This is a genomic window from Streptomyces sp. SID8374 (genome assembly GCF_009865135.1).
Classification (GTDB): domain Bacteria; phylum Actinomycetota; class Actinomycetes; order Streptomycetales; family Streptomycetaceae; genus Streptomyces.
The window spans coordinates 1308592-1364160 of sequence record NZ_WWGH01000001.1 but is presented as its reverse complement, the minus strand read 5'-3'; the positions used below and the strand labels follow the sequence as shown (position 1 = coordinate 1364160).

Genomic DNA, 55569 nt, shown 5'->3' with positions numbered 1-55569 from the left:
GGCGGCCATCGCGTGCTCGCGGATCCCGAAGTGGATCGTGCGGCCGTACGGGTCGGCCTCCGGCAGCGGGTTGCCCACCGGCAGGAACGACGACATCTTGTCGATCGTGGTGTTGTTCGAGCCGGCCAGGTCGGCGGAGCCGCCCCACAGCTCGGGCACGACCTCGCCCAGCGCCTGGAGCACCTTGCCGGAGGCGGCGCGGGTGGCCAGGGACTTGCCGGCCTCGAAGACCGGGAGCTTCTCCTCCCAGCCCGCGGGCAGCTCACCCGCGGCGATCCGGTCGAAGTCGGCGGCGCGCTCCGGGTTGGCGGTGCGCCAGGCGGCGAACGCCTTGTCCCAATCGGCACGGGCCTCGCGGCCGCGGTCCAGGGCCTCACGGGTGTGGCCGATGACCTCGTCGGAGACCTCGAAGGTCTGCTCCGGGTCGAAGCCCAGGACCCGCTTGGTCGCCGCGATCTCCTCGTCGCCGAGCGCCGAGCCGTGCGCGGCCTCGGTGTTCTGGGCGTTGGGGGCGGGCCAGGCGATGATGGAGCGGGCCGCGATGAACGAGGGGCGCTCGGTCTCGGCCTTGGCCGCCTGGAGCGCCGCGTACAGGCCCGCCGGGTCCAGGTCGCCGTTGGGCAGCTGGTCGACGCGCTGGACGTGCCAGCCGTACGCCTCGTACCGCTTCAGGGTGTCCTCGGAGACCGCGGTCTCCGTGTCGCCCTCGATGGAGATGTGGTTGTCGTCCCAGAGGAGGACCAGGTTGCCCAGCTTCTGGTGCCCGGCCAGCGAGGACGCCTCGGCCGAGATGCCCTCCTGGAGGCAGCCGTCACCGGCGATGACCCAGACCGTGTGGTCGAACGGGGAGGTGCCGGGGGCCGCCTCGGGGTCGAAGAGGCCGCGCTCGTAGCGGGCGGCCATGGCCATTCCCACCGCGTTGGCGACACCCTGGCCCAGCGGACCGGTCGTCGTCTCGACACCCGTCGTGTGGCCGTACTCCGGGTGGCCCGGGGTCTTCGAGCCCCAGGTCCGGAACGCCTTCAGGTCGTCCAGCTCCAGGCCGTAACCGGCGAGGTAGAGCTGGATGTAGAGCGTCAGGCTGGAGTGGCCCGCCGACAGGACGAACCGGTCGCGGCCGGTCCACTCCGCGTCCGCGGGGTCGTGCCGCATGACTTTCTGGAACAGGGTGTACGCGGCGGGAGCCAGGCTCATGGCCGTACCCGGGTGGCCGTTTCCGACTTTCTGTACGGCGTCCGCGGCGAGGACGCGGGCGGTGTCCACGGCCCGCTGGTCCAAATCGGTCCACTGGAGGTCTGAGGTGGTCGGCTTGATGCTCACCCTGAGTCAGGGCTCCTCTCCACTGTTCGTAAGCCGGTGACCGTTACCGCACCGGACGCTGCCGAGCCTACCCCCGCCGCGGGGCACACTTTCCGAGCACTTTCCAGGGTGCGGGCGACCTGCGCACTTCGCCTCCCGGCGGACGCGCCCCGTACATCGCACAGTCACCCTCAACACGACCCCACCCCCGCGAAGGGCGGTGTATCCCCAACGTCTAGAGTGGTCGAGTTCGCGCAAGTCTTCACAAGGGCCTTTCGGCCCGGAGCTTGCTGGGATTTCTCTGTCAGGGGTGTGCGTGACGGCCGTCGAGTCCCGACCCGCAGGGGTCGCCTTGACTCCCAGCCCAGGGGGCCATCGCCCGTACGGGGCCCGTGTCAAGGCATTCGTGGCGCTTACCAAGCCACGGATCATCGAGCTGTTGCTCATCACCACCGTTCCGGTGATGTTCCTCGCCGCCCAGGGCGTACCCGACCTGTGGCTGGTGCTCGCCACCACGCTGGGGGGTTACCTCTCGGCGGGCGGCGCCAACGCGCTGAACATGTACATCGACCGCGACATCGACGCGCTGATGGACCGCACGTCGCAGCGTCCGCTGGTCACCGGCATGGTCAGCCCCCGCGAGTGCCTCGCCTTCGGCATCGGCCTCGCGGTGATCTCCACGCTCTGGTTCGGACTGCTCGTCAACTGGCTGTCCGCCGGGCTCGCTCTCGGGGCGCTGCTCTTCTACGTCGTCGTCTACACGATGCTGCTGAAGCGCCGCACCTCGCAGAACATCATCTGGGGCGGCATCGCCGGCTGCATGCCGGTGCTCATCGGCTGGTCCTCGGTGACGAACTCCCTCTCCTGGGCCGCCGTCATCCTCTTCGCCGTCATCTTCTTCTGGACGCCGCCGCACTACTGGCCGCTCTCCATGAAGGTGAAGGAGGACTACGCCCGGGTCGGCGTCCCGATGCTCCCGGTCATCGCCACCAACCAGGTGGTGGCCCGGCAGATCGTCATCTACAGCTGGGTCATGGTCGGCGTCTCGCTGCTGCTCACCCCGCTGGGCTACACCGGCTGGTTCTATCTGTCGGTGGCGCTGCTGGCGGGCGGCTTCTGGCTCTGGGAGGCCCACGGGCTCCAGAACCGGTCGAAGGCCGGGGTGACGGGCGCCAAGCTCAAGGAGATGCGGCTGTTCCACTGGTCCATCACCTATGTCTCGCTGCTCTTCCTGGCCGTCGCGGTGGACCCCTTCCTCCGCTAGGGAAGTCCGGCCCCCGGCCTCTACGGGCGGGTCACGTGGCACAAGCCACGTGACCCGCCCGTCGCCGTTCCCCCTACCCGTCGGTAGCATCCTGTCCATGGCAGAGACGGCAGCAGACACGGAGCAGACCTCGCGGACGGACGCCAGGAAGGCGGCCCGGGCGGAGCGCAAGGCGGCGAAGCTGGCCCGCGAGATCGGGGCCTTCGCCAAGGAGCACGGCGGTGCCGAGGGGCAGCTCGCCTACATCGGCCAGGCGGGCGCCCGCATCGTCCTGGTGGGCCAGGACGGCGCCTGGGGCGACCTGGTGGCCCCGACGTACGCGGTGGCCGAGAGCGCGGCGGAGAAGTCCGGCATCACGATGCACGAGGAGTTCGACGGCGACTTCGCCCTCAAGGTCCGCACGGGCCCCTACGAGTGGTCGCGGATGGCCGGCATCCAGATCGGCGGCCCGTCCAACGACAGCTGAGCGGATACGGAGAAGGGGCGGCGGGCCTGTGCCCGCCGCCCCTTCTCCGTACGGCCGTTCAGAGAGCCTGCGCCGACTCCCGCTGCTCGGCGGAGGCGGACGGGCCCGGCAGCGGAGCCGGTACGTCGTCGCCGCGCTCGCGCATGCTCATCACCAGGCGGATCACGGCGATCCACATGATGGCCGAGCCGAACATGTGGATGCCGACCAGGATCTCGGGGACGTCGCTGAAGTACTGGACGTACCCGATCGCGCCCTGGGCGAGCAGCACGACGAGCAGATCGCGGGCGCGGGCCCGGGTGTCGGCGGGGGCGTCGACCACCCGCAGGGCCAGCCACATCGCGATGGCCAGCGCGCAGACCACCCAGGCGGCGATGGCGTGCACATGGGCGGCGGCCGACCAGTCCCACGGCATACGCGGTACGTCGCTGCTGTCGCCCGCGTGCTTGCCGGAACCGGTCACCGAGGTGCCCAGCACGATGAGGACCACGGTGGTCGCCAGGATCGCCCAGGAGAGGCGGCGTACCGGCAGGGGAGCGCGGGGCCGCGCGGGGCCGTCGCCCTCGCCGATCCTCACCCAGGTGATCACGGTGACGGCGAGCAGCGCGTTGGCGAGCAGGAAGTGCCCGGCCACCGTCCACGGGTTGAGCCCCGCCCAGACGGTGATGCCGCCGAGGACGGCGTTGCCCAGCACGATCCAGAACTGCGACCAGGCAAGCCGGGTCACCTTGCGGCGGCGCGGCTTGGCGGAGCGGGTGGCGACGATGGTCCAGCCGACGGCCGCCGACAGGACGTACGTCAGCATCCGGTTGCCGAACTCGATCGCGCCGTGCAGCCCCTGCTCGGGCGTCGCGAACAGGCTGTCGTCGGTGCACTTGGGCCAGGTGTCGCAGCCGAGGCCCGAACCGGTCAGCCGGACGGCACCGCCGGTCACGATGATGAAGACGCTCATCATCACGGCGGAGAGCGCGGCACGCTTCACCACGGTGGTGGACGGCGTCCAGCGCTTGGCGATGGCAGAGATGGGGGTTTCCACGCGGACCATCGTAGGACGAGGCTTGTGCATGTTTTCACGAGGGGTGGGTTCGTGGCGGCTTGCCCGTGAAAGTCCCCGGTCGGCCTACTCCCAGCGGAAGAACTTCGCCGCCGCGCCCAGTCCCAGCACCGCCCAGACCGCCAGGATCCCGGCCTGGCCCCACGGCATCGACGCGCCGTGCTGGAGGACGTCCCGCAGCCCCTCCGAGAGCGCCGAGATGGGCAGCAGCCCCAGCACCGACTGCACCGCGTCCGGGAACTTGTCCAGCGGCACGATGACCCCGCCGCCGACCAGCAGCAGCAGGAAGACCAGGTTGGCGGCGGCGAGCGTCGCCTCGGCCTTCAGCGTCCCGGCCATCAGCAGCCCGAGCCCGGAGAACGCGGCGGTCCCCAGCACCAGGAGCAGCAGCACGGAGAGCGGGTTGCCCTGCGGCGACCAGCCGAGCGTGAAGGCGATCGCGGTCAGCAGCAGCACCTGGAGCACCTCGGTGACCAGCACCGACAGCGTCTTCGCCGTCATCAGCGCCCAGCGCGGCAGCGGGGAGGCCCCGAGCCGCTTGAGGACCCCGTAGCGGCGCTCGAAGCCGGTGGCGATGGCCTGGCCGGTGAAGGCCGTCGACATCACGGCCAGCGCGAGGATGCCCGGCGCCAGGAAGTCGACCGACGCGCCCGAGCCGGTGTCCACGATGTCGACCGCGCTGAACAGCACGAGCAGCAGCGTCGGGATGATCACCGTCAGCAGCAGCTGCTCGCCGTTGCGCAGCAGCATCCGGGTCTCCAGCGCGGTCTGCGCGGCGATCATCCGGGGGAGCGGGGCGGCGCCGGGGCGCGGGGTGTACGTACCGGCGCTCATGCGCGCAGCTCCTTGCCGGTCAGTTCGAGGAAGACGTCCTCCAGGGTGTGCCGCTCCACCGAGATGCCCTCGGGCATCACCCCGTGCTGGGCGCACCAGGAGGTGACGGTGGCCAGCAGCTGCGGGTCGATGGCACCGGTGATGCGGTACGTCCCCGGGACCGGCTCGGCGGCCTCGGAGCCGTCGGGCAGCGCCTTGACGAGGGAGCCGAGGTCGAGTCCCGTACGTCCGGTGAAGCGCAGGGTGTTCTCGGCGCCGCCCCGGCAGAGCTGCTCGGGGGAGCCCTGGGCGATGACCCGGCCCGCGTCGATGATCGCGACGTCGTCGGCGAGCGCCTCGGCCTCGTCCATGAAGTGGGTGGTCAGCACCACGGAGACCCCGTCGGCGCGCAGCTCGCGCACCAGGTCCCAGGTGGAGCGGCGGGCCTGCGGGTCCAGCCCGGCGGTCGGCTCGTCCAGGAAGACCAGCTCGGGTCGGCCGACGACCGCGAGGGCCAGGGCGAGGCGCTGCTGCTGGCCGCCGGAGAGCCGGCGGTAGGTGGTGCGGCCGCAGGAGCCGAGGCCGAGGCGTTCGATCAGGGCGTCCACGTCCAGCGGGTGGGCGTGCAGCCTGGCCATGTGGCGGAGCATCTCGTCGGCGCGGGCGCCGGAGTAGACACCGCCGGACTGGAGCATGACCCCGATCCGGGGGCGCAGCCGCTCGGCGTCGGTGACCGGGTCGAGTCCGAGGACGCGTACGGTGCCGGAGTCGGGTCGGCGGTACCCCTCGCAGGTCTCGACCGTGGTGGTCTTCCCGGCGCCGTTCGGGCCCAGGACGGCCGTCACCGCGCCCGACGCCACGACCAGATCGAGGCCGTCCACCGCGGTCTTCGTGCCGTACCGCTTCACCAGGCCGTTGACCTGTACGACGGGCTCGTTCTCCATGGCGCGTAAGTCTAGGCAGCGCCTCGCGCGGGCCCTCCCGCGGGGCCAGATTAGGTAACCCTAAGTGACGAACCACACCGTAGATCGTTCCGGACCGTGGTTGTCATGGCCGAATGAATTACGCAACAATGGTGTTGTGAAATACGACGGTGGGTCTCCCCAGGAGGAACTCGCGACCGGTGAGCGCTCCACGCGCAACCGGGTCGCGCGCTCCATCCTGGACCACGGTCCGTCCACCGCCGCCGATCTGGCCAAGCGCGTCGGCCTCACCCAGGCCGCCGTCCGCCGCCACCTGGACGCACTCGTCTCCGACGGTGTCGTCGAAGCCCGTGAACAGCGGGTCTACGGGGCGCGGACCCGCGGCAGGCCCGCCAAGGTGTTCGCCCTGACGGACTGCGGCCGGGACGCCTTCGACCAGTCCTACGACAAGCTGGCCGCGGACGCCCTGCGCTTCATCGCCGAGTCCGGCGGGGACGAGGCGGTCACCGCCTTCGCCCGTGCCCGGATGGCGGCGATGGGCGAGGCGTACCGCGCCGCGGTCGAGGCCGCGGAGCCCTCGGAGCGCACGGAGGCCCTCGCCAGGGCCCTGAGCGCCGACGGGTACGCTGCTACGGCGCGAAGCGCGCCGGGCCCCCAGCAGGGCGAGCAGCTGTGCCAGCACCACTGCCCGGTGGCGCATGTCGCCGAGCAGTTCCCACAGCTGTGCGAGGCGGAGACGGAATTCTTCTCCAGCCTCCTCGGGACCCATGTGCAGCGTCTGGCCACCCTCGCCCACGGCGACGGCGTGTGCACGACATACGTGCCGCGCAGCGGCCAGACAGCACCCCCACAGACCACCCATTCAGCATCTGCAAGCACGGCCGGGAGGAACCCCGCATGACGCTCCCCACGGAGACTGCCCACCCTGAGCTCGAGGGCCTGGGTACGTACGAATTCGGCTGGGCCGACTCCGACGCGGCAGGCGCGGCGGCGAAGCGCGGCCTGTCCGAGGCTGTCGTCCGCGACATCTCGGAGAAGAAGAACGAGCCGGAGTGGATGCTGAAGCTGCGGCTCAAGGGCCTCAAGCTCTTCGGCAAGAAGCCCATGCCGAACTGGGGCTCCGACCTGTCGGGCATCGACTTCGACAACATCAAGTACTTCGTGCGGTCCACGGAGAAGCAGGCGGCCTCCTGGGAGGACTTGCCCGAGGACATCAAGAACACCTACGACAAGCTCGGCATCCCCGAGGCGGAGAAGCAGCGCCTCGTCGCCGGTGTCGCCGCGCAGTACGAGTCCGAGGTCGTCTACCACCAGATCAACGAGGAGCTGGAGGCGCAGGGTGTCATCTTCATGGACACCGACACCGCGCTGAAGGAGCACCCGGAGCTCTTCAAGGAGTACTTCGGCACCGTCATCCCCGTCGGTGACAACAAGTTCGCCTCGCTGAACTCGGCCGTGTGGTCCGGCGGCTCGTTCATCTACGTGCCCAAGGGCGTCCACGTCGAGATCCCGCTCCAGGCCTACTTCCGTATCAACACGGAGAACATGGGCCAGTTCGAGCGGACGCTGATCATCGTCGACGAGGACGCCTACGTCCACTACGTCGAGGGCTGCACCGCCCCGATCTACTCCTCGGACTCGCTGCACAGCGCCGTGGTCGAGATCATCGTGAAGAAGGGCGGCCGCTGCCGCTACACGACGATCCAGAACTGGTCGAACAACGTCTACAACCTGGTCACCAAGCGGGCCGTGGCCTACGAGGGCGCGACCATGGAGTGGGTCGACGGCAACATCGGCTCCAAGGTCACCATGAAGTACCCGGCCGTCTACCTGATGGGCGAGCACGCCAAGGGCGAGACGCTCTCCATCGCCTTCGCGGGCGAGGGCCAGCACCAGGACGCCGGCGCCAAGATGGTCCACATGGCGCCGAACACCTCCTCGAACATCGTCTCCAAGTCGGTGGCGCGAGGCGGCGGCCGTACGTCCTACCGCGGTCTGATCGAGATCGGCGAGGGCGCGCCGGGCGCGAAGTCCAACGTGCTCTGCGACGCTCTCCTCGTCGACACGATCTCCCGCTCGGACACCTACCCCTACGTCGATGTCCGCGAGGACGACGTGTCGATGGGCCACGAGGCGACCGTCTCCAAGGTCTCCGAGGACCAGCTCTTCTACCTCATGAGCCGCGGACTCACCGAGTTCGAGGCCATGGCGATGATCGTGCGCGGCTTCGTGGAGCCGATCGCGAAGGAGCTGCCCATGGAGTACGCCCTGGAGCTCAACCGGCTGATCGAGCTGCAGATGGAGGGTTCGGTCGGCTAGGTCCTCGCACCCGAGGACGACACGGGGCGGTCGCACGCGGCCGCCCCGGCCCCCTACCGAACCACCCCCTTCTTGACTGAGAAAGCGAGCACTACGACAGCCATGGCTGAGGCTCAGAACTCCCCCACTCTCGGCTCCGCTCGAGCGGGGGGACCCCCTCCGGTGGGCTCCACCACCGCCGGCTCCATCGCGGTGGCCGCCGAGTCGACCGTCGCCACGCGCATGAGCGCGCCCCCGTCCTTCGACGTCGCGGACTTCCCCGTCCCGCACGGTCGCGAGGAGGAGTGGCGCTTCACCCCGCTGGAGCGGCTGCGCGGGCTGCACGACGGCACCGCCGTCGCGAACGGCGGCGGCGTGAAGGTCGCGATCGAGGCGCCCGAGGGCGTCACCGTCGAGACCGTCGGCCGCGACGACGCACGGCTCGGCAAGGCCGGTACGCCGGTGGACCGGGTCGCCGCCCAGGCGTACAGCTCCTTCGAGCAGGCCTCGGTCGTCACCGTCGCCAAGGAGGCCGTGCTCACCGAGCCGGTCCGGATCACCGTGCACGGTGAGGGCGGCACCGCCTACGGCCACCAGCTCATCGAGTTGAAGCCCTTCGCCGAGGCCGTCGTCGTCATCGACCACACCGGTGACGCGGTGCTCGCCGCCAACGTCGACTACGTGCTGGGCGACGGCGCCAAGCTGACCGTCGTCTCCGTCCAGGACTGGGACGACACGGCCGTCCACGTCGGCCAGCACAACGCGCTGGTCGGCCGTGACGCCTCCTTCAAGTCGATCGTCGTCACCTTCGGCGGCGACCTCGTCCGCCTGCACCCGCGGGTCGCCTACGCGGCGCCCGGCGGCGAGGCGGAGCTCTTCGGTCTGTACTTCACCGACAAGGGCCAGCACCAGGAGCACCGCCTCCTGGTCGACCACAACACCCCGCACTGCAAGTCCAACGCGGTGTACAAGGGCGCGCTCCAGGGCGAGGGAGCCCACGCCGTCTGGATCGGGGACGTCCTCATCCAGGCCGCGGCCGAGGGCACCGACACCTACGAGATGAACCGGAACCTCGTCCTCACCGACGGCGCCCGGGTCGACTCCGTACCCAACCTGGAGATCGAGACCGGCGAGATCGTCGGCGCCGGCCACGCCTCGGCGACCGGCCGCTTCGACGACGAGCAGCTCTTCTACCTCCAGTCCCGCGGCATCCCGGCCGAGGAGGCCCGCCGCCTGGTCGTGCGCGGCTTCTTCGCCGAGCTGGTCCAGCAGATCGGCCTGCCGGACGTGGAAGCACGGCTCCTCGACAAGATCGAGGCCGAGCTGAAGGCGTCCGTCTGATGTCCTTCGTCAAAGCCTGTGCGCTGAGTGAGCTGGAGGACGACACCCCCAAGAGGGTGGAACTCGACGGCACACCGGTCTCCGTCGTCCGCACCGAGGGCGAGGTGTTCGCGATCAACGACATCTGCTCGCACGCGAACGTGTCGCTCTCGGAGGGCGAGGTGGAGGACTGCGCGATCGAGTGCTGGCTGCACGGATCGTCGTTCGACCTCCGCACCGGCAAGCCGTCCGGCCTTCCCGCGACGCGCCCCGTCCCCGTATACCCCGTAAAGATCGAAGGGGACGATGTGCTCGTCTCCGTCACCCAGGAGTCCTGAGTCACCCATGGCAACGCTTGAAATCCGCGACCTGCACGTCTCCGTCGAGGCCGACAACGCCACGAAGGAGATCCTCAAGGGCGTCGACCTGACCGTGAAGCAGGGCGAGACCCACGCCATCATGGGCCCCAACGGGTCCGGCAAGTCCACCCTCGCGTACTCGCTCGCGGGTCACCCCAAGTACACGATCACGAGTGGCACGGTCACCCTGGACGGCGAGGACGTCCTGGAGATGTCCGTCGACGAGCGCGCCCGCGCCGGCCTCTTCCTGGCCATGCAGTACCCCGTCGAGATCCCCGGTGTCTCGGTCTCCAACTTCCTGCGCACCTCCGCCACCGCCGTCCGCGGCGAGGCCCCCAAGCTGCGTACGTGGGTCAAGGAGGTCAAGGAGACGATGGCCGGGCTCCAGATGGACCCCGCCTTCGCCGAGCGCAACGTCAACGAGGGCTTCTCCGGCGGTGAGAAGAAGCGCCACGAGATCCTCCAGCTGGAGCTCCTCAAGCCGAAGATCGCAGTCCTGGACGAGACCGACTCCGGTCTGGACGTCGACGCGCTCAAGACCGTCTCCGAGGGCGTCAACCGGGTCCGCGCGACCGGCGAGGTCGGCACGCTGCTGATCACGCACTACACCCGGATCCTGAAGTACATCCAGCCCGACTTCGTGCACGTGTTCGCCAACGGCCGGATCGCGGCCTCCGGCGGTGCCGAGCTGGCCGACCAGCTGGAGAACGAGGGCTACGAGGCATACACGAAGGGTGGCGCTTCCGCGTGACTGACGCCCGACAGGGGCTCACCGGCCTCCTCGACACCGAGGCGATCCGCAAGGACTTCCCGATCCTGGACCGCACGGTCCACGACGGCAAGAAGATCCTCTACCTGGACTCCGCGGCGACCTCGCAGAAGCCGCGCCAGGTCCTCGACGCGCTCAACACGTACTACGAGCGCCACAATGCGAACGTGCACCGAGGCGTCTACACGATCGCCGAGGAGGCCACCGCGCTGTACGAAGGCGCCCGTGACAAGGTCGCGGCCTTCATCAACGCGCCGAGCCGCGACGAGGTGATCTTCACCAAGAACGCCTCGGAGTCGCTCAACCTCGTGGCCAACATGCTCGGCTGGGCGGACGAGCCCTACCGGGTGGACCGCGACACCGAGATCGTCACCACGGAGATGGAGCACCACTCCAACATCGTGCCGTGGCAGCTGCTCTCGCAGCGCACCGGCGCGAAGCTGAAGTGGTTCGGCATCACCGACGACGGCCGACTCGACCTGTCGAACATCGACGAGATCATCACCGAGAAGACGAAGATCGTCTCCTTCACGCTGGTCTCCAACATCCTGGGCACCGTCAACCCGGTGGAGCAGATCATCCGCCGCGCCCAGCAGGTCGGCGCGCTGGTCTGCATCGACGCCTCGCAGGCCGCCCCGCACATGGTGCTGGACGTGCAGGCGCTCCAGGCCGACTTCGTGGCCTTCACCGGCCACAAGATGGTCGGCCCGACCGGCATCGGCGTGCTCTGGGGACGGCAGGAGCTCCTGGAGGACCTGCCGCCGTTCCTGGGCGGCGGCGAGATGATCGAGACCGTGTCGATGCACTCGTCCACCTACGCCCCGGCGCCGCACAAGTTCGAGGCCGGTACGCCTCCGATCGCCCAGGCCGTCGGCCTCGGCGCGGCCGTGGACTACCTCTCCTCGATCGGCATGGAGAACATCCACCAGCACGAGAAGGCGATCACCCAGTACGCGGTGAAGCGCCTGCTGGAGGTCCCGGACCTGCGGATCATCGGTCCGGCGACGGCCGAGGACCGCGGGGCCACGATCTCCTTCACGCTCGGCGACATCCACCCGCACGACGTGGGCCAGGTCCTCGACGAGATGGGCATCTGCGTCCGGGTCGGCCACCACTGCGCCCGCCCGGTCTGCCTGAGGTACGGAATTCCCGCGACGACGCGAGCGTCGTTCTATCTGTACTCCACGCCCGCCGAGGTCGACGCACTGGTGGACGGGCTGGAGCACGTCCGGAACTTCTTCGGCTGAGGGTGTAACGGTGAAGCTTGATTCCATGTACCAGGAAGTGATCCTGGACCACTACAAGCACCCCCACGGGCGCGGCCTGCGGGACGGCGACGCCGAGGTGCACCACGTCAACCCGACGTGCGGCGACGAGATCACGCTCCGGGTGAAGTACGACGGCGAGACCATCGCCGACGTGAGCTACGAGGGCCAGGGCTGCTCCATCAGCCAGGCCTCCGCCTCCGTGCTGAACGAGCTGCTCGTCGGCAAGGAGCTGCCCGAGGCGCAGAAGATCCAGGCCGCCTTCCTGGAGCTGATGCAGTCCAAGGGCCAGCTGGAGCCGGACGAGGCGATGGAGGAGGTGCTGGAGGACGCCGTCGCGTTCGCCGGCGTCTCCAAGTACCCCGCCCGGGTCAAGTGCGCGCTGCTGAGCTGGATGGCGTGGAAGGACGCGACGGCCAAGGCGCTGTCCGAAGGGAAGACCGCATGAGCGAGAACGAGACCGCGACCATGAAGCCGGCCTCTGAGGAGGAGGTCCGCGAGGCGCTGTACGACGTCGTCGACCCCGAGCTGGGCATCGACGTCGTCAACCTGGGCCTGATCTACGGCATCCACGTCGACGACGCCAACATCGCCACCCTCGACATGACCCTGACGTCCGCGGCCTGCCCGCTGACCGACGTCATCGAGGACCAGGCGAAGTCCGCCACGGACGGCATCGTCAACGAGCTCCGGATCAACTGGGTCTGGATGCCGCCGTGGGGCCCGGACAAGATCACGGACGACGGGCGCGAGCAGCTGCGCGCGCTGGGGTTCAACGTCTGATCCGAGCGCCGGGCACGCTGATACGCCCCGCCGGAAGAACGAGCGAACGGCCATGCCCGCCAGGCACACTGGCGGGCATGGCCGTATCCATGTACCACCTCGCCGTAGACGCCCACGACCTGCCGCTCCTGGCCCGCTTCTGGAGCGCGGTGCTGGACTGGAAGATCCTCTTCGAGGACGAGGAGGAGATCGTCATCGGCGCCCACGAGACCGCGCTGCCGGGCATGTGCTTCCTCCCCGTGCCGGAGGGGAAGACCGTCAAGAACCGGCTGCACATCGACCTGGCCCCCGACGACCAGGACGCCGAGGTGGAGCGCATCCTCGCGCTCGGCGCCCGGCGGCTGGACATCGGGCAGGGGCCGGAGGCCACCTGGGTGGTGCTGGCCGATCCCGAGGGCAACGAGTTCTGCGTGCTGCGCCCGAAGCGGACGCTGACGGACTGAGCCCGGGCCTTACGCGGGGGTGGCCGGCGGCGGTCCGTACTGCTCGGGCACGGTCCGGGCCGCCGCCTCCGCCAGGACCGGGCCCAGGTTCTCGTTGCGCATCCGCAGGTCCACGTACAGCAGTCCGGTCACCAGCGGCGGGAAGATCGACGAGAAGAGCTGGCTCACCAGCCCGCTGAGCATGGACAGCACCACGAAGCCGCCGAACAGGGCGATGATCTGGCCGCCGCTCGGTTCGCCCATCGTGTCCGTGCTGTCCAGGGAGCCGGGGATCATGCCGAGCGCCTGGAACGGCATCTGGATCATGTAGCCGACCATGGTCGCCAGCCCGAAGGCGAGCAGCCCGATGCCGAGGACCCGCCACCAGCTGCCGCGGACCAGCTGCGCCGAGCGGCGCAGGGCCGCGACCGGCCGCTGTGCCTCGAAGACCACGATCGTCGGGGCCAGCGAGAACTTCACCCAGAGCCAGATCGCGACCGGGGCGAGCACCAGCCAGCCGAGAAGGCCGAACAGGAACAGCGGCCAAGCCGTGTCCGAGTCGCCCAGCGAGACGGCGTGGACGATGGTGGCGACCATGGTGACCATGATGACCAGGAAGGGGACGGCCACGGCCAGGGCCAGCAGGAACACCGTGCCGATCATGGCCCAGACCCGCGACCAGGCGCGCTTCCAGACGGTGCCGAAGGTGATCGGGCGGCCCAGGACGGCCTCCTGGAGGACCACCGGGACCGCCGCCTGGACGACGGCCGACGCCAGCAGGTAGGCGATCAGGCCGAGGACCATCAGGACGCCGAACGCGATGCCCAGCGGGACCAGTTGTGCCGTGTCCGGTTCGCCGGGCCCCGTCAGGTCCTCCCAGTTGGCCGCCACGGTCGAGAAGGCGATGACCAGTCCGACGCCCATGACGGCCGTGGCCGCCCCGAAGAGCGCCAGGGCCGTCCCGACCAGCGGTTTCCAGTAGCCGCCGATCGTCGCGAAGGCGCCGCTGAGCATGTCCGAGACCCTCAGCGGCGCCAGGGGTATCACCCCCGGCTTGGGCGGCGCCGCCCATCCGCCGTTCCAGCCACCCGGTCCCTGCGCTCCCCCGTGGAAGGGTCCCCCGCCGTGGGGCGCGCCCCCGTGGAAGGGTCCCCCGCCGTGGGGCGCGCCCCCGTACGGGCCACCGCCCCACCCTGCATCCTGCGCCACTGTCTCTCCGCTCAATATCGTCGGCCCGTACCGCCGGGCCGTTGCGTCGGTCGGCACACCGTAGCGCCCCCGACGTGGGCCGATGATATGTACAGCTGTACGCAACGATGTGTACAGTCGTCCACATGGGATACGCATACGGACTGCTGGCCGCGGCGATCGCGGCGGAGGTGGCCGGGACGACGGCCATGAAGTACAGCGAGGGCTTCACCCGCCTCTGGCCCTCGCTCGGCACGGCGGTGGGCTATCTCATCGCCTTCACCCTGCTCGCCCAGACCCTCAAGACGCTCTCCGTGGGCACCGCGTACGCGATCTGGGCCGGTGTGGGCACGGCGGCCGTTGCCCTCATCGGCATCCTGTTCCTGGGGGAGTCCAGCAGCCTGGTCAAGATCGCGGGGGTGGCCCTGATCGTCGCCGGGGTCGTCGTGCTCAACCTGGGAGGGGCGCACTGATGGCCCGCCGGTACGACCCCGACCGGCGGACGCGGATCATCGACGCGGCGCTGCGCGTGATAGCGGCCGACGGCATAGCGGGACTCAGCCACCGCACGGTGGCCGCCGAGGCGGATGTGCCGCTCGGGTCGACCACGTACCACTTCGGCTCGCTGGACGAGCTGCTGACGGCCGCCCTGCGCCGGTCCAACGAGACCTTCGCCCAGGCGCTGCGCGACAGTGCCGCCTTCACCGGGGAGCCCTCCGCCCGGGGCGCCGACGCCGGACTCGCCGACGACCTGACCCGGGTGCTGGGGGAGTGCTTCGCGGGGGAGCGGGGCGCGATCGAGTTGGAGTACGAGCTGTACCTCGCGGCCCTGCGCCGCCCGGCCCTGCGCCCCGTCGCCGCCGAGTGGACCGAGTCGGCGGTCGAGGTGCTGTCCGCACGCACCGACCCGGCCACCGCGCGCGCCCTCGTCGCGCTCATGGACGGTGTGTGCCTCCAGGTGATGCTGACCGGCTCCGCCTTCGACGCGGCCTACACCCGCGAGATGCTGGCCCGGGTGGTGGAGGGGCGGGGCTGAGGGGGTGCGCACCGCTCGCGGCGGGCGCCGGGGGAGCGGTGCCGGCGGGCGCGGCGGCTGCCCGGGCCGGGGGAGTGGATGCGCACCGAGGAGAACGGGCCGGAAGCTGAGACCGGTTCGCCCGAGCGGGCCCCGGCCGGTTAGGTTTCTGTCCATGACCGACACGACTTCCCAGGCCACTTCCCGTACCACCGGCGCCGTCGCCGCCGGCCTCGCCACCGTCGCCGGTGACGGCACCGTCCTCGACACCTGGTTCCCCGCTCCCGAGCTCAAGCCCGAGCCCGGCCCGGCCGGTACGCAGCGGCTGACCCCGGACGAGGCCGTCAACCGCCTCGGTGAGGGTGCCGCCAAGGCCATCGGTGTGGACGCCCGGCGCGGGGTCGAGGTCGTCGCCGTCTCCACGGTCATCTCCTCACTGGAGGACAAGCCGCTGGACGCGCACGACGCGTACCTGCGCCTGCACCTGCTCTCGCACCGGCTCGTCCAGCCGCACGGCCAGAACCTCGACGGCCTCTTCGGCCTGCTGGCCAACGTCGCCTGGACCTCGCTCGGCCCGGTCGCCGTCGACGACCTGGAGCGGGTCCGCCTCAACGCCCGCGCCGAGGGGCTGCACCTCCAGGTGACCTCGGTCGACAAGTTCCCGCGCATGACGGACTACGTGGCCCCCAAGGGCGTACGCATCGCCGACGCCGACCGGGTCCGGCTCGGCGCGCACCTCGCCGCCGGGACCACCGTCATGCACGAGGGCTTCGTCAACTTCAACGCGGGCACGCTCGGCACATCCATGGTCGAGGGCCGCATCTCCGCGGGCGTCGTCGTCGGCGACGGCTCCGACATCGGCGGCGGCGCCTCCACCATGGGCACGCTCTCCGGCGGTGGCAACGTCCGCATCGTCATCGGCGAGCGCTGCCTGGTAGGCGCGGAGGCCGGTGTCGGCATCGCGCTCGGCGACGAGTGCGTGGTGGAGGCCGGGCTGTACGTCACGGCCGGCACCCGCGTCACGCTGCCGGACGGCCAGGTCGTCAAGGCCCGCGAGCTCTCCGGCGCCTCCAACATCCTCTTCCGCCGCAACTCGGTCACCGGCACGGTCGAGGCCCGCCCGAACAACGCGGTGTGGGGCGGACTGAACGAGGTCCTGCACGCCCACAACTAGCCTCAGGCCGCGAGGAGTTCCTCGTACGCCGCCCGCAGCCCGTCGACCGCCTCGCGGCCGGCGGGCTGTAGCGGTTCCCGGACCGGGCCCGCGTCCAGCAGGGCCTTCGCGGTGACGGTGCCGGGCAGGCCGCCCGCCATCATCAGCTCGGCGAGGCGGACCGTCAGCCCGTTGAGCCGGGCCGCCTCGTCGGTGCGCCCCGCGTCGAACGCGTCCAGTGGCGCCCGCATCTGGCGCGGCGCCACGTTGGCGACGGTGCTGACATAGCCCGCGCCGCCCAGCGCGTACAGCGGGAGGTTCAGCTCCTCGCACCCCGAGTAGTACGCCAGCGAGGTCCGTGCCAGCACCTTCGTGGAGCCGAGCAGGTCGTACGCGCAGTCCTTGACCGCGACGATCCGCGGGTGGTCCGCGAGCCGCAGCAGGGTCTCCGGCGCGATCCGGACGCCGGTGCGGCCGGGGATGTCGTACAGCATCAGCGGTACGCCGGTGGCTTCGGCGATCCGCAGGAAGTACGTCTCCACGGCGGCCTGCGGTGGCCGGCTGTAGTACGGCGGCACCACCAACAGCCCGTCCGCGCCCACCTCTTCGGCCTCCCGCGCGAGCCGCACCGCGTGCGTGGTGTCCGCGCTGCCCACGCCGGAGAGCAGCGGCACCCCGGCACCGACCTCCGCCCGGACCGCCCGCAGCAGATCCGACTTCTCCGCGTCCGACGTGGTGGGCGACTCCCCGGTGGTGCCGCTGAGCACCAGCCCGTCGCACCCCTCGGCCACCAGGTGCGCGGCGTGGGCGCGGGCGGCGTCGAGGTCCAGCGCCCCGGTGGCGGTGAACGGCGTGATCATGGCGCAGAGCGTGCGGCCGAAGGGGCGGGGCGCGGTGGCAGTCATGCCCGAAGTGTCGGCCGTCCGACCGTGAAGGTCTACTTAGATCTGCTTCTCCGGACCGGGAAGAGATGCTGAACAGTGCCCTGGGGCGCCCGCCTGCTGACATGATCGAACACGCGGACGGTGCACGGCCGGGGGCCGCGACGAGGGCGGGCGAGGGGCGGAAGAGATGGGTGAGCGGGTGCGGGGCCGGACGCGGGCGTGGCGAGCGGCCCCGGCGGCGGTCCTGCTGACGCTGCTGACCGGCTGTTCGGGCTTCCTCGTCCCGGCAGGTGAGGGCGAACCCACCCCCACCCCCACCCCGTCCACCCACGCCGCACCGCCGCCCGCGCCCTCCGCCACGCCGCCGGTCGCCGACGTACCGGCTCAGGGCCCGGACCCGTCCCCCACCCCCATCGGGGACTGCCCCGCCTCCGGGGCCGTGGTGACCATGGGGGAGGTGCAGGCCCTGCTGATGAGCCGCGCGGCCGTCCTCACCCTGACCAACTGCGGCTCGAAGCCCTACCGGGTCGACGGCTACCCCTCGGTCCAGGCGCTCGGCGAGGAGGGCGAGCGCCTCCCGGTGAAGGTCAACCCGGCGGGCTCGAAGTTCGGCCGCGACCAGGGCCCCGAGGCGCTCACCCTGAAGCCGGGCGCCACTGTGAAGTCGATGCTCGCCTGGGTCTCCACCCAGGAGGGCGGCGAACTCATCATGGCCGACGCCCTGGAGCTGGCCGCCGCCCCCGACGCCGGGGCGCGGGTCCACCCGCTGGAGGGCCACGACATCCGGTACATGGACGAGCTGAACATCACGGCCTGGCGGGCGGAACTGCCCGAGTGACCGGCGGGGCCCGGCCCTTCACCCGTCGCCCACCGGCACGGTGTGGGTGACCCAGGCCGTGCCGGGCGGCCCCTCCGGCGCCACGTGCAGCAGGAACGAGGCGGGCTCACCGGTGTAGCCGGGCAGTCCCTCCCGCCGCACCAGCCCGCTCTGCCGGTACGTGCTCGGCGCGACGCCCACCGTGCTGCCCGCGAAGGGAGCCGTGACCGGGCGGTGCACATGGCCCGCCAGCACCCGGACGACCCGGGGGTGCGCGGCGACCACCTCGGCCAGCGCGGGGCCGTCCGCCAGCCGCATCGCGTCCAGGAAGGGGATGCCGACCGGGACCGGGGGGTGGTGCAGGCACACGACGGCCGGTACGCCGGGGCGCCGGGCGAGGACCCGGTCCAGCCAGGACAACTGCTCGGGCCCCAGACGCCCGCCGGGCGAACCGGACACCTTCGAGTCCAGCACCGCGACGGTGAGCGCCTGATGCTCCACCTCGTACGTCGTCGTCGTGCCCCCGCCGAGGAAGCGCGTCCCGCCGAACGCCTCCACGAGCACCTCCGGCGCATCGTGATTCCCCGTCACCAGGTGCAGCGGCAGCGGGAACCCGCCGACCGCCTCGCCCACCGCCGCGTACTCCTCGGGCTCCCCGCGCTCGGTGAGGTCGCCGGTGATCACGACGCACTCCGGGTGCGGGTCCAGGGCGAGCACGCGGCGCAGTGCGGCGCGCAGCCCTGCCGCCGGGGCCTGCGCCGAGGGGCCGGTGGTGAGGTGGGGGTCGCTCAGGTGCGCCACGGAGAGGGTCATGCCCCGGCCCCTTCCCCGGGCCTCCCGCCGGGTCACGCGGTCTCGCCGAAGGCGAACGGGGGAGCAGGGGCGGCGGGAGACCCTTGACCCCAACCGGACTTGAGGTGTGACGGTGGTGGCACGGCGCACCGACCGGCGCGCGTGAGAGGGGAGCACCACCATGACCGTGCGGTTCACCGACCGCCCCGACCCGGCCCGTACCGACGCGGGGATCGCCAAGGCCAGCACCTGGGACGTCGGTACGCCGGAGCGGCAGCGGCAGGCCGTCGACGCCATCCGGAAAGCGTGGGAGAGCCGGGGGTGGCCCCACCCCGGGCTGCTCTCGTACAGCGTGTACACGGGCGAGGACGGCCGGACGCTGCTGCACTACTCGCAGTGGGCCGACGAGCGGGCCTACCAGGACTTCGTACGGGAGGGCCGCGACGCCCGCAACGCCGACATCGACGCCGCCGTGCCCGGCATCGAACGCCTCGCCCTGCACACGTACGAGCTGTACCGCTCCGCGCTCCAGGCCGAGGGCGACACTCGCGAGCCCGGGTGCGTCGTGATCGTGGACGTGGAGTTCGCAGGGCCCGACCCGGCGCGGCAACGCGACTGGATCGACGCCGTGTTCGAGGCCCTCGGCAACGAGAACCGGACGCTCGAAGGAGGTGTCGCCGCGCACTTCCACGTCAGCACCGACGGCACCCGGGTCCTCAACTACGCGGAATGGGAGAGCGCCGAACACCACATCGCGGCACTCGCCGCACCCGGTGAGGGGATCGGCTCCCCGTCGCCGCTGTGGGAACGCGTCCAGAAGTACCCGGGCATGACCGGCGGCGGCGTCAACCGCTACACGCCCGCCCTCGGCATGCGGGCCGGGTGACGCCCCGGCGCTGCGGCGGAGTTGCCGGCGTACCCCCGGTGAACGGTGGTGGCCGGTGGCCCGAACCGGGTGGCATGCGGCGAATTGCGTCTAGGCTTGAGCGGCTGAACCGCGTACGCACTCCGTACGCCCCCGAGCACGCACCGAGGAGAACCCCCGATGTCCGCAGAGCGCCCCACCCTGCCGCCGGTCCGGCTGCACTCCGAGGCCGAACTGGCGCGGGACGCGCTCGCCGCACCGCTGTTCGTCCGCGCCGTCCGGCTCGCCCGCTGGGCGGGGCCCGACGCGCGGGTCGGCGCCGGCGGCGAGCTGGTGGAGGCGCAGCTGCCCGCGGCCGCCGAGCACCTGGGCCTGACCGCCGACGAGGACGGTGCCGCGTACGCCAGCGAGGCCTGGCGACTCGCCGTGGACACCGGGCTCCTCGACGTCACGGACCCCGAGGAGGGCGAGCTCCCGGACGGCTCGGAGGACGCAGGCGACTCGGGCGCCCCGAGCGCCTCGGAGGCCGAGGGCACCGTCACCGCGGGCGAGAACCTGGCGCTGCTCACCACCGGCTCCCCGCAGGACATCCTCGGGATCTGGCTCGACGGCCTCGACGCCGTGCACGCCGACGCCACCGCGCCCGTCCTGGACGACTTCGCGGACCTCGTCGGCGAGGACGGCTCCATCGACTTCGACGCCCTCGACTGGGACCCGGAGGCGGAGGCGGAGTTCCTCGACGGGGTCCTCGGCAACCTCTACCTGCTCACCCTCGCCGAGAACGGCGCGGGCGAGGGCCCGGTGCCGCTGCCCGCCCTCGCCGCGTCGATGATCGTCCCCGACGACATGGGCGAGCCCACCGACGACATCCTGGAGCAGGTCTCGGAGGCGATGATGCGCCTCGACGACCAGTTCCGGCTCCTCGAACCCATCGGGATCGTCGAATACCAGCCGGTCGACGAGGCGTTGATGGTCGAGGAGGGCGACGCGGCGGACCCGGCGGCCGTGGCCGACGAGGAGGACGTCACCCGGTACGGGATGGTCAAGCTGACCCCCCTCGGCCTGTACGGCGTCCGGGCCCGGATGCTGGAGGCCGGGGTCGACGCCCCCGCCGTCGGCGACCTCGCCGACAAGGGCGCCGACGCCCTCCTCGACGGCATCGCGTACTACCCGGAGGCCGCCGCCCGCGCCGAGATCCAGCTCTGGCTGGCCGGGCGCGGCACCGAAGGAGCGGTCCCGGCCGCCGCCGAGCTGCTCGCGGCCGCACGCGGCACGGACGAGGGCGCCCCGCTGCGCCGCCTCCACTGCCAGCAGGCCCTCGCCCTCGCCGGCGAGGCGGCCGAACCGGCCGTACGCGCGGTCCTCGGCGACCAGGAACTCGGCGGCCTGGCCCGCGTCTGGCTCGCGGAGCACGGCGCGTCCGACGTCCCGCCCCCGCCGGAAGCGATGATCTTCTGGCTGGCCATCGACACGATCGCCGCCCAACTGGACGCCGACGGCGAACTCGACGAGCTCCAAGGCCTGATCGAGGGCCTCTCCGCCCAGCACAGCGGCTTCTTCGACGAGGTCTGGCGCGTCGACCACCCGGCCACCGCCGACGTGCTGGAGGCCATGGGCCGCCTGCACAGCGACAAGAAGGCGGCGAAGGACGCCCGAAAGGCCGCGTTCAAGGCCCGGTCGCGGGCGGGGGGCTGAGGGGCGTAGCCCGGGTGGGGACGTCTGCTCTTACAAAGCAGGTGTCCTTGCTTCCCGCGCCCACTCCCCGCTCGCGAAATTCCCTCGCGTGGGCGGACACCGGTCCCTAAGGTCATGGACATGCACCTCCCGGTGCGAAGGCCGCGGCTCCTTCCTGTAACGAAATACGCCGCAGCCACTGTTGATCTCGGGAGGCGCGAGCGCCGGGGTGCCCGGTGCGCAGATGACGGATACTTCCTTGATCTGGCGGTTGCGGGTTCGAGTCCCGTCCGGCTCCGGCCGGTAGCTCAAGTGGGCAGAGCACCAGAATGTTCTCCGTCGTCGACCCCGGGCCGTTCGCCGGCCCCGATCTCGGGCACCCCGTTCCGCCGCCGCGCCCTCCCCCAGGAACCAGGAAATCAGGAATTCGGGGGGATTCTCATGGCTCGCTTCAACCGGCGCGTCGCCCAGCTCCGGTCCGCCCTTTCGGGGCCCGCCTCGCCCGTCGCCACCACCGGTGTGCTCGCGGCCAACCACCAGGGCGGTACCGGGCGGGTGCGGGATGCGCGGTCCGAGCTCTTCCTGCTCGCTGTCGCCAACTTCGTGGCGCAGGAGACCTTCTACGAGGGCGGCGAGGAGCGCGACAACCGGTTCGCCGCACTCGTGCGCCGCCTTGCCGTCGAGGACCCCGCCTGGACCGCGGGGCTGCTCCACTGGCTGCGCCGCGACGGGCAGCTGCGGACCGCCTCGCTGGTCGGCGGCGCGGAGTACGTGAAGGCGCGGCTGGACGCGGGGTGCACCGAGGGGCCGGCGAACCGGCGGGTCATCGACTCCGTACTGCTGCGCGCCGACGAGCCGGGCGAGCTGCTCGGCTACTGGACCTCCCGTTACGGGCGCGCCCTGCCCAAGCCCGTCAAGCGGGGCATCGCCGATGCCGTACGCCGCCTCTACACCGGCCGGGCGCTGCTGAAGTACGACACCGCCTCCAAGGGCTACCGCTTCGGTGACGTCCTCAACCTGGTGCACGCCGCGCCGGACCCGGCCAAGCCGTGGCAGGGCGAGCTGTTCCGGTACGCGCTGGACCGCAGGCACCGGCCCGAGAGCGCCGTGCCGCCCGTCGGCGACCGCGCCCTGACCGCGCACCGGGCCCTCATGGAGCTGCCGGCCGCCGAGCGTCGCGCGGTCGTCACCGGGCCCGGCGGCGCCGAGCGGCTGGCCGAGGCCGGGATGACCTGGGAGGCGCTGGCGGGCTGGTTGCAGGGGCCGATGGACGCCGAGGCGTGGGAGGCGGTCATTCCGTCCATGGGGACGATGGCGCTCGTCCGCAACCTCCGGAACTTCGACGAGGCCGGGGTCAGCGACGCGGTCGCGGCCGGGGCGGCGGCGCGGATCTGCGACCCGGAGGCCGTCGCCGCGTCCCGGCAGCTCCCCTTCCGCTACCTGGCCGCCTACCGCCACGCGCCCTCGCTCCGCTGGGCGTACCCGCTGGAGCAGGCGCTCGGCCACTCCCTGAGCCAGGTCCCGGCGCTGCCCGGGCGCACCCTGGTCCTGGTCGACCGCTCCGGCTCCATGTGGTCGCCGCTCTCCGAGCGCTCCCAGCTGAACCGGGCCGACGCCGCCGCCGTCTTCGGGGCCGCCCTCGCGCTGCGCGCCGCCGACGCGGACCTGGTGGAGTTCGGCACGACCAGCGCGCCGGTGGCGTACCGCACGGGCGAATCGGTGCTCAAGGTCCTGGACCGCTTCGGCAACCTGGGCGGCACCGACACCGTGCGGGCGGTGGAGCGCCACTACCGGGGCCACGACCGGGTGCTGATCGTCACCGACGAGCAGGCCTCGTACACCTTCCGTGGCGATGTCACGCGGGGGGTTCCGGACACGGTGCCCGTCTACACCTGGAACCTGGCCGGATACCGGCTCGGCCACGCCCCGTCCGGCGGCCGAAACCGCCACACGTTCGGGGGGCTTTCCGACGCCGCGTTCCGCATGGTTCCGCTGCTGGAGGCGGGGGTAAGCGCTGACTGGCCCTGGTGAGCGCGGGTCACGAATCCGGCACTTCTGGGACCCGGGCGGCAAACGGGCATGGCGTCGGGCCTTCACAGGGCGCATACTCGACTTAATGAAACAGTCAGCCGGATCCCGGCGTCACCTGCCTTCCAGTCCCTTCAACCGCCCGGCCCAGGAGGCCCCACCGGTCGAATGCTTCGATGTGGGCGACAGGGTGTCGCACGACCAGTTCGGGCTCGGCAGAATCCTCGCTGTCGAGGGCGACAACGACGCAGTCCTCATCGATTTCTCGGGGCGACAGGGGAGGATCCTGAGCCCGTACTCCAAGCTGACCAAGCTCTGAGACACCGGACGAGCACGAGCAGCGTCCGCGTTCTCCGGATCCGGGGCACCTGAACCACTTCAGGTGCCCCGGACGCCGTTGCGGCCCTCGGGCCCGGGGGCTACAGGGCCTGGGCGGCGGGCTTGACCATGCCGCGCACGGTGCGTGACTTCACGAACTCGCCCATGGCCGTCATCTCCCACTCACCGCTGAACTGCTTGATGAGCTTGGCCATGATGACGCCGGTCTGCGGCTCCGCGCCGGTCAGGTCGAACCGGACCAGCTCCTCGTCGGTGCGCGCGTCGATCAGGCGGCAGTAGGCCTTCGCCACCTCGTTGAACTTCTGGCCGGTGAACGAGTTCACCGTGAAGACCAGGCCCGTCGCCTCGGCCGGGATGCGGCCCAGGTCCACGACGATCGTCTCGTCGTCGCCCGCGCCCTCCCCCGTGAGGTTGTCGCCGGAGTGCTTGATCGCCCCGTTGAGGATGGAGAGCTTGCCGAAGTAGCAGCTGTCCAGGTGGTTGCGGTTGGGGCCGTAGGCGATGACGGAGGCGTCCAGGTCGATGTCCTTGCCCCGGAACGCGGGCTCCCAGCCGAGCCCCATCTTGACCTGGGAGAGGAGCGGGGCGCCTCCCTTGACCAGCGAGACGGTCTGGTTCTTCTGGAGGTTCACCCGGCCCTTGTCGAGGTTGATCTTCCCGGCGCCCAGGGGCGGGGCGGCGGGCGGTGCCGGGGGAGCGGCGGGGGCCGGCGGGGCGATCCGCGGGTCGACCGGAGCGGCCGCCGGAGCCACCGGGGCGGCCGCGGCCGGGGCCGGCGGGGCGGCCGGCTCCTCGACCGAGACGCCGAAGTCCGTGGCGATGCCGGCCAGCCCGTTCGCATAACCCTGGCCGACCGCGCGGGCCTTCCAGGCGCCGTTGCGCCGGTAGACCTCGATGACCACGAGCGCCGTCTCACTGCCCAGCTGGGGCGGGGTGAACGTGGCCAGCGCGGTGCCGTCGTCGGCGTTGCGCACGGTGGCGGTGGGCTCGATGCCCTGGAAGGTCTGTCCCGCGGCGTCGGGGCTCGCGGTGACCACGATCTTCTCGATGCCGGGCGGGACCGCGGTGGTGTCCACCACGATGGCGTCGGGTGCGGAGCCCCCGCCGGCGCGGTAGGTCACACCGGGGCCCGAGGGCTGGTTGTAGAAGATGAAGTCGTCGTCGGAGCGCACCTTGCCGTCGGCGGTGAGCAGCAGGCCCGAGACGTCCAGCCGCACCGGGGCGGCGACGTCCACCGCCACGCGGACGGCGGAGAGAGGGATGTTCGAGCCGGGGGTCATTGCGGTCATGCACGGGGTAACGAACGACCCTGCTTTGCCGTTCCCTTACCTTTCCGGCCACCCGGCAGACCCCTCTCCGGCACGCCCTTCGGCAGGGTCTCAGGCAGGCCGTGTCCGTAGCCGTCGCGAGGCTCTCGGCGGCGCTCGCGCCGAGGGGCGCGGGCGCCTTGACCGGCCTTCAGGGCTGCCCTAGCGTTGCGTTGTTCATGAATATGGACGCGGATCAGAGTTGTGTACGCTGGAATCTGCTCAGGGAGCGCCCGTGACCTCAGCCCCCCTCGCCGCCCGGCTCACCGAAGCCGCCGGGCCGCTCTTCTTCCCCGTGACCGCCTTCGGGCCCGACGGCACCGTCGACCTCGACGTCTTCCGGGCCCATGTGCGCACCGGGATCGACGCGGGCGCGGCCGCGGTCTTCGCCTGCTGCGGCACGGGCGAGTTCCACGCGCTGACGCGGGAGGAGTTCCGCCTCGTGGTCACCGCCGCCGTCGAGGAGACGGCCGGACAGGTGCCCGTCGTCGCGGGCGCCGGATACGGCACGGCCCTCGCGATCGAGTACGCACGGACCGCCGAGGAGGCCGGCGCCGACGGGCTCCTCGCCCTGCCCCCGTACCTCGTCGTCGCCGACCAGGAGGGGCTGCTGAACCATTACGCGGCGCTCGCGGCGGCCACGGGCCTGGAGACGATCGTCTACCAGCGCGACAACGCGGTCTTCACCCCCGGGACGGTCGTCGCCCTCGCCCGGACGCCCGGGGTCATCGGGCTCAAGGACGGTTACGGCGACCTCGACCTGATGCAGCGCATCGTCAGCGCGGTCCGCAGCCGGCTGCCCGGGGACGCCTTCCTCTACTTCAACGGGCTGCCCACCGCCGAACTCACCGGCCCCGCCTACCGGGGCATCGGCGTCACCCTCTACTCCTCCGCCGTCTTCGCCTTCGCCCCGGACATCGCCCTCGCCTTCCACCGGGCCCTCGCCTCCGGTGACGACGCCCTGGCCGACGGGTTGATCGACCACTTCTACCGGCCGTTCGTCGAACTGCGCGCCAAGGGCCACGGTTACGCCGTCTCCCTGGTCAAGGCGGGCGTCCGGCTCCAGGGCCTGGACGTCGGCGAGGTACGCACCCCGCTCACCGAACCGCCCGCCGCCCACGTCAAGGACCTCATCGAGATCATCGCGAGCGGCCGCGCCCTGCTGGCCGAGCGCGTCTCCGGAAGCGGCCAGGCGTGAAGGCGGGCGCCTTCCTCTACCCGTGGGACGTTGTCGGGGACCCGGCCGCCGCCTCCCGTATCGCTGACCTCGGCGTCCAGCAGGTCACCCTCGCCTCCGCCTACCACTCCACCCGCGCCCTGACCCCCCGCCACCCCGCCCACCGCATCGTCACCGCCGGACACGCGGCCGTCCTCTACCCGCCGGACCCGGACCGCTGGGCGGGCCTCGCCCTCACCCCGTACCGGCAGAGCTGGGTGGCGGGCGAGGACCCGTACGGGGAGGCGGCCGAGGCGCTGGCCGCCACCGGTCTCGAGGTGCACAGCTGGGTCGTCCTCGCGCACAACTCCCGCCTCGGCGCCGAGCGCCCGGACAGCTCGGTCGTCAACGCCTACGGGGACCGCTATCCCTGGGCCCCCTGCATCGCCCGCCCCGCCGTCCGCGCCTACCTCGTCGACCTGGCCGCCGAGGCCGCCGCCCGGCCCGGCGCGCGCGGCACCGAGCTGGAGTCCTGCGGCTGGTACGGCTTCGCCCACCTCCACGCCCACGACAAGGTCACCGGCGTCGGCCTCGGCGACTCGGCGCAGTACCTGATGTCGCTCTGCTTCTGTACGGAGTGCCGCCAGGGGTACGGGGAGGCCGGCGCCGACCCGGACGAGCTGGCCGCCGCCGTCCGCCGCGCCTTGGAACCGGCCTGGTCCGGCAGCGGCTCCACGGAGTCCGGCCGGTCCGGCATCGCCGAGCTGCTGGGCCCCGGCCTCGCGGACGCCACCTGGCGCTGGCGCGGCCGCGTCGCCCGTACGTTCCAGGAAGCCGCCGTCGCCGCCGTACGGGCCGCCGCCCCGCCGGGCTTCCAGGTACTGCTCCACGCCGACCCCGCCCCGTACCGCACCGGAGCCGACGCCGGTGTCGACCCCGATCACATCCTGGCCGTGGCGGACGGTGTGGTGCTGCCCTGCACGGGACCCGACGCCGTACGGGAGGCGGTCCTCGGGCCGTTCGCGGGCCGCGCCGGAGTGCGCGCGGCCAACTTCGGCGTGGTCACCGGGATGGGCGGCAGCCCGGCCACCCTGGAGCGGGACGCGGCCCACGCCGCCTCGCTCGGCGCGGACCAACTGCGCCTCTACCACGCGGGCCTGGCCTCCGGACCGGACCTGGCAGCCGTGGCCGGGGCGCTGTCACGGATCGGGTGAGGCGGAGGGGGCGGGCGGATGTCCTAGGGCCTGTTGCGGAAGTGGACCGCTGGGCAGTTGAGCCCTCTGGATCGGTACAGTCGCGTGCATGCTGAAGCCACTACTGCGTGCAGTTGATGCGGGCGGCCGTACCGTGGACGACCCGACCGAGGAGGCCCTGCACGACCTGTTGGCCGAGATGAGCCTGTCGCACCGGTTTGTAATCCTGGACAGACTCGATCTGGAGCCTGCGGATCAGCATTACATTCAGGTGTACCTGAACGATGACCTCAGCTACCGGGTCGAGTACCGCGAAGGCAGTGCGGAGGAGCACTACCAGGCCCATGTTCCCAGGGTCCATGAAGTGTTCGGCCCGGAAGAGTCGACCGCCAAGGTGATGATGGACTGGGCTCACGATCGACAGGGATGGCGCGAGGCGTTGCCGTGGACCCCGATGCCTTTTCGGTGAAGGATCACAGCCACTCGTTGATCTCCGCGACCAGGACTGTCGCCTCGTAGCGGACAGCGAGCTTGTCGTACCGCGTGGCGACAGCGCGGTTCCTCTTGGGGCGGTTGATCCCGCACTCGACCGCGTGGCGCTCGCGGTAGTCGAGCGGGTCGAAGCGCGGCGGCCGGCCGCCGCGGGAACCGGGCCTTCGGCGGTTGCGGGCCTGGTCGGCCTTGTCCGGGATGGTGCAGCGAATCCCGCGCCGGCGCAGGTAAGCCCGGTTCCTGCGGGAGGTGTACGCCTTGTCGGCCCGCACGCTGTCGGGGCGGACGCGAGGCCGTCCCGGACCGATGCGGGGCACGCGGACCTTGTCCAACACCGCCTCGAACTGCGGTGAATCCCCGCGCTGCCCGGCCGTCACCACGATCGACACGGGCTTCTGCCCCTGCTCGACCGCCAGGTGCAGCTTGGTCGTGAACCGGCCACGCGACCGTCCCAGCCCGTGATCGACTGGCTCGGTGGAAGTACCACCAGGCGGCTCCATCTGCAGGCCGCCCTGCTTACAGGCCCCGGCTGCATACTGATGAGCGCGGCACACTGTGGAGTCGACGCTCAGGTCCCACGTGATCGCCCCTTCCGCATCGGCCAGGGACTGGAGACGGGTGAAAAGCCGGTGCCAGGTGCCGTTGCGCTGCCACCGGCGGAAGAGGTCGTAGACCCGGCTCCACGGTCCGTACTCGGCGGGCACGTCCCGCCACGGAACGCCGGTCCGGACCCGGAACCGTATGCCGTCGATCAGCTGCCGCCGAGGCCAGACGGGCGGCCGCCCCAACCTGGCACCCTTCGGCGACAGCGGCTCCAGCACCGCCCACCGCTCGCCCGTGAGGTCTCCCCGACCCATGAACCGTGATCATCCACAGCCCAAGATCCACTTTCGATACAGGCCATAGGTCCTACGAGTCCGTCGCGCGGTGTGCCTCCGCGCGCTCCACGAAGATCCGGTGCAGGTCGCGGGCGGCCCGGGTGACCGAGCCCGAGCGGCTGCGCTGCACCACCAGGAGCACCTTGGTCGTGTCGTCCTTCAGCGGGCGGCAGGTGATCGTGCCGGTGCGCTCCAGCGGGTCCCCGATCACGCTGTAGTCCGGGAGCACGGTGACGCCCAGGCCCTCCGCCACCATCAGCTTGCCCATCTCCGCGCCGTCGGCGGAGTACGAGAACGAGGGCACCCGGCCCTTCAGCAGCCGGTGGGTGAAGCGGTGCATCAGATAGCCGGCCCGCATCACGATCAGCGGCTCGCGCAGCAGGTCGTCCACCCCGACCGACTCCAGTGCCGCCAGCGGGCTGTCGGGGCGCAGGCAGACGACCGGGCGGCCCCGGAGCAGTTCGGTGGTGTGCAGGTCGGGGGCGAGGTCGTCGCCCTCCAGGTAGTTCACCAGGCCGAGGTCGACACCGCCCTCCAGCAGGGAGCGGTGGATCACCGACTGCTGGGCGGCGATCACCTCCACCTCGGTGGCCGAGTGCAGCGCGTGGAACTCCCGGATCGCCGGTACGAGGAGGGGGACCGTCGCCGCGAACACCGTGCCGAGCCGGACCGTACGGCTGGTGCGGTGCTGCTCGTCGGCGGCCCGGCGCAGCCGGTCGACCGCGTCCAGCACCCCGATGATGTGCGGCAGCAGCTCGCGCCCCGCGTCACTGATCGTCGCCCCCGACCGCTTCCGGTCCAGCACGGCCACCCCGAGCTCGCGCTCCAGATTCCGTACGGTCTCGCTCAACGCGGGCTGGGACAGGTGCAGTTCCTCCGCCGCCCGGCGCAGCGACCCCAGCCGGGTGACGGCCTCGATGTACTCCAGCTGTTCGATCCGCACGGCGGCCCATCCCTCCGGTCAGGCTTCGGTGGAAGGGAAACCCTATCGCTCCCTCGCGGATGCCTTCTCGACCTGGAGCGTTCCGGCGCCCTACTCTGGAACCCGAAGGCGTCCCCGAACTCACCGGGTGTCCGCCGCGGAACGCGAAAGGAGAGGGATGTGCGCCGCTTGACCCGTCGCCGCCACATCGACCTCGGCCGCGTTTCCAGCGCCTTCTGTTGTCGCGAAGTCTGAGGAGAGCCTCCCTCCTTCGCGCCCCCGGGTACGCCGTGCACCTCCGCGTACGCCGTCGCGCCCGTGCGGTGACCGCCGCAGCCGGAACGCTCTGCTCCTCCCGCGCCCCTCGCCCCTGATCGGGTTTCTCGATCACCGGGCCCACTCCGCCGCGCCCAGCCCTCCGGGAGAACCCCATGCCCACTCCGTCCTCCGCCGACCCGGTCCGCTTCGCGTACTGGGTGCCCAACGTCAGTGGCGGCCTCGTCACCAGCACGATCGAGCAGCGCACCGACTGGGGGTACGACTACAACCGCGAACTCGCCGTCCTGGCCGAGAACAACGGCTTCGACTACGCCCTGAGCCAGGTCCGCTACATGGCCAGCTACGGCGCCGAGTACCAGCACGAGTCCACCTCCTTCAGCCTCGCCCTGCTGCTCGCCACCCAGCGGCTGAAGGTCATCGCCGCCGTCCACCCCGGCCTCTGGCACCCCGGTGTCCTCGCCAAACTGGGTGCCACCGCCGACCACCTGAGCAACGGGCGGTTCGCCGTCAACGTGGTCAGCGGCTGGTTCAAGGACGAGTTCACCGCGCTCGGCGAACCCTGGCTGGAGCACGACGAGCGCTACCGCCGCTCCGAGGAGTTCATCCGGGCCCTGCGCGCAGTCTGGACCGAGGACCACGCCGAACTCGCCGGGGACTTCTACCGCATCCGGGACTTCACCCTGAAGCCCAAGCCGATCGCCTCACCGCACCGCCCGCACCCGGAGATCTTCCAGGGCGGCAACTCCACCGCCGCCCGGAAGATGGCCGGCCGCGTCTCCGACTGGTACTTCTCCAACGGCAAGGACTTCGACGGCGTCACCGAGCAGATCGAGGACGTCCGGGCCGCCGCCGAGAGCGCCGGACGCACCCCGCCCCGCTTCGGCCTCAACGGCTTCCTCATCGCCCGCGACACCGAGGCCGAGGCCCGCGACACCCTGCGCGAGATCGTCGCCAAGGCCGACACGGAGGCCGTCCACGGCTTCGGCTCGGCCGTCAAGCAGGCCGGAAACTCCACCGCCGACGGCAAGGGCATGTGGCAGGACTCCTCCTTCGAGGACCTCGTCCAGTACAACGACGGCTTCCGTACGGGGCTCATCGGCACCCCGGAACAGATCGCGGAGCGCATCGTCGCCTACAAGCGCCTCGGCGTCGACCTGCTGCTCCTCGGCTTCCTCCACTACCACGAGGAGGTCGAGAACTTCGGCAAGAAGGTGCTGCCGCTGGTCCGCGAGCTGGAGGCCGACGCCCGTTAGCTCCGCCCCCGCCCGGCACTTCCGACCGCCCCCTCCCAGAAACGAGGCTCCCATGGCCACCGTCCTGTCGGTCTCCGGCAGCCCCTCCGCCACCTCCCGCACCGCCCGGCTGCTGCGCCACCTCGACGCCGACCTGAGCGCCCAGGGCCACGAGGTGATACCCCTCGACGTCCGTACGCTGCCCGCCCAGGCCCTCCTCGGCGCCGACTTCGCCCACCCCGAGATCGTCCGTGCCACCGAACTCTTCGCCCGCGCCGACGGCATCGTCATCGGCACGCCCGTCTACAAGGCCGCCTACTCCGGGCTGCTCAAGACGCTCCTGGACCTGCTGCCCCAGTACGCGCTGACCGGCAAGACCGTCCTCCCGCTCGCCACCGGCGGCACCACCGCCCATGTCCTCGCCCTCGACTACGCGCTGCGGCCGGTGCTCTCCTCGATGGGCGCCGCGCACATCGTCCCGGGCTGGTTCGTGCTGGACCGGCACATCACGGCGGGCGAGGACGGATCGGTCGTCCTCGACCCCGCCTCCGCCGCACCCCTCGACCAGGTCGTCGCCCAGTTCGCCGCCGCCCTGGACCGGACCGCCCCCGTCCCCGCCACCCGCTGACCCCGACCCGTACCCCTTTGGAGGCTGGCCCCGTGACCGCGCCGACCCGACGACCACCCCTCACCGCGCGGGTGATCCGCGACGACGCCGAGGCGCTGCGCACCGCCGCCGAACTCGCCGAGGAGTTCCGCCCGGGCGCCTCCGGCCGGGACGCCCGGCGCGAGCTGCCCCGCGCCGAACTCGACCGGCTCACCGCCACCGGCCTCCTCGCCATCACCGTCCCGGCCGGGCACGGCGGGGCCGATGTCTCCGCCGCCACCCTCGCGGAGGTCTTCCGGCTGCTCGCCTCCGCCGACGCGAGCCTCGCGCAGATCCCGCAGAGCCACTTCGCGTACGTCAACGTCCTGCGCCAGCAGGGGAGTCCGGAGCAGCAGGCGTTCTTCTTCGCCGAGGTGCTGGCCGGCCGCCGCTTCGGCAACGCCCAGTCCGAGGCCGGGACCAAGCACCTCCAGGACATCCGGACGCGGCTGGTGGCCGCCGACGACGGCTCGTACCTCCTGACCGGTGTGAAGAACTACTCCACAGGCGCCCTCTTCGCCGACTGGATCCCCGTCCTGGCCCGCGCCGAGGACGACCTGCTCCACGTCGCGTACGTCCCGGCCGACGCCCCCGGCCTCACGGTGACCGACGACTGGGACGGCATGGGGCAGCGTACGACCGCGAGCGGCACGGTCGAACTGGCGGATGTCGCGGTCCCCGCCGCCCACGTCGTCCCGCACCACCTCACCTTCACCGGACCCCAACTCCACGGCGCAATAGCCCAGTTGCTGCATACGGCCATCGATGCGGGGATCGCGGCGGGCGCGTTGGCGGAGGCGGCGGAATTCGTACGGACGCGGAGCCGGCCCTGGTTCGAGAGCGGGTACGACAGCGCCGCCGAGGATCCTCTCCTCATCCAGCGCTTCGGTGAACTCGCCGTCCGCCACCGCGCCGCCGATGCCCTGCTCGCCGCCGCCGCGCGGGCCGTGGACGAGGCACGGGCCGACCTGGACGACGACAGCGCGGCCGAGGCCTCGATCGCGGTCGCGGCGGCGAAGGCGTACGCCGGGAGCGCGGCGCTGGAGATCGCGGACGCGCTCTTCGAGGTCTCCGGGACGCGCGCCGCCCTCGACAGCCTCAATCTGCACCGCCACTGGCGCGACGCCCGCACGCACACCCTGCACGACCCGGCGCGCTGGAAGATCCAGCACATCGGGCGGTACGTCCTCAACGGCACCCGCCCGCCCCGCCACGGCCTGCTCTGAACCACCATCCCCCTGCGGCTTCCTTCGGAGAAACGATGTCCCTCACCTTCCACTGGTTCCTGCCCACCAACGGCGACAGCCGCCATGTCGTCGGCGGCGGCCACGGCACCCCGGTCACGGCGGCGGGCGGCGACCGGCCGCCGACGGTCCGCTACCTCGCCCAGATCGCCCGCGCCGCCGAGGACGTCGGCTTCACCGGAGTGCTCACGCCGACGGGCGCCTGGTGCGAGGACGCCTGGCTGACCACCGCGATGGTCAGCCAGCACACCGAGCGGCTGAAGTTCCTCGTCGCCTTCCGCCCCGGCTTCGTCTCGCCGACGCTGGCCGCCCAGATGGCCTCCACCTACCAGCGGCAGACGGGCGGGCGGCTGCTGCTCAACGTCGTCACCGGCGGCGAGAGCCACGAGCAGCGCGCGTACGGGGACTTCCTCGACAAGGACGCCCGGTACGCCCGCACCGGCGAATTCCTGGAGATCGTCCGGCAGTTGTGGGACGGCAAGACCGTCGACCTGGAGGGCGAACACCTGCACGTGGAGCAGGCGCGGCTCACCCAGCTCCCCGACCCCGTCCCCGAGGTCTACTTCGGCGGCTCCTCCCCGGCCGCCGGACGCGTCGCCGCCCGCCACTCGGACGTCTACCTCACCTGGGGCGAACCCCCGGCCCAGGTCGCGGAGAAGATCGCCTGGATCCGGGGGCTCGCCGCCGAGGAGGGCCGTACCGTACGGTTCGGCATCCGACTGCACGTGATCACCCGGGACACCTCGCAGGCGGCGTGGGCCGAGGCGGACCGGCTGCTCGCGGGCTTCGACCCGGAGACTGTCCGGTCGGTCCAGGAGGGGCTGCGGCGCAGCGAGTCCGAGGGGCAGCGGCGGATGCTGGAGCTGCACGGCGGCGGCCGGGACGGCCTGGAGATCCACCCCAACCTGTGGGCGGGCATCGGCCTCGTCCGGGGCGGCGCGGGCACCGCCCTGGTCGGCAGCCACGAGGAGGTGGCCGAGCGCATCAGGGAGTACCACGCGCTGGGCATCGACGAGTTCGTGCTCTCCGGCTACCCGCACCTGGAGGAGGCGTACTGGTTCGGCGAGGGCGTCCTGCCCCGGCTGGCCGAGGCGGGCCTGTGGACCCACCCGGCGGGCCCGGCCCGGGCAGGCGGCACGACGGAGATCCCGTTCGCGGGCGGGGCGCGGTAAGGGCTGGTCGGCTGTACGGGGGTGGGGCGCGGCCGGCTGCGGGCCGGGCCCCGGGGCGCGGTGACGGCCGGGGGCGGGCCTGAGCGGGGTCGGCCGGGTGCGGTGACGGGTGGGCGGCTGTACGGGGGTGGGCGCGGTCAGCCGTGGGGCCGGGCCCCGGGGCGCGGTGACGGCCGGGCGGCCGTACGGGGGCGGCGCGCGTCAGCCGTCGGTGCGGCGGGCCACCAACCGCCGTACCTCCTCCGCCAGTTCCGCCGCCGAGGTGGTCAGCACCATGTGGTCCGCCTCCGGCAGCACCACATGGCGGCCGTGCGGCGACTGCCGGGCCCGGTACGCGTGCGAGACCGTGGCCCGCTCCCGTACGGCCTTCGGCATGCCCGCCGATGTCCGGCCCGCCGACACCACCGTCACCGGCAGCCCCGCCGGCCCCGGCGGGTTCTCCAGGAGCGCCCGCAGGTCGCCCGCCGCGTCCTCCAGCTCCCGGCCCCGGGTGCGGGTCATGGCGACGGTGTACCCCTCGGCCCGCATGTCGGCGGCGGCGTCGGGCGGGAGGGCGGCGGTGAGGGAGCGGTAGGCGCGGCCCAGCAGCCCCAGCCGGGCCATCAGCACCGTCGCCAGCTGCCCGACCCGCTCGGCCCGTCGCATCGAGGGCCGGAACAGCAGGTCGCACGCCTCGTCGGAGGGGTCCACGAGCACCAGCCCCGCCACCCGCGCGGGCCGAGCGGCGGCGGCCAGCCGCACCAGGGGGCCGCCCCAGCTGTGGCCGACCAAAACATAGGGGCCCTCGGGGCCCAGGTGGTCCAGCAGATCGCCCAGGTCGTCGGCGAGGGCGGGCAGCCGTCGCGAGACCCCGGCCGGAGCGGCGGGGCTGCGGCCGAGACCGCTGCGGTCGTACACCACGGTCGGCGCGACATCGGCGAGCGCGGCCTGCACGGGGGCCCAGTACGAGCGTCCGGCGGCGAGCCCGCCCTCGAAGACCACCGTGGGCACGGCCCCCGCTCCGGCCGGGCCCGCCAGCCGCTGGTAGTACAGCTCCCGCCCGTCGCGGGTGCGCGCGATTCCCGGCTCGCCCTGGCTGTGGGCGGGTGCGGTGGCTCCACCGCGCCCCGTGCCGTGCTCCGTCGGACCCATTCCCGCGCCTCCCGCACACACTCGGTCGTGGGCGCACAGCCGGGCGCCAAGTAAGGCAAGGTTAACCTAAGTTGAACCGGTTCGAGGTCCGTACCTCCCCCGCAAGGCGTAACACGGCGAAAACCTGAACTCCCTTCTCCGACGGAACAATCCAGCTACCCATCACCACCGGATGTCCGTCACCGAGGAGCGCCATGCCCGACCGACCCCCGACCGCCACCCCGGACGAGCCGACCGTGTCCGAGGCCACCCCCAGTGCGGTGGACCGCTTCTTCGCCATCACCGCCCGGGGCTCCACCTTCGCGCGCGAGATACGCGGCGGGTTCGCCACCTTCTTCACGATGGCCTACATCCTGGTGCTCAACCCGATCATCCTCGGCTCGGCCGAGGACAAGTTCGGCGCCCAGCTCTCCGGCCCCCAACTGGTCACCGCCACCGCCCTGGTGGCCGCCGTGATGACCGTCATCATGGGCGTCGGCGGCAACCTCCCGCTCGCGCTCGCCGCCGGACTCGGCCTCAACGCCGTGGTCGCGTACCAGATCGCCCCGCTGATGAGCTGGCCCGACGCCATGGGCCTGATCGTCCTCGAAGGGCTGCTGATCTGCGCCCTGGTCGTCACCGGCCTCCGCGAGGCGGTCATGCACGCCATCCCGCCCGCCCTCAAGCAGGCGATCAGCGTCGGCATCGGCCTGTTCATCGCGTTCATCGGCTTCGTCGACGCCGGATTCGCCACCCGCATCCCCGGCGAGACCGGCTCCGTCCCCGTCCAGCTCGGCGCCACCGGCCACCTGGCCGGCTGGCCCGTCCTCGTCTTCTGCCTCGGGGTGCTGCTCACCCTCGCCCTGCTGGCGCGCAAGGTCCGGGGCGCGCTGCTCATCAGCATCGTCACCATGACCGCCCTCGCGATCGTCATCAACGAGATCGCGGACATCGCCCCGGAGGCCTGGGGGCTGACCGTCCCGGCCGTGCCCGCCGACATCGTCGCCGCCCCCGACTTCGGGCTGCTCGGCGCCTTCAGCCTCTTCGGCGCGTTCCAGCAGGTCGGGGTCCTCACCATCGTCCTGCTCGTCTTCACCCTGATCCTCAGCGACTTCTTCGACACGATGGGCACCGTCGTCGGCGTCTCCAGCGAGGCGGGGCTGCTGGACGAGGACGGCAAGGTGCCGAACCTCGGCCGGGTACTGCTCATCGACGGCGCCGCCGCCGTCGCCGGAGGGGCGGCCTCCGCCTCCTCCAGCACCTCCTACATCGAGTCCGCCGCCGGGGTCGGCGAGGGCGCCAGGACCGGGTTCGCCTCCCTGGTCACGGGCGGCCTCTTCGCCGTCGCCCTCTTCCTCACCCCGCTCGCCACGGTCGTCCCCGCCCAGGCCGCCGCGCCCGCGCTGGTCGCGGTGGGCTTCCTGCTGATGGCGCAGGTGCGGCACATCGACTGGGAGAGGTACGAGATCGCCATCCCGGCATTCCTGACGATCGTGGTGATGCCGTTCACGTACTCGATCACCAACGGCATCGGCGCCGGCTTCCTCGCGTACGTCGTCATCCAGACCGCCCTGGGCCGGGCCCGGCAGATCCACTGGCTGCTCTGGGGCTCCTCGGCGCTGTTCGCGCTCTACTTCGCGATCGACCCGATCGAGCAGCTGCTCGGCGTGAGGTAGCGACGCCGGACGGGAGGGGGCCGGGACCGAGGGGGCGGGGCCGATTCGTACGATCATCGGCGCCCGCCCCCCGTGGTCCCGTCCCCCCCCCGCGGCTCACCGCTCCAGCGCCGCCTTCATCATCTTCTGCGCGATCGGCGCTGCCAGGCCGTTGCCGCTGACCTCGGAGCGCGCCGAGCCGGAGTCCTCGACGATCACGGCGACGGCGACCTCCTTGCCGCTGCTGTCGTCCTTGGCGTACGAGGTGAACCAGGCGTACGGGGTATTGCTGTTGTCCACGCCGTTCTGCGCGGTCCCTGTCTTTCCGCCGACCTCGGCCCCGGCGATCCTCGCGTTGGTGCCGGTGCCCTCCTCGACGACGGTCACCATCGCGCTGCGCAGCTGCTCGGCGGTGGACTCCTTCACGACCCGCTCCGTCTTCCCGTCCTCGGTCTCCTCCAGCGTGGAGCCGTCCCCGTCGGTCACCGACGAGACCATGTGCGGGGCGGCGAGCTCACCGCCGTTGGCGAGGGCCGCGGTGACCATCGCCATCTGGAGCGGGGTCGCGGTGACCTCGAACTGGCCGATGCCCGTCAGCGCGGTCTGCGCCTTGTCCATGCCGGTCGGGTAGACGCTCTCGGCGGCCCGCACGGGGACGTCCAGCTTCTTGGTGTCGAAGCCGAACGCGTCGGCCATCTCCTTCACCTTGTCCTGGCCGAGGTCGGCGGCCACCTTGGCGAAGACGTTGTTGCAGGAGTAACGCAGCGCGGTGCGCAGGGTCGCGTTCTCGCAGGGGGCGGAGGCGTTCTCGTTGCGCAGGACCGTACGGGTGCCGGGGAGGGTGTACGGGTCGGGGCTGTCGGTCGCCTCGTCGACGGAGCCGTAGAGACCGTTCTCCAGCGCCGCCGCCGCGACCACCAGCTTGAACGTGGAACCCGGCGCCAGCGGCTGCCGCAGCGCCCGGTTGACCAGCGGTTTCTCCTTGTCGTCCAGCAGCTTCTTCCAGGCGTCGCCGTTGTCCGTACCGCTGATGTCGGAGGGGTCGTACGAGGGCGTGGAGACCATGCCCAGGATGCGGCCGCTCTTCGGGTCGATGGCCACGGCCGCGCCCTTGTCGTCGCCGAGCGCCTCGTACGCCGCCTTCTGGACGCCCGGGTCGATCGTGGTGAGGACGTTGCCCGGGGCGGCCTGCTTGCCGGTGATCAGGTCGGCCGGGTTCTTCAGGCGGTTGTCCGTGCCGTCCAGGACACCGCTGTAGATGCCTTCGAGCTGGGTCGCCCCGTACGCCTGCGAGCTGTAGCCCGTCACGGCCGCGTAGAGCTCGCCCTGCGTGTAGGTCCTCTTGTACCGGAGGTCGCCGCCACTGGTCCCCTTCGATCCGGTGACCGGCGAACCGGCCACGATGATGTCCCCGAGCGGCTGCGCGTACTGCGCGATGGTGTTCCGCCGGTTGTGCTCGTCGTCTGCGAGCGCCTTGGCCTGGTAGCCCTGCACCCAGGTCGCCCGCACCAGCAGGGCGAGCACCATGAGCAGGCAGAAGACCGAAGCGCGCCTGATTGTCTTGTTCATCCCGCTGGAGGGACGAGCGGGGGCGTTCCGCCCGTTCCCGGTTGTGCCGCTTCTCACCGATTTCTCACGCGGCCCACAAGGCTGTGACGCCTGGGCCGGGGGCCGGGCGGACTTACAGCCTCCGCGTGGCCAGCGTGAGCCGGTCGCGGGCGTCCAGCAGGGCGTCCTTAACCGTCTGTTCGTGGCCGGGGGTGAGGCGGGCTACCGGGACCGAGCAGCTGATCGCGTCGCGGGCGGGCGTGCGGTAGGGGATGGCCACGCCGAAGCAGCGCAGGCCGAGGGTGTTCTCCTCGCGGTCCACCGCGTAGCCCTGCTCGCGGACCAGGTGCAGCTCCTCGATGAGCTTCTCGCGGTCGGTGATGGTGTGTTCGGTCAGCGCGGGGAGCGTCTCGGGGAGCAGCTTGCGGACCTGCTCGTCGCTGTGGGTGGCCAGCAGGGCCTTGCCGAGCGAGGTGGAGTGGGCGGGCAGCCGGCGGCCGACACGGGTGAAGGGGCGCAGATAGTGCTGGGACTGGCGGGTGGCGAGGTAGACCACGTTCGTGCCGTCGAGGCGGGCCAGGTGGATGGTCTCCGTGGTGTCGTCGGAGAGCCGGTCCAGGGTGGGGCGGGCGGCGGCCACGACCTCGTCGCCGTCGATGTAGGAGGTGCCCACCAGCAGGGCCCGCACCCCGATCCCGTACCGCGTGCCCGTCGCGTCCGTCTCCACCCAGCCGAGCTCCACCAGGGTGCGCAGCAGCATGTAGAGGCTGGACTTCGGGTAGCCCACGGCCTCCTGGACGGCGGCGAGCGAGTGCATGCCGGGGCGGCCCGCGAAGTATTCGAGCAGCTCCACCGTCCGTACCGCGGACTTGACCTGTGCCCCACCGGACTCGGCGACCGACATCGCCCCACGCTCCTTCTTCGGCTGCTTCGGCCTTGGGCTCCGGGCCCGGAAAGCTCGCCACCATGGATTGCCAACACGGAAGGCCCGGAAATAGAGTCCGAGCACATTCACGATCGGGAACTCTGTTCAGAATACCGAACGCTTCTGGGTGGTGTTCCAGGACTGAGGGGAATCACGGTGAGCGCAGCACCAGTCTGGAGTGTCGACCCCCGAAGCGGGAACCCGCGCGAACAGGTCGCCGTGGAAGCTACCGCCGAGGAGGTCGACCGTGCGGTCCGGGCGGCCCACGCCGTACGCGACGCCCTGGCCGACCGCACGGCACGCGCCGCGTTCCTGCGTACGGCGGCGGAGCTGCTGGAGGGATCCGGCGCGCACATCATCGAGGCCGCCGACGCGGAGACCGCCCTCGGCCCGTCCCGGCTCACCGGGGAACTCGCCCGCACAGCAGCCCAGTTGAGGGCCTTCGCGGAGGTCGTCGACGAGGGCGCCTACCTCGACATCCGCATCGACCACGAGGACGGCTCCCGCACCCCGCCCTGGCCCGACCTGCGCCGCTGGAAGATCCCGCTCGGGGTCGTCGCCGTCTACGCGGCGAGCAACTTCCCGCTCGCCTTCTCCGTCCCCGGCGGCGACACCGCCAGCGCCCTCGCTGCGGGCTGCCCGGTCGTCATCAAGGCGCACCCCGGCCACCCGGCCACCTCCGAGCTCTGCGCCTCGGTGCTCCGCCGCGCCGCCGCCCGCACCGGGCTGCCCGAGGACGTGGTGACCCTGGTCCACGGCTTCGACGCGGGTGTGGAACTGGTCCGCCACCCGCTGGTCGGCGCGGCGGGCTTCACCGGTTCCGTACGCGGCGGCCGCGCCCTGTTCGACGCGGCGGCCGCCCGCCCCACCCCCATCCCCTTCCACGGCGAACTCGGCTCGCTCAACCCGGTCGTGGTCACCGAGGCGGCCGCCGCCGGGCGTTCCCCGGAGATCGGCACGGGGCTCGGCGCCTCCATGACCCTGGGCGTCGGCCAGTTCTGCACCAAGCCCGGCTTCGTCCTCGTCCCGGACGGCGACGCGGGCGACCGGCTGGTCGAGGCCCTCACCGAGACGGTCAGTTCCGCAGGCTCCGGCGTGATGCTGGACCACCGGATGCGGGACGCCTTCCTCGCCGGTGTACGCGAACGGGCCGCACTCCCCGACGTCGAAACCCCCGTCACCCCCGGTGCGGCCGGCGAACACACCGTCTCGGCCGGATTCCTGACCGTCCCGGCCGCCCACCTCACCGCCGAGGGCCCGCACGACGCGCTCCTGGAGGAGTGCTTCGGCCCGGTCACCGTGATCGCGCGCTACGGATCCGAGGACGAGGCCGCCGCCGTACTCGCCCGGCTCCCCGGCAACCTCACCGCCACCCTCCAGACCGCGACGGAGGGCGACGACCCGGCGGCGGCCGGGCTCCTCACCGCCCTCACCCCGCTCGCCGGGCGCATCCTGGTCAACGGCTGGCCGACCGGCGTCGCCGTCGCCCCCGCCCAGCACCACGGCGGCCCCTACCCCGCCACCACCTCCCCCTCAACCTCGGTCGGCGCGACGGCCATCGAACGCTGGCTGCGCCCGGTGACGTACCAGAGCACCCCCGACCCCCTCCTCCCACCGGAACTCCGCGAGGCCAACCCCCTGTCCCTGCCCCGCCGCGTGGACGGCCGCCCCGCATGACCCCGCACGGGGGACGGTCGCCGAGCACGCCCCTTCCACCTGGACCCACGCCGAACATGACCCCGCACCTGGACGGATGCCCCGCATGACCCGCACCTGGACCCGGACTCCGACCGTGACCCCGCACCTGGACGGACTCCGGCCATGACCCTCCACCTGGACGGACTCCCCTTCGCCCTGGAACCCTCGGGCCCCGACGGCCGCTGGACCCACGCCGACTCCGTCCTGACCGGCCGCGCGGGCCCCGGCCAGGACCTCTTCGTGCCGCCGTCCGGCACCTCCCTCGACCCGGCCTCCGACGCGCCACGCCTGCTCGGGGCGGTGGGGGACGGCGACTTCCGGCTCCTCGCCCGCGTCCGCCCCGGGCTGGCCGCGGCGGGTGACGCCGGGGCGCTGTATCTCCATGTCGGGGACCGGGACTGGGCCAAGCTCTGCCTGGAGCACTCCTCCGGCCTGGCGACCGTGTGCAGCGTCGTGACCCGGGGCCACTCCGACGACGCCAACGCGTTCGTGGTGGAGGCGGGCGTCTGCTGGCTCCGCCTCAGCCGCATCGGCAACGCCTACGCCTTCCACGCCTCCGCCGACGGCGAGACCTGGACCTTCGTCCGCGTCTTCACCCTGGGCACGGCCGAGCAGCGCGCCGCCGCCCGGGCAGGCTTCCTGGTGCAGTCTCCGACCGGCGAGGGCTGCGGGGCGGTCTTCGACCGGATCGCGTTCCTGGCCGGGGGAGTGGAGGACCTGCGCGACGGGCGGTGACGGACAACTCGGAGAGAGAACGTCGGAGAGAGAACGGGGGGCCGGCCTGTGTCGGCGACGCTGAAATTCGACCAGCGGGCGATAGCCGTGGTGGAGCTGCTGGGAACGACGACGGAGTGCGACGACTTCGAGCAGGCGCTGCGGGAGAGAAGGTGGCCGATCCTCCAGAAGGAGGGCGGGCCCTCCACGGCGCTGACCGCACGCACGACCCGCTATCTGCTGGAGTGCCGCTTCCCCGGCAGCCGGGTCAACGCCCGGCGCGGAGCACGGGAGCGCATCGAGGTGGTGGGGGACGAGTTGCAGCTCGATCTCAACGTGGAGGTCACCGACCTCGTGGTCAGGGACCCCGAGGACCGGCCGGTCTGGTTCGCCTACGAGCGCCCGGCGGCCGATGATCCTCCGGTGAGCCCTCCGACGCGTCGGGCGCGGTGGCAGAGGCGGGTCCGGCGGTGGTGCGCGGAGCGGCTCGCGCCCTACCGGACGGGGCGTCATATCTCCGCCCTGTCCCGCTCGCGCGCCGAGGAGCTCGCCACGCGTACGCTGCCGGGCTCGGTCATCCCCTCGCCGCGCGTGACGGTGCGCCGGCCCATGGCGACTCCGGACCCGGACCCCGGGGCCGTGATCGGGAGGCGGCGGGGAGAGGCCCGCGACATCGTCAAGCTCTGCCACGCGGCGGCGGCCCTCATGATCACCTCGTCGCTGATCGCCCGCCTCTGGCCGCAGGGCCTTGCGGCCTGGTGGGTGCTGGGCGTGATGGCGGTGACGGCCCTGGGGCTGGCCGCCCACTGGCTGACCCGGATCCTGCCCGGCAAGCCCGGGGCCGCCCTGGGAGCGACCCTGGCGCTCGGCGTGGTCATGGCCGCCGTCGGGACCAAGATCGAATCCTCCGGGGGGCCCGGTGCGCCCCCGGGAGCCCTGGGCCTGGTGCTCGTCGCCTCCGGCTATGTGGTCTTCACAGGGATCCGCCTGCTGGTACGCCAGTGGAGCTGGCGCGTCGTCGCCCCCTGGCTGCTTCCCGCGGTGCTGCCGCTCGCCCTGGGGTTCTTCCCCTCCCTGGGCCTGGGGCTCCACGCGCTCTATCTGGACGCTTTCGGCCTGAACCTCGAGGACGTGGAGATTCCGAGGCTCTGGCAGCTCATCGCCACGGTCAGGCTGGGGCTCGCGGTCAACCTCTGGCTGATCGCCCTGGCCGGGCTCGGCTATATGCAGCATCTCCACTGGTGCGTACGCGACCGATGGGTCGGCTACACCCTCCTCGGCTTCTTCGCGGTGGTGTTGCTGCTGAACGGCGCCTGGAACTTCGGGCTCCAGACAGCCGCCCGTGCCGGGGCCGGTGCGGTGCAGGCGGCGGCATCGGGAAAGGCCGTGGACGCGTACTTCGGCATCGCCCCGCAGTGGGTGTGCGTGCGGCCCATCGGCCCCGCCGATGACATCCATGTCGACGGAGGGGAGTTCCACCCCTCCCGCCCGTATCTGAAGATCGGTGACGCGTCCGGGACCGCGGTGCTCTGGGACCCCGCCGATAAGGGCGCGCTCAAGATGCCCATGGACAAGCTCCGCATCATCCCGGTGGACGAGCCTTCGAAGAGCTGCGCCCTCTCTTCGTGAATCGCTCCGGCAAGGACGGGCGGCCCCGGGAATCACCAGGTCAGCTCCGGTGTTCGACCGAGAGGTCCGTCCTGCGCGGCGGCCTCCGTACCCCGTCCGCGACCCCTGGAGAGAAGAAGAGTCATGCGCGTCGAGATCTGGTCCGATATCGCTTGTCCCTGGTGCTACATCGGCAAGGCCCGCTTCGAGAAGGGGCTCGCCGAGTTCGCCCACCGGGACCAGGTCGAGGTCGTGCACCGCTCCTTCGAACTCGACCCCGGGCGGGCCAAGGGCCAGACCGAGCAGGTCATCGACATGCTGGCCGCCAAGTACGGGCGGACCCGTGAGGAGGCCGCCGGCATGGAGGCCAACGTCGCGGCCAACGCGCAGGCCGAGGGGCTCGGTTACCGCACCGAGGGGCGGGACCACGGCAACACCTTCGACATCCACCGGCTGCTGCACCTGGCCAAGGCCCGCGGCCGCCAGGACGAGCTGCTGACCCTCGCCTACCGGGCCAACTTCGCCGAGGAGCGGTCCGTCTTCGACGACGAGGTGCTGCTCGCCCTCGCCGTGGAGGCCGGACTCGACGCCGACGAGGCGCGTGCGGTGCTCGCCGACCCCGAGGCGTACGCCGAGGAGGTCCGGGCCGATGAGCGCGAGGCGTCCGAGCTGGGTGCCGACGCGGTGCCGTTCTTCGTCCTCGACCGGCGGTACGGGATCTCCGGCGGCCAGCCATCGGAGGTCTTCGTCCAGGCGCTGGAGCAGGCGTGGAAGGACCGCCCGGCCACCGCGCTGACCACCGTCGGCGGTGACGCGGCGGCCTGTGACACGGATGGCGCGTGCGAGGTTCCGAAGGGCTGAGCCCCGCCCTGGCTATAAGGGTTTCTTGGGTGCGCCCTGCGGATTTCGGCAATTGACTATGAGTCGCGGGGGCTCCAGGCTGGGCGCATGACGATCTCTCCGCTCAGCCAGGTGGCCGCCGCCGAGTTCGCGCCCGAGGTCACGTACCTCAACACCTCCAGCTGGGGACTGCTGCCCCGCCGCACCATCGCCGCCGTCAAGGCCCTTGCCGACGAGAACGCCGCAGGCCGCCGGATCGGCGCGGGCAGCTTCGACGCGGTGGAGGCGGCCCGGGCCGGCTTCGCCCGGCTCGCCGGGGTCCGGCCGGAGCGGGTCGCCACCGGCAGCTCGGTCACCGTCCATGTCGGGCTGATCGCCGCCTCGCTCCCGGCGGGCGCCGAAGTCCTCGCGCCCGAGGGGGAGTTCGCCTCCGTCGTCAGCCCGTTCGCGCTCCGGGGCGATCTGCGCATGCGGTACGTCCCGCTCGCGGACCTCGCCGATGCCGTACGGCCCGCCACCGCGCTCGTCGCCTTCTCCTCGGTCCAGTCGGCCGACGGCCGGGTCGCCGACCTCGCCGCCGTCCGCGCGGCGGCCGCCGCCCACGGCGCCCGGACGCTGCTGGACGCCACCCAGTCGGCGGGCTGGTTCCCGCTGGACGCCGGGGCGTACGACTACACCGTCACAGGCGGCTTCAAGTACCTGCTCTGCCCCCGGGGTACGTCGTTCCTCACCGTGACCGAGGAGGCGCAGGCCACCCTGCCCAACCTCTTCGCCGGGTGGGTCGCCGCCGGTGCGCCCTGGACGAGCAACTACGGCCCGCTGGAGCGCGTCGCGCCCGGTGCGCGCGGGTTCGACGAGCCGCCCGCCTTCCTCTCGTACCACGGGGCGGAGCACTCCCTCGCGCTGCTCGCGGAGATCGGCACCGACGCGCTGTACGCGCACGCCACCTCGCTCGCCGCCCGGCTGCGCTCAGGGCTGGTGGAGCTGGGCCACAAGGTGGTGCCGGGGGAGTCGGCGATCGTCTCCGTGCCGGGGCTGGACGGCCGCCACGACGAGCTCACCCGGGCCGGGATCGCGGTCTCGGCCCCGGCCGGGAACCTGCGGATCTCCTGCCACCTCTACAACACGGAGGCGGATGTCGACCGGGTGCTGGACGTGCTGGGCTGATGGGCTCCCGGCCGGCTCGGCGGCCTCTCAGCCCCGTTCCGGGCACCCCTCCGTCTCCTGGCAGAGGTTCGCCTCCACCTTCGCCAGCAGCCGCGTCAGCTCCGTACGCTCATCGCTCGCCAGCCCCGCGAGCGTGTGCTCCTCCAGGCTGCCCCACGCGTCCCGCACCGCCGTGTGCAGCGCGCAGCTCTCGTCCGTCGCCTCGACCAGCACGGCCCGCCGGTCGTCCGGGTCGGGGCGGCGGCGCACATGGCCGGTCTGTTCGAGGCGCTGGAGCATCTTGGTGACCGTGGACGGGTCCAGGTCCAGGGTCTTGATCAGCTCGGCCTGGCGGACCGGCCCCGAGTCCCACAGGTGCATCATCAGCAGCTCCTGGCCCGGGTAGAGCCCCAGCCCCTTCAGCAGCTTCCCTGCCGCGATCCGGTGCAGCCGGGCGACCCGGGAGACGGCATGGCTCACGGGGCCGCTGAGCGCTGCTCCGGGCAGCGCGTCGGTACAGGCGGCTTCCGCGGTGCCGGCGGGGGCGGTGTTCATGTCGGGGCTCCTCGGTGCTGCTCAGGTGGGGCTTCGATGATGCCCGGCAGTCCTTTCCCCCACTTTACCTTGGTCGGCCAATTAATGAGCTACAGTGGCGGTCGGTGTCAATGATTGGCCGACCACATACTCCGTCGATCGGTCGACCACATACTTTTTGGGAGCCCTTATGACCACCGCCTTCGACCCGATCGACCTGTCCGGCACCCCGCTGGCCAACCGCATCGTGATGGCCCCGATGACCCGGAGCCGGGCGGGCGAGGGCGGTACGGCCACCGAGCTCACGGCCGCCTACTACGCCCAGCGCGCCTCGGCGGGGCTCGTCATCACCGAGGGCATCCAGCCCTCCGTCGTCGGCCAGGGCTACCCCTTCACGCCGGGGCTGCACAGTGCCGAGCAGGTCGCCTCCTGGCGCAAGGTCACCGACGCGGTCCACGCCGAGGGCGGCCGCATCTTCGCCCAGATCATGCACGCGGGCCGCATCGGCCACCCGGTCCTGCTCCCCGACGGCCTCATCCCGGTCGCCCCCTCCCCGGTCAAGGCCGAGGGGCAGGTCTACACCGCCGAGGGCCCCAAGGACTTCGTGGTGCCGCACGAGCTGACCGACGCCGAGATCCGGCAGACCATCGCCGACTTCGTCTCCGCCTCCCGCAACGCCATCGAGGCCGGGTTCGACGGTGTGGAGCTGCACGGCGCCAACGGCTACCTCATCCACCAGTTCCTCGCGCCCAACACCAACCTGCGCACCGACGAGTGGGGCGGCTCGGAGACCGGCCGCATCCGGTTCGCCGTGGAGGTCGTCAAGGCGGTCGCCGCCGAGATCGGTGCCGCGCGCACCGGGCTGCGCATCTCGCCCTCGAACGTCTACAACGACATCGACGAGCCCGCCCCGGACGCCGTCTACACCGCGCTGGTCCAGGAGATCGAACCCCTCGGCCTCGCCTACCTGCACATCCTGGAGGGCGCCCCGATCCGCGAGCTGACCCTCGCCCTGCGCAAGGCGTTCAGCGGCACCGTCCTCATCAACGTGCACTCCGACGGGCCGACCGGGCCGGACGACCACACCGTGATCGACGACGGGATCGCCGACCTGATCTCGTACGGCGTGCTCTTCCTCGCCAACCCGGACCTCCCCGCCCGGCTCAAGGCCGGGGGCCCCTTCAACACCCCCGACCCGTCGTCCTTCTTCGGCGGCGACGCCAAGGGGTACACCGACTACCCGGCGCTGGACGCCGTCAAGTAGCGGGGCAGACGGGCCGGTTCACGCCGAGTCCCGGCGTACCAGCTCGGTGGGGAGGATGACCGCGGCCGGGTCCTCCCCGCCGATCTGCGCCAGCAGCACCCGTACCATCTCGGCGCTGATCCGGTCCCACGGCTGCCGGATCGTCGTCAGGGCCGGGCGGGAGGCGACGGCTGCGGGGGAGTCGTCGAACCCGCCCACCGCGACGTCCTCGGGCACCCGCCGCCCCGCCCGCTCCAGCGCCGCCAGCACCCCCTGTGCCATCAGGTCCGACGCGACGAACACCGCGTCCAGGTCCGGCGCCCGCTCCAGCAGCGCGGCGGCGGCCGCCTCACCGCCCGCCCGGCTGTAGTCGCCCGGGGCGATCAGCGCCTCGTCGGCGGGCAGCCCGCACTCCGCCAGCGTCTCCCGGTACCCGGCCAGGCGCTCCACCCCGCCAGGGGTGTCCAGCGGACCGCTGACCGTGGCGATCCGGCGCCGCCCGGACTCGTACAAGAAGCGCACCATGTCCCGCGCGCCGTCCCGGTCGTCCGCCGCCACATAACTCACCTTCGAGCCCTGCCCGATCGGCTTGCCGCAGGCCACCAGCGGGATCCCCGCCTCGTGCAGCTGGGCGGCGACCGGGTCGCCGGAGTGGCTGGAGACCAGCAGCACCCCGTCCACATGGCCGGCGATGTAGCGCATGTTGCGGCGCCGCTCGGCCTCCGTGCCCGCGATCATCAGCAGCAGCGGGATGTCGTGCGCGGCCAGGGCCGACGTGCAGCCCCGCAGCAGAACGTTGAAGTTCGGGTCCTCGAAGAACCGCTCCTGCGGCTCGGTCAGCAGGAACGCCACCGAGTCGGAGCGGCCGGTGATCAGGGACCGGGCGTGCCGGTTCACCGTGTAACCGGTCCTGCGGATCGCGGAGTTGACCGCTTCGAGCGCGGCGGGGCTGACGTTGTGGCCGCCGTTGAGGACCCGGGAGACCGTGCCCCGGGAGACCCCCGCCTCCCGTGCCACGTCATGGATGGTCGGCGGCCGGCGGCGGCCCGCGCCGGTCTGTTCAGTGCGGCTCATGGTGCATGATCTTTCATCATTCGGGGCCCTGACGTTGAGGAGCGGTCAGGACTTTACGGCTCCGGAGAGCAGATCGAGGCTCCAGAAGCGCTGGATGACCAGGAACAGGGCGATCAGCGGAACGATGGCGAGCAGGGCGCCCGTGATCACCAGGGTGTAGAGGGCGGGCGTGGTCGCGCCCTGCTGGAGCAGCGTGTAGAGGCCGAGCGTGACGGGGAACTTCTCGTCGTCGCCGAGCATGATGTACGGCAGCAGGAAGTTGTTCCAGATCGCCACGAACTGGAACAGGAAGACCGTCACCAGCCCGGGCAGCATCATCGGCAGCGCGATCGTCCGGAAGATCCGCCACTCCCCGCCGCCGTCCATCCGCCCCGCCTCGACGACATCGCCGGGCACGGCGGCAGCCGCGTAGATCCGGGCGAGGTAGACGCCGTACGGGGAGAGGATCACCGGGAGGAGGACCGAGAGGTACGAGTCCGTGAGGTCCGCCTCGGCCAGCAGCAGGTACTGCGGCACCGCGAGGATCACCGGCGGCATCAGCACCCCGGCCAGCAGGATGTTGAAGACGGACTCGCGGCCCCGGAAGCGGTACATCGCCAGCGCGTACCCGGAGACGGCGGAGACGGCCGTCGAGAGCAGCGCGCCGACGCCCGCGTAGAACGCCGAGTTGGCCATCCACCGCCAGTAGACGCCCTCACGGTACGCGGTCAGGTCGCCCACGTTGTCGGCGAAGCCGGTGCCGGGCAGGAAGGTGAAGGTGGTGAACAGCTCGCTGCCCGACTTGGTGGAGGCGACCAGCACCCAGGCGACGGGCAGCAGGCAGTAGAGCGCGCCGAGGAGCAGCGCGGCGGTCGGCAGCAGCGGGAAGCGGCGGGGGCCGGTGGGGGCGTGGGCCGGACGCGCGGGCGCCCGGGCCGGGGGCGGGGCCGTCGGCAGGACGGGGGCGCTCATGGTCATGCTCCCTGCTTCGTACGGGAGTTGGCCGCCCGGAGGAAGCCGAAGGACAGGGCCAGCGTGGCGGCGGCGATGATGACCGCCTGGGCGGCGGCCGCATGGATGTCGTTGTTGACGAACGCGTCCTGGTAGACCTTCATCAGCGGACTCCACGTGGTGGAGAGGGAGTTGGTCAGCGGCTTCAGGGTGGTCGGCTCGCTGAACACCTGGAGCGTGGCGATGATCGAGAAGAAGAAGGTCAGCACCAGCGAGGGCGCCACCATCGGGATCTTGATCCGGACCGCGATCTGCCAGGGCGAGCAGCCGTCCAGCCGGGCCGCCTCGAAGACCTCGGCCGGGATCGCCCGCAGCGCGGTGTAGATCACGATCATGTTGAAGCCGGTGCCGCCCCAGACGGCGATGTTGGCCAGGGCCAGGTAGAGCGGGCCGCCGTCCAGGAGGTCGGGCTGCGGCAGCCCCGCCAGGTCCAGCAGGTAGTGGAAGGGGCTGACCGTCGGCAGATAGAGGAAGCCCCACATCAGGGCGGCGACCACGCCCGGAACGGCGTACGGCAGGAAGATCGCCAGCCGGGTGAAGCCGCGCAGCCGGACCCGGTCGCTGTCCAGCAGCAGCGCGAAGAGGAGGGCGAGCCCGAGCATCACGGGGACGACGATCGCCCCGTACCCCAGGATGCGCAGCGCCCCGTGGAGCAGCTCGGAATCGGTGAGCGCGTCGGTGTAGTTGGCGAGCCCGGCCCACACCTCCTCCCGCGCGCCCCGGCCGAGCCCCAGCCCCTTGACCTCGGTGCGGCGCAGGCTCAGCAGCAGGGCGTAGCCGATGGGCAGGGCGAAGAAGAGCAGGAAGAGCAGGGCGGCGGGGACCAGGAAGACGTACGGGGCGCTCCTGGCCCCGTACGCCTTCGCGCGGCGCGGACGGGTCACCCGGAGGCGGCGCGGGCGTGTCACCCGGAGACGACGCGGACGGGTCACTCGGAGACGGCGTGGGTGGGTCACTCGGAGACTCCGAAGCCCTGCTTCTTCAGGTCGGTGACCGTGGCGTCCTGCATCGCGGTCAGGGCGCTGCCGAAGTCGCCCTTCCGCTTGGCGGCCGAGGCGAAGTGGTCCTTGAAGGCGGTGTACGCGACGTTGACGTTCGGGCCCCAGGCGGCCGGGGCGGTGCCCGCGGCGATCTTCGCGGCCTCGGTGTAGAAGCCGGGCTGGCCGGCGAAGTAGTCGGGGGCCTGCGCCAGGGCGCCGCCGGTCTGGGCGGCGGTCGCGGCCGGATAGATCCCGCTCTCCCTGACCAGGGCGGCGACCGCCTCCGGGTCGGTGTTCAGCCAGGTGGCGAAGGCGGCGGCGGCCTTCTTGTGCCGCGAGTCGTTGGTGACGGCGGTGGAGGAGCCGCCCCAGCTGCCGGTGACGTTCTGCCCGGCGGTCCACTGGGGGAGGGGCGCCATGGCCCACTTGCCCTTGGTGTCGGGGGCGGCCGTGGTGAGCGTGCCGGGCGCCCAGACCGCGCTGACCCAGGCGATCTGCGTACCGGTGTTGAGCGCCTTGTTCCAGGCGGGGGTGTACATGGGCTGGTTGTCGATCGCGCCCTCCTTCACCAGGGAGCCCCAGAAGTCGGCGACCTTGCGGGTGGCCGGGTCGTCGATGGCGACCTTCCACTTCTCGCCGCCGGTGGTCCACCACTGGGCCCCGGCCTGCTGGGCGAGGCCCGCGAAGAGCCCGGCGTCGTTGGAGGAGAAGGTGGTCAGCGCCTTGTCGGGGGCCTTCTTCTTCAGCGCGCGGGCGGTCTCGGCGAACGCGTCCCAGGTGTCCGGCACGGTCAGGCCGTACTCCGCGAAGAGGTCCTTGCGGTAGTAGAACATCAGCGGGCCCGAGTCCTGCGGCAGCGCGTACAGGGCGTCCGAACCGAGCGTCGCCTGCTGCCAGATCCCCTCCGCGAACTGCCCCTTCGCGCCGCCCGCCTCCTTCGAGATGTCGGCCAGTACGTCGTTGGAGACCAGGGTCGGCAGTGCCTGGTACTCCGCCTGCACCAGGTCGGGGGCCTTGTGCGCCTTGGCCGCCGTGATGATCTTGGTGACCAGGTCGTCGCCGGACGCCTGCTTCTTCACCGTGACCTTGATCCCGGCCTCCTTGCCCTCGCCCTCGTTCCAGAGGTCCGCGACCTTGTCCAGGCCGGGCGCCCAGGCCCAGTAGGTGAGCGAGACGGGGTTCTCGGCCGACGGGCCGTCCGCGCTGTCACCGTCCGGCGAACCGCAGCCGGAGAGCAGGGCGGTGGCGGTGAGCACGGCTGCCGTGGACGCCGCGACGATGCGGTACTTCATGGGTTCTCCCCTGACGAGAGGCGCGGGTGAGGCGCGGGGTGCAGCGCCGGGATGCGCTGTGAGCGTTCACAGTAGAGAAACCGAACCGACACTTGTCAATGGTTGTTGCTCTGCGGTTATGTTGGGCCAGCGCCGCCGAGAGGGGGTGTGCACGTTCCCAGAAGTAGCCCAGAAGTTGACCCAGGAGCCCCCATGCCCCACCCCGCTCCCGCCCTGCCTCCCACGGCCCCGCACGGGCTGCGCCGCCTCGCCTTCGGCGGGGACTACAACCCCGAGCAGTGGCCCGAGGAGGTCTGGCACGAGGACATGGCCCTGATGGCCGAGGCCGGGGTGACCATGGTCAGCGTCGGGATCTTCTCCTGGGCCCTGCTCGAACCCGCCCCCGGCGCCTACGACTTCGGCTGGCTGGACCGGCTCCTGGACCTCCTCCACGAGCACGGCATCCGGGCCGACCTCGGCACCCCCACCGTCGCCCCGCCCGCCTGGTTCTACCGGGCCCACCCCGAGGCGCTGCCGGTCGGCCGGGACGGTGTCCGGTACGCCTTCGGGTCGCGCGGCGCGATCTGCCACAGCTCGGCCGCTTACCGGGAGGCCGCCGCCGCCATCACCGAACAGCTCGCCCGGCGCTACGGCAGCCACCCGGCCCTCGCGCTCTGGCACGTCCACAACGAGTACGGCGTCCCCGTCAGCGCCTGCTACTGCGACAGCTGCGCCGCCCACTTCCGCCGCTGGCTCACCGCCCGCCACGGCACGGTCGAGGCGGTCAACGAGGCCTGGGGCACGGCGTTCTGGGGCCAGCGGTACGGCAGCCTCGACGAGATCGACCCGCCCCGCACCACCCCGACCGTCGGCAACCCCGCCCAGCAGCTGGACTACGCCCGCTTCGCCGACGACACCATGCGGGAGAACTTCCGCGCCGAGCGGGACATCCTGCACCGGCTCGCCCCGGGCATCCCCGTCACCACCAACTTCATGACCGCGCTCAGCCAGTGCGAGTCCGTGGACTACTGGGCCTGGGGCCGCGAGGTCGACCTGGTCAGCAACGACCACTACCTGATCACCGACGGCCGCCGCACCCACGTCAACCTCGCCATGGCCGCCGACCTCACCCGCTCGGTCGCGGGCGGCGCCCCCTGGCTGCTCCTGGAGCACTCCACCTCGGGGGTCAACTGGCAGCCCCGCAACCCCGCCAAGCGCCCCGGCGAGATGGCCCGCAACAGCCTCGCCCACGTGGCCAGGGGATCGGACGGTGCGATGTTCTTCCAGTGGCGGCAGTCCCGGCGCGGCGCCGAGAAGTTCCACTCGGCGATGGTGCCGCACGCCGGGACGGACTCCCGGATCTGGCGCGAGGTCACCCGCCTCGGCGCCGACCTCGGCCTGCTGGACGGGATCCGGGGGACCCGGACCGTCGCGGACGCCGCCATGGTCTGGGACTGGCAGTCCTGGTGGGCGCAGTCCCTGGAGTGGCGCCCCAGCCAGGAGCACGACGCCCGGGAGCGCGCCGACACCTTCTACGAGGCCCTGTACGACCGCCACCTCACCGTCGACTTCGCCCACCCCGAGGCCGACCTCTCCGGCTACCCGCTGGTGGTCGTCCCGGCCCTCTACCTCGCCTCCGAGGAGACCGGGAGCAACCTGCGCCGGTACGTCGAGGGCGGCGGCACCCTCGTCGTCTCGTACTTCTCCGGGATCGTCGACGCCGACGACGCCGTCCACCCCGGCCCGTACCCGGGCGTCCTGCGCGACGTACTCGGCCTGACCGTCGAGGAGTTCGCCCCGCTCCCCGAGGGCGGCACGGTCCGCCTGACCACCCCCGGCGGCCCTGACCTCACCGGCGACCTCTGGTCGGACGTCGTGATCCCGCGCGGGGCCGAGACGATCTGGTCGTACGCCGACGGCATCCCGGCCGGCCGGCCCGCCGTCACCCGGCACCGGCTGGGGGAGGGCAGCGCCTGGTACGTCTCCACCCGGCTCGGCGGCCCCGACCTGGACGCGGTCCTGGAGCGGGCCTGCGCCGACGCCCGCATCGCGCCCCGCACCGGGCTGCCGCACGACGTGGAGGTGGTCCGCCGCACCGGCTCCACCGGCACGTACCTCTTCGCCCTCAACCACACCGAGACCGACGCCAAGGTGGTGCTGGACACCCCCGGCACCGAACTCCTCACCGCCGAACCCGCCACGGGCCACCTCGCCGTACCGGCGGGGGCGGTCCGCGTCGTACGGCTGGACAGCTGACCCCGGAAGCCCCCCGCACAGTCGAAGGGACATCGACCATGTACGGAACTGCGCACCGCCGTCACCCCCGTCGCGGCAGAGCCGCCGCCGCGACACTCCTCGCCGCCCTGCTGCTGGCCGCACTCCCCGCACCCAGCGCCCATGCCGCCACCACCCCCGCCAACCCCGGCTTCGAGTCCGGCACCACGGGCTGGTCCACCTACTCGCCCACCGGCCAGACCGCCGCCTCCTTCACCGAGCCGGGCGGCCACACCGGCGCGACCCGGCTCAGCCACTGGTCGGCCTCGGCCTACCGCGTGGAGACCTACCAGTACCTCACCGGCCTCACCGACGGCACGTACACCCTGAGCGCGCGGGTCCGCTCCAGCGGCGGGCAGAACGCCGCGTACATCGCCCTGCGCAACTGCGGTACGGCCGAGCAGCGCACCGACCTGCCCGCCACCGCGAACGGCGCCTGGATCCGCGTCGTCACCTCGGTACGGGTCACCGGCGGCGGCTGCACCATCAGCCTCAACTCCGACGCGGGCGCGGGCCAGTGGGCCAACTTCGACGACATCACCTTCACCCCGGGCACCACCGGCCTGGCGGTCAAGGGCGGCGACCTCTCCACGCTCCCGAAGAACGAGGCGTACGGGGCCCGTTACCGCGACGCGAGCGGCGCGACCGGTGACGCGATGAGCATCCTGGGCGCCGCCGGCATGAACTACGTCCGCCTCAAGGTGTGGGTGAACCCGGCCGACGGCTACAACGACAAGGCCCACGTCCTGGCCATGGCCAAGCGCGCCAAGGCCCTCGGGATGAAGACCCTGATCGACTTCCACTACTCCGACCGCTGGGCCGACCCGGGGCACCAGACCAAGCCCGCCGCCTGGGCGGGCCACGGCTACGAGCAGCTGAAGCGGGACGTCCACGACCACACGTACGACGTGCTGAACGCCCTCAAGGCGCAGGGCACCACCGCCGACATGGTCCAGATCGGCAACGAGACCAACGCCGGGATGCTCTGGCCCGAGGGCTCCACCGCCAACTGGCCGCAGCTGGCCGGTCTGCTCACCGCGGGCGCGAACGCGGCGAAGTCCGTCTCCTCCGGTACGCGGGTGGCGCTGCACCTCGCCGAGGGCGGCGACAACGGCGGGACCCGCTGGTGGTTCGACAACGCGGTGGCCCAGCGCGTCCCGTTCGACGTCGTGGCGCTCTCGTACTACGGCTACTGGCACGGCCCGCTCTCCGCCCTCCAGACCAACCTGGACGACACCGCCGCCCGCTACGGCAAGCCGGTCCTGGTCGCCGAGACCGCGTACGCGCACACCCTGGCCAACGGCGACGGGCTGGAGAACAACATCGCCACCGCCTCCCAGCTCGCCCCGGGCTACCCGGCCACCCCCGCCGGGCAGGCCGCCAACCTGCGGGACGTCATGAACGTGGTGGAGGCCGTCCCGAACGGGCGCGGCCTGGGCGTCGTCTACTGGGAGCCGTCCTGGACCGCCGTGCGCGGCAGCGGCTGGGACCCGCAGGACCCGGCCTCCGGCAACGCGTGGGAGAACCAGGCCCTGTTCGGCTACGACACCACGCTGCTGCCCGCCGCCCGCTGGTTCTCCCACCGCTGAGGGGGGTTCTACCGGGGCTCCCCGTTCCACCGCCACGCGGTGCGGCGCGGGTGGTCCGG

General features: G+C 71.9%; 54 protein-coding genes (2 of these 54 cut by a window edge). 35 read left to right on the top strand and 19 right to left on the bottom strand.

Annotated features, from left to right (window positions below; all coding sequences use genetic code 11):
• Positions 1–1320, bottom strand: partial view of a transketolase gene (tkt, locus tag GTY67_RS06145; RefSeq protein ID WP_161278033.1) — the 5' portion only. Its footprint begins 783 nt before the window's first position; 1320 of the gene's 2103 nt are visible here — the first part of the coding sequence; it begins with the start codon at positions 1318–1320; its stop codon lies beyond the left edge, outside the window.
• A gap of 289 nt (positions 1321–1609) precedes the next feature.
• Between tkt and GTY67_RS06140 the strand changes: the two genes are divergently transcribed.
• Positions 1610–2563 carry a heme o synthase gene (locus GTY67_RS06140; RefSeq protein WP_161278032.1) on the top strand — a complete coding sequence of 318 codons (954 nt, stop codon included), beginning with the start codon at positions 1610–1612 and terminating at the stop codon, positions 2561–2563.
• 97 nt (positions 2564–2660) lie between these two features.
• Positions 2661–3029, top strand: a complete 369-nt coding sequence (locus GTY67_RS06135) for a hypothetical protein (protein ID WP_161278031.1) — start codon at positions 2661–2663, stop codon at positions 3027–3029.
• A 58-nt stretch (positions 3030–3087) separates the two neighbouring features.
• On the opposite strand, the gene GTY67_RS06130 is transcribed toward GTY67_RS06135, so the two are convergent.
• The 3 genes from GTY67_RS06130 to GTY67_RS06120 form a co-directional block, all read right to left on the bottom strand.
• On the bottom strand, positions 3088–4074 hold the full coding sequence (locus GTY67_RS06130) for a COX15/CtaA family protein (RefSeq protein WP_161278030.1): 987 nt from the start codon (positions 4072–4074) through the stop codon (positions 3088–3090).
• A 75-nt stretch (positions 4075–4149) separates the two neighbouring features.
• Positions 4150–4917, bottom strand: coding sequence for an ABC transporter permease (locus GTY67_RS06125; protein ID WP_161278029.1), 768 nt, complete (start codon positions 4915–4917; stop codon positions 4150–4152).
• Positions 4914–5840, bottom strand: coding sequence for an ABC transporter ATP-binding protein (locus GTY67_RS06120; RefSeq protein ID WP_161278028.1), 927 nt, complete (start codon positions 5838–5840; stop codon positions 4914–4916). Before GTY67_RS06120 ends, GTY67_RS06125 begins: the two co-directional genes overlap by 4 nt.
• 136 nt (positions 5841–5976) lie before the next feature.
• Here GTY67_RS06120 and GTY67_RS06115 point away from each other — a divergent pair, with 136 nt between their 5' ends.
• The 9 genes from GTY67_RS06115 to GTY67_RS06075 all read left to right on the top strand — a co-directional run bounded on the left by GTY67_RS06115 (position 5977) and on the right by GTY67_RS06075 (position 13056).
• Positions 5977–6720, top strand: a complete 744-nt coding sequence (locus GTY67_RS06115) for a metalloregulator ArsR/SmtB family transcription factor (protein WP_093686441.1) — start codon at positions 5977–5979, stop codon at positions 6718–6720.
• Positions 6717–8138: a Fe-S cluster assembly protein SufB gene (gene sufB / locus GTY67_RS06110; RefSeq protein WP_093686442.1), complete on the top strand. Its 1422-nt coding sequence runs from the start codon at positions 6717–6719 to the stop codon at positions 8136–8138. The genes GTY67_RS06115 and sufB overlap by 4 nt, the downstream gene beginning before the upstream one ends.
• A gap of 102 nt (positions 8139–8240) precedes the next feature.
• On the top strand, positions 8241–9458 hold the full coding sequence (gene sufD / locus GTY67_RS06105; protein ID WP_161278027.1) for a Fe-S cluster assembly protein SufD: 1218 nt from the start codon (positions 8241–8243) through the stop codon (positions 9456–9458).
• A complete protein-coding gene (locus GTY67_RS06100) occupies positions 9458–9775 on the top strand; it encodes a bifunctional 3-phenylpropionate/cinnamic acid dioxygenase ferredoxin subunit (protein WP_003969893.1) in 318 nt (105 codons plus the stop codon). Before sufD ends, GTY67_RS06100 begins: the two co-directional genes overlap by 1 nt.
• 7 nt (positions 9776–9782) lie before the next feature.
• Positions 9783–10547 (top strand): Fe-S cluster assembly ATPase SufC, encoded by a 765-nt coding sequence (gene sufC / locus GTY67_RS06095; RefSeq protein WP_073880116.1) that lies wholly within the window; start codon positions 9783–9785, stop codon positions 10545–10547.
• The gene (locus GTY67_RS06090) at positions 10544–11812 is read left to right on the top strand and encodes a cysteine desulfurase (RefSeq protein ID WP_093686445.1); all 1269 of its coding nucleotides are present in this window, start codon (positions 10544–10546) and stop codon (positions 11810–11812) included. Before sufC ends, GTY67_RS06090 begins: the two co-directional genes overlap by 4 nt.
• Positions 11813–11822: 10 nt before the next feature.
• Complete coding sequence (gene sufU, locus GTY67_RS06085) at positions 11823–12278, top strand: Fe-S cluster assembly sulfur transfer protein SufU (RefSeq protein WP_031125575.1); 456 nt, start codon at positions 11823–11825, stop codon at positions 12276–12278.
• Positions 12275–12613: a metal-sulfur cluster assembly factor gene (locus GTY67_RS06080; RefSeq protein WP_015607822.1), complete on the top strand. Its 339-nt coding sequence runs from the start codon at positions 12275–12277 to the stop codon at positions 12611–12613. Before sufU ends, GTY67_RS06080 begins: the two co-directional genes overlap by 4 nt.
• 77 nt (positions 12614–12690) lie before the next feature.
• Complete coding sequence (locus tag GTY67_RS06075) at positions 12691–13056, top strand: VOC family protein (RefSeq protein WP_161278026.1); 366 nt, start codon at positions 12691–12693, stop codon at positions 13054–13056.
• A gap of 9 nt (positions 13057–13065) precedes the next feature.
• Here GTY67_RS06075 and GTY67_RS06070 read toward each other — a convergent pair whose 3' ends face one another.
• On the bottom strand, positions 13066–14049 hold the full coding sequence (locus GTY67_RS06070) for a hypothetical protein (protein ID WP_161278025.1): 984 nt from the start codon (positions 14047–14049) through the stop codon (positions 13066–13068).
• A 320-nt stretch (positions 14050–14369) separates the two neighbouring features.
• Between GTY67_RS06070 and GTY67_RS06065 the strand changes: the two genes are divergently transcribed.
• The 3 genes from GTY67_RS06065 to dapD all read left to right on the top strand — a co-directional run bounded on the left by GTY67_RS06065 (position 14370) and on the right by dapD (position 16412).
• Positions 14370–14696: a multidrug efflux SMR transporter gene (locus tag GTY67_RS06065; protein ID WP_093686458.1), complete on the top strand. Its 327-nt coding sequence runs from the start codon at positions 14370–14372 to the stop codon at positions 14694–14696.
• A complete protein-coding gene (locus tag GTY67_RS06060; protein WP_161278024.1) occupies positions 14696–15259 on the top strand; it encodes a TetR family transcriptional regulator in 564 nt (187 codons plus the stop codon). The genes GTY67_RS06065 and GTY67_RS06060 overlap by 1 nt, the downstream gene beginning before the upstream one ends.
• Before the next feature lie 154 nt (positions 15260–15413).
• On the top strand, positions 15414–16412 hold the full coding sequence (dapD, locus tag GTY67_RS06055; RefSeq protein WP_015607815.1) for a 2,3,4,5-tetrahydropyridine-2,6-dicarboxylate N-succinyltransferase: 999 nt from the start codon (positions 15414–15416) through the stop codon (positions 16410–16412).
• 2 nt (positions 16413–16414) lie between these two features.
• Here the strand turns inward: dapD and dapA are convergent, their stop codons facing one another.
• Entirely contained in the window at positions 16415–17296 is an 882-nt protein-coding gene (gene dapA, locus GTY67_RS06050) for a 4-hydroxy-tetrahydrodipicolinate synthase (protein WP_093686460.1), read from the bottom strand.
• Positions 17297–17462: 166 nt separating this feature from the next.
• On the opposite strand from dapA, the gene GTY67_RS06045 reads away from it, so the two are divergent.
• Positions 17463–18113, top strand: a complete 651-nt coding sequence (locus GTY67_RS06045; protein WP_161278023.1) for a DUF4232 domain-containing protein — start codon at positions 17463–17465, stop codon at positions 18111–18113.
• Positions 18114–18131: 18 nt separating this feature from the next.
• Here GTY67_RS06045 and GTY67_RS06040 read toward each other — a convergent pair whose 3' ends face one another.
• Positions 18132–18905: a phosphodiesterase gene (locus tag GTY67_RS06040; protein WP_161278022.1), complete on the bottom strand. Its 774-nt coding sequence runs from the start codon at positions 18903–18905 to the stop codon at positions 18132–18134.
• A 160-nt stretch (positions 18906–19065) separates the two neighbouring features.
• On the opposite strand from GTY67_RS06040, the gene GTY67_RS06035 reads away from it, so the two are divergent.
• The 4 genes from GTY67_RS06035 to GTY67_RS34450 all read left to right on the top strand — a co-directional run bounded on the left by GTY67_RS06035 (position 19066) and on the right by GTY67_RS34450 (position 23770).
• Positions 19066–19770: an antibiotic biosynthesis monooxygenase gene (locus tag GTY67_RS06035; RefSeq protein WP_161278021.1), complete on the top strand. Its 705-nt coding sequence runs from the start codon at positions 19066–19068 to the stop codon at positions 19768–19770.
• A gap of 159 nt (positions 19771–19929) precedes the next feature.
• Positions 19930–21444 (top strand): hypothetical protein, encoded by a 1515-nt coding sequence (locus GTY67_RS06030; RefSeq protein WP_161278020.1) that lies wholly within the window; start codon positions 19930–19932, stop codon positions 21442–21444.
• A 420-nt stretch (positions 21445–21864) separates the two neighbouring features.
• A complete protein-coding gene (locus tag GTY67_RS06025; RefSeq protein ID WP_161278019.1) occupies positions 21865–23454 on the top strand; it encodes a TROVE domain-containing protein in 1590 nt (529 codons plus the stop codon).
• An 85-nt stretch (positions 23455–23539) separates the two neighbouring features.
• Positions 23540–23770: a hypothetical protein gene (locus tag GTY67_RS34450; protein ID WP_003969918.1), complete on the top strand. Its 231-nt coding sequence runs from the start codon at positions 23540–23542 to the stop codon at positions 23768–23770.
• A gap of 100 nt (positions 23771–23870) precedes the next feature.
• Here the strand turns inward: GTY67_RS34450 and GTY67_RS06020 are convergent, their stop codons facing one another.
• On the bottom strand, positions 23871–25079 hold the full coding sequence (locus GTY67_RS06020; RefSeq protein WP_161278018.1) for a TerD family protein: 1209 nt from the start codon (positions 25077–25079) through the stop codon (positions 23871–23873).
• A gap of 253 nt (positions 25080–25332) precedes the next feature.
• On the opposite strand from GTY67_RS06020, the gene GTY67_RS06015 reads away from it, so the two are divergent.
• The 3 genes from GTY67_RS06015 to GTY67_RS06005 all read left to right on the top strand — a co-directional run bounded on the left by GTY67_RS06015 (position 25333) and on the right by GTY67_RS06005 (position 27915).
• Positions 25333–26295, top strand: a complete 963-nt coding sequence (locus GTY67_RS06015; RefSeq protein ID WP_161278017.1) for a 5-dehydro-4-deoxyglucarate dehydratase — start codon at positions 25333–25335, stop codon at positions 26293–26295.
• On the top strand, positions 26292–27467 hold the full coding sequence (locus tag GTY67_RS06010; RefSeq protein ID WP_161278016.1) for a hypothetical protein: 1176 nt from the start codon (positions 26292–26294) through the stop codon (positions 27465–27467). The genes GTY67_RS06015 and GTY67_RS06010 overlap by 4 nt, the downstream gene beginning before the upstream one ends.
• An 88-nt stretch (positions 27468–27555) precedes the next feature.
• Positions 27556–27915: a hypothetical protein gene (locus GTY67_RS06005; protein ID WP_202461336.1), complete on the top strand. Its 360-nt coding sequence runs from the start codon at positions 27556–27558 to the stop codon at positions 27913–27915.
• Between the two features lie 4 nt (positions 27916–27919).
• Here the strand turns inward: GTY67_RS06005 and GTY67_RS06000 are convergent, their stop codons facing one another.
• Complete coding sequence (locus GTY67_RS06000; RefSeq protein WP_161278015.1) at positions 27920–28795, bottom strand: IS5 family transposase; 876 nt, start codon at positions 28793–28795, stop codon at positions 27920–27922.
• A gap of 52 nt (positions 28796–28847) precedes the next feature.
• Positions 28848–29759: a LysR family transcriptional regulator gene (locus GTY67_RS05995; protein WP_093688332.1), complete on the bottom strand. Its 912-nt coding sequence runs from the start codon at positions 29757–29759 to the stop codon at positions 28848–28850.
• A gap of 410 nt (positions 29760–30169) precedes the next feature.
• Here GTY67_RS05995 and sfnG point away from each other — a divergent pair, with 410 nt between their 5' ends.
• From sfnG to GTY67_RS05970, 4 genes are all read left to right on the top strand, one after another.
• The gene (gene sfnG / locus GTY67_RS05985) at positions 30170–31270 is read left to right on the top strand and encodes a dimethylsulfone monooxygenase SfnG (RefSeq protein ID WP_161278014.1); all 1101 of its coding nucleotides are present in this window, start codon (positions 30170–30172) and stop codon (positions 31268–31270) included.
• Positions 31271–31322: 52 nt separating this feature from the next.
• A complete protein-coding gene (gene ssuE / locus GTY67_RS05980; RefSeq protein WP_161278013.1) occupies positions 31323–31877 on the top strand; it encodes an NADPH-dependent FMN reductase in 555 nt (184 codons plus the stop codon).
• A 71-nt stretch (positions 31878–31948) separates the two neighbouring features.
• Positions 31949–33121 carry an SfnB family sulfur acquisition oxidoreductase gene (locus GTY67_RS05975; protein WP_161279967.1) on the top strand — a complete coding sequence of 391 codons (1173 nt, stop codon included), beginning with the start codon at positions 31949–31951 and terminating at the stop codon, positions 33119–33121.
• Positions 33122–33156: 35 nt separating this feature from the next.
• Entirely contained in the window at positions 33157–34311 is a 1155-nt protein-coding gene (locus GTY67_RS05970) for an LLM class flavin-dependent oxidoreductase (protein ID WP_161278012.1), read from the top strand.
• 201 nt (positions 34312–34512) lie between these two features.
• On the opposite strand, the gene GTY67_RS05965 is transcribed toward GTY67_RS05970, so the two are convergent.
• Entirely contained in the window at positions 34513–35442 is a 930-nt protein-coding gene (locus GTY67_RS05965) for an alpha/beta hydrolase (protein ID WP_093688322.1), read from the bottom strand.
• 194 nt (positions 35443–35636) lie between these two features.
• Between GTY67_RS05965 and GTY67_RS05960 the strand changes: the two genes are divergently transcribed.
• Positions 35637–37097 (top strand): NCS2 family permease, encoded by a 1461-nt coding sequence (locus GTY67_RS05960; protein WP_093688320.1) that lies wholly within the window; start codon positions 35637–35639, stop codon positions 37095–37097.
• Positions 37098–37193: 96 nt separating this feature from the next.
• Here GTY67_RS05960 and GTY67_RS05955 read toward each other — a convergent pair whose 3' ends face one another.
• Positions 37194–38645, bottom strand: coding sequence for a penicillin-binding transpeptidase domain-containing protein (locus GTY67_RS05955; protein WP_161278011.1), 1452 nt, complete (start codon positions 38643–38645; stop codon positions 37194–37196).
• Between the two features lie 112 nt (positions 38646–38757).
• Complete coding sequence (locus tag GTY67_RS05950) at positions 38758–39528, bottom strand: IclR family transcriptional regulator (RefSeq protein ID WP_161278010.1); 771 nt, start codon at positions 39526–39528, stop codon at positions 38758–38760.
• A 177-nt stretch (positions 39529–39705) separates the two neighbouring features.
• Between GTY67_RS05950 and GTY67_RS05945 the strand changes: the two genes are divergently transcribed.
• From GTY67_RS05945 to GTY67_RS05925, 5 genes are all read left to right on the top strand, one after another.
• Positions 39706–41226: an aldehyde dehydrogenase (NADP(+)) gene (locus tag GTY67_RS05945; protein WP_161278009.1), complete on the top strand. Its 1521-nt coding sequence runs from the start codon at positions 39706–39708 to the stop codon at positions 41224–41226.
• Positions 41227–41370: 144 nt separating this feature from the next.
• Complete coding sequence (locus GTY67_RS05940; protein ID WP_161278008.1) at positions 41371–41982, top strand: DUF1349 domain-containing protein; 612 nt, start codon at positions 41371–41373, stop codon at positions 41980–41982.
• 48 nt (positions 41983–42030) lie between these two features.
• Positions 42031–43590, top strand: a complete 1560-nt coding sequence (locus GTY67_RS05935; RefSeq protein WP_161278007.1) for a hypothetical protein — start codon at positions 42031–42033, stop codon at positions 43588–43590.
• Between the two features lie 123 nt (positions 43591–43713).
• A complete protein-coding gene (locus GTY67_RS05930) occupies positions 43714–44430 on the top strand; it encodes a DsbA family oxidoreductase (protein ID WP_161278006.1) in 717 nt (238 codons plus the stop codon).
• A gap of 87 nt (positions 44431–44517) precedes the next feature.
• On the top strand, positions 44518–45576 hold the full coding sequence (locus tag GTY67_RS05925) for an aminotransferase class V-fold PLP-dependent enzyme (RefSeq protein ID WP_093688306.1): 1059 nt from the start codon (positions 44518–44520) through the stop codon (positions 45574–45576).
• Between the two features lie 27 nt (positions 45577–45603).
• On the opposite strand, the gene GTY67_RS05920 is transcribed toward GTY67_RS05925, so the two are convergent.
• Entirely contained in the window at positions 45604–46110 is a 507-nt protein-coding gene (locus GTY67_RS05920; protein ID WP_093688304.1) for a MarR family winged helix-turn-helix transcriptional regulator, read from the bottom strand.
• A gap of 169 nt (positions 46111–46279) precedes the next feature.
• Here GTY67_RS05920 and GTY67_RS05915 point away from each other — a divergent pair, with 169 nt between their 5' ends.
• On the top strand, positions 46280–47353 hold the full coding sequence (locus GTY67_RS05915) for an alkene reductase (RefSeq protein ID WP_093688302.1): 1074 nt from the start codon (positions 46280–46282) through the stop codon (positions 47351–47353).
• Between the two features lie 18 nt (positions 47354–47371).
• Here the strand turns inward: GTY67_RS05915 and GTY67_RS05910 are convergent, their stop codons facing one another.
• The 4 genes from GTY67_RS05910 to GTY67_RS05895 all read right to left on the bottom strand — a co-directional run bounded on the left by GTY67_RS05910 (position 47372) and on the right by GTY67_RS05895 (position 51668).
• The gene (locus tag GTY67_RS05910) at positions 47372–48406 is read right to left on the bottom strand and encodes a LacI family DNA-binding transcriptional regulator (protein WP_161278005.1); all 1035 of its coding nucleotides are present in this window, start codon (positions 48404–48406) and stop codon (positions 47372–47374) included.
• 45 nt (positions 48407–48451) lie between these two features.
• The gene (locus GTY67_RS05905; protein ID WP_161278004.1) at positions 48452–49357 is read right to left on the bottom strand and encodes a carbohydrate ABC transporter permease; all 906 of its coding nucleotides are present in this window, start codon (positions 49355–49357) and stop codon (positions 48452–48454) included.
• A 2-nt stretch (positions 49358–49359) separates the two neighbouring features.
• On the bottom strand, positions 49360–50280 hold the full coding sequence (locus GTY67_RS05900) for a sugar ABC transporter permease (RefSeq protein WP_161279966.1): 921 nt from the start codon (positions 50278–50280) through the stop codon (positions 49360–49362).
• 68 nt (positions 50281–50348) lie between these two features.
• Complete coding sequence (locus tag GTY67_RS05895) at positions 50349–51668, bottom strand: extracellular solute-binding protein (RefSeq protein WP_161278003.1); 1320 nt, start codon at positions 51666–51668, stop codon at positions 50349–50351.
• 213 nt (positions 51669–51881) lie between these two features.
• Between GTY67_RS05895 and GTY67_RS05890 the strand changes: the two genes are divergently transcribed.
• Entirely contained in the window at positions 51882–53903 is a 2022-nt protein-coding gene (locus GTY67_RS05890; RefSeq protein WP_161279965.1) for a beta-galactosidase, read from the top strand.
• 38 nt (positions 53904–53941) lie between these two features.
• Complete coding sequence (locus tag GTY67_RS05885; protein WP_161278002.1) at positions 53942–55510, top strand: glycosyl hydrolase 53 family protein; 1569 nt, start codon at positions 53942–53944, stop codon at positions 55508–55510.
• 8 nt (positions 55511–55518) lie between these two features.
• Here GTY67_RS05885 and GTY67_RS05880 read toward each other — a convergent pair whose 3' ends face one another.
• On the bottom strand, positions 55519–55569 hold the 3' portion of the coding sequence (locus GTY67_RS05880; protein ID WP_161278001.1) for a VOC family protein. 957 nt of this gene lie beyond the right edge of the window; the window shows 51 of its 1008 coding nt (coding positions 958–1008); its start codon lies beyond the right edge, outside the window; it ends in the stop codon at positions 55519–55521.

What these genes read in the sequence shown, in the direction of transcription:
- GTY67_RS05930 (WP_161278006.1), top strand. Translation starts at nt 43,714, where the DNA reads ATGCGCGTCGAGATCTGGTCCGATATCGCTTGTCCCTGGTGCTACATC.
- GTY67_RS06135 (WP_161278031.1), top strand. Translation starts at nt 2,661, where the DNA reads ATGGCAGAGACGGCAGCAGACACGGAGCAGACCTCGCGGACGGACGCC.
- sufD (WP_161278027.1), top strand. Translation starts at nt 8,241, where the DNA reads ATGGCTGAGGCTCAGAACTCCCCCACTCTCGGCTCCGCTCGAGCGGGG.
- GTY67_RS05960 (WP_093688320.1), top strand. Translation starts at nt 35,637, where the DNA reads ATGCCCGACCGACCCCCGACCGCCACCCCGGACGAGCCGACCGTGTCC.
- ssuE (WP_161278013.1), top strand. Translation starts at nt 31,323, where the DNA reads ATGGCCACCGTCCTGTCGGTCTCCGGCAGCCCCTCCGCCACCTCCCGC.
- GTY67_RS06035 (WP_161278021.1), top strand. Translation starts at nt 19,066, where the DNA reads ATGACCGTGCGGTTCACCGACCGCCCCGACCCGGCCCGTACCGACGCG.
- GTY67_RS06000 (WP_161278015.1), bottom strand. Translation starts at nt 28,795, where the DNA reads ATGGGTCGGGGAGACCTCACGGGCGAGCGGTGGGCGGTGCTGGAGCCG.
- GTY67_RS05940 (WP_161278008.1), top strand. Translation starts at nt 41,371, where the DNA reads ATGACCCTCCACCTGGACGGACTCCCCTTCGCCCTGGAACCCTCGGGC.
- GTY67_RS06075 (WP_161278026.1), top strand. Translation starts at nt 12,691, where the DNA reads ATGGCCGTATCCATGTACCACCTCGCCGTAGACGCCCACGACCTGCCG.
- GTY67_RS06030 (WP_161278020.1), top strand. Translation starts at nt 19,930, where the DNA reads ATGTCCGCAGAGCGCCCCACCCTGCCGCCGGTCCGGCTGCACTCCGAG.
- GTY67_RS05965 (WP_093688322.1), bottom strand. Translation starts at nt 35,442, where the DNA reads ATGGGTCCGACGGAGCACGGCACGGGGCGCGGTGGAGCCACCGCACCC.
- GTY67_RS05925 (WP_093688306.1), top strand. Translation starts at nt 44,518, where the DNA reads ATGACGATCTCTCCGCTCAGCCAGGTGGCCGCCGCCGAGTTCGCGCCC.
- GTY67_RS05905 (WP_161278004.1), bottom strand. Translation starts at nt 49,357, where the DNA reads ATGAGCGCCCCCGTCCTGCCGACGGCCCCGCCCCCGGCCCGGGCGCCC.
- GTY67_RS06125 (WP_161278029.1), bottom strand. Translation starts at nt 4,917, where the DNA reads ATGAGCGCCGGTACGTACACCCCGCGCCCCGGCGCCGCCCCGCTCCCC.
- sufB (WP_093686442.1), top strand. Translation starts at nt 6,717, where the DNA reads ATGACGCTCCCCACGGAGACTGCCCACCCTGAGCTCGAGGGCCTGGGT.
- GTY67_RS06005 (WP_202461336.1), top strand. Translation starts at nt 27,556, where the DNA reads ATGCTGAAGCCACTACTGCGTGCAGTTGATGCGGGCGGCCGTACCGTG.
- GTY67_RS05895 (WP_161278003.1), bottom strand. Translation starts at nt 51,668, where the DNA reads ATGAAGTACCGCATCGTCGCGGCGTCCACGGCAGCCGTGCTCACCGCC.
- GTY67_RS05955 (WP_161278011.1), bottom strand. Translation starts at nt 38,645, where the DNA reads ATGAACAAGACAATCAGGCGCGCTTCGGTCTTCTGCCTGCTCATGGTG.
- GTY67_RS05910 (WP_161278005.1), bottom strand. Translation starts at nt 48,406, where the DNA reads ATGAGCCGCACTGAACAGACCGGCGCGGGCCGCCGCCGGCCGCCGACC.
- GTY67_RS06065 (WP_093686458.1), top strand. Translation starts at nt 14,370, where the DNA reads ATGGGATACGCATACGGACTGCTGGCCGCGGCGATCGCGGCGGAGGTG.
- sfnG (WP_161278014.1), top strand. Translation starts at nt 30,170, where the DNA reads ATGCCCACTCCGTCCTCCGCCGACCCGGTCCGCTTCGCGTACTGGGTG.
- GTY67_RS06020 (WP_161278018.1), bottom strand. Translation starts at nt 25,079, where the DNA reads ATGACCGCAATGACCCCCGGCTCGAACATCCCTCTCTCCGCCGTCCGC.
- GTY67_RS06130 (WP_161278030.1), bottom strand. Translation starts at nt 4,074, where the DNA reads ATGGTCCGCGTGGAAACCCCCATCTCTGCCATCGCCAAGCGCTGGACG.
- GTY67_RS05920 (WP_093688304.1), bottom strand. Translation starts at nt 46,110, where the DNA reads ATGAACACCGCCCCCGCCGGCACCGCGGAAGCCGCCTGTACCGACGCG.
- GTY67_RS06080 (WP_015607822.1), top strand. Translation starts at nt 12,275, where the DNA reads ATGAGCGAGAACGAGACCGCGACCATGAAGCCGGCCTCTGAGGAGGAG.
- sufC (WP_073880116.1), top strand. Translation starts at nt 9,783, where the DNA reads ATGGCAACGCTTGAAATCCGCGACCTGCACGTCTCCGTCGAGGCCGAC.
- GTY67_RS06025 (WP_161278019.1), top strand. Translation starts at nt 21,865, where the DNA reads ATGGCTCGCTTCAACCGGCGCGTCGCCCAGCTCCGGTCCGCCCTTTCG.
- dapA (WP_093686460.1), bottom strand. Translation starts at nt 17,296, where the DNA reads ATGACTGCCACCGCGCCCCGCCCCTTCGGCCGCACGCTCTGCGCCATG.
- GTY67_RS06060 (WP_161278024.1), top strand. Translation starts at nt 14,696, where the DNA reads ATGGCCCGCCGGTACGACCCCGACCGGCGGACGCGGATCATCGACGCG.
- GTY67_RS06100 (WP_003969893.1), top strand. Translation starts at nt 9,458, where the DNA reads ATGTCCTTCGTCAAAGCCTGTGCGCTGAGTGAGCTGGAGGACGACACC.
- GTY67_RS06120 (WP_161278028.1), bottom strand. Translation starts at nt 5,840, where the DNA reads ATGGAGAACGAGCCCGTCGTACAGGTCAACGGCCTGGTGAAGCGGTAC.
- GTY67_RS34450 (WP_003969918.1), top strand. Translation starts at nt 23,540, where the DNA reads ATGAAACAGTCAGCCGGATCCCGGCGTCACCTGCCTTCCAGTCCCTTC.
- dapD (WP_015607815.1), top strand. Translation starts at nt 15,414, where the DNA reads ATGACCGACACGACTTCCCAGGCCACTTCCCGTACCACCGGCGCCGTC.
- GTY67_RS06070 (WP_161278025.1), bottom strand. Translation starts at nt 14,049, where the DNA reads ATGCTCAGCGGCGCCTTCGCGACGATCGGCGGCTACTGGAAACCGCTG.
- GTY67_RS05950 (WP_161278010.1), bottom strand. Translation starts at nt 39,528, where the DNA reads ATGTCGGTCGCCGAGTCCGGTGGGGCACAGGTCAAGTCCGCGGTACGG.
- GTY67_RS05915 (WP_093688302.1), top strand. Translation starts at nt 46,280, where the DNA reads ATGACCACCGCCTTCGACCCGATCGACCTGTCCGGCACCCCGCTGGCC.
- GTY67_RS06045 (WP_161278023.1), top strand. Translation starts at nt 17,463, where the DNA reads ATGGGTGAGCGGGTGCGGGGCCGGACGCGGGCGTGGCGAGCGGCCCCG.
- GTY67_RS06040 (WP_161278022.1), bottom strand. Translation starts at nt 18,905, where the DNA reads ATGACCCTCTCCGTGGCGCACCTGAGCGACCCCCACCTCACCACCGGC.
- GTY67_RS05970 (WP_161278012.1), top strand. Translation starts at nt 33,157, where the DNA reads ATGTCCCTCACCTTCCACTGGTTCCTGCCCACCAACGGCGACAGCCGC.
- GTY67_RS05885 (WP_161278002.1), top strand. Translation starts at nt 53,942, where the DNA reads ATGTACGGAACTGCGCACCGCCGTCACCCCCGTCGCGGCAGAGCCGCC.